The sequence below is a fragment of the Serratia sp. CoH_134_PS_4 genome (assembly GCF_058190535.1).
This window is the reverse complement of record NZ_JBXWKI010000017.1, coordinates 1-52734: the sequence shown is the minus strand read 5'-3', so window position 1 is coordinate 52734 and position 52734 is coordinate 1. Positions and strand designations below refer to the sequence as shown.

Below are 52734 nucleotides of genomic sequence, written 5' to 3'. Positions count from 1 at the left end.
GGTCGCCACCGTGCTGGCTATCATACTGGCGATTTGGCTGGACGTGGGTGCGATAGCGCGCATTTTATTGATCGGATCGGTGCTGCTGGTGATGATCGTCGAGATGCTCAACAGCGCGATAGAAGCGATTGTCGATCGGGTTGGCACTGAACATCATGAGCTTTCGGGCCGGTCCAAGGATATGGGGTCGGCAGCAGTTTCACTGGCGATTATTTTGGCGTTGTTTGTCTGGGGCTCGGTGCTCTGGCAACACTTTGCCTGAATGGGGTGGCCCTGTTGCGACGTGGGTCGCTAATCCCTGATTTTTATTCATTCTTCGGTTCCCAAGCCGCACTTACCTGTATATACTCACAGCAAGACTGTATAAACAAACAGGGGGCGGAATGAAAGCACTAACTACCAGACAGCAAGAGGTCTATGATCTGATTCGCGATCATATTTCGTCCACTGGCATGCCGCCAACGCGCGCCGAAATCGCCATGCGTCTGGGGTTCCGCTCGCCAAATGCTGCAGAAGAACACCTGAAAGCATTGGCGCGTAAAGGCGTCATCGAGATCGTCTCTGGTGCATCGCGCGGCATTCGTTTGCTGATGGAAGATGAAGAAGGTTTACCGTTGATCGGTCGTGTTGCCGCCGGTGAGCCACTGTTGGCGCAGCAGCATATCGAAGGGCACTACAAAGTGGATCCTTCCTTGTTCAAGCCAAGTGCGGATTTCTTGCTGCGGGTCAACGGTATGTCGATGCGTGATATCGGTATTCTCGACGGCGATCTGCTGGCGGTACATAAAACTCAGGACGTGCGTAACGGCCAGGTCGTTGTGGCGCGTATTGAAGACGAAGTTACAGTTAAGCGTCTGAAAAAACACGGAAATGTTGTTGAGTTATTGCCGGAAAACAGCGAGTTCCAACCGATTGTGGTTGATCTGCGCCAGCAGAATTTCACCATTGAAGGCCTGGCGGTCGGTGTGATCCGCAATGGCGACTGGGTTTAATCCTCACGCCTACACATCGTCCTCTGATTTAAGTCGCCCCAGTTCTGGGGCGATGTCATATCTGATTCACTATATACCCTATAGCTTTCAAGTTGCAGCTAGGCGGCCAACTCGCTCATCCCCAGGCGCTTACTCAGGTAAGTAACTGGGGTGAGCGAGTGCAGATAACAACGCTGCAACTTGAAAGATGACGGGTATACACGGGAACATTCCACTATGCGCCTGCTTTCCGCCTTCACCAGCGATACCGATAAAGCCTTGTGGCGCCTCGCGCTACCGATGATCTTTTCCAATATCACCGTGCCGCTGCTTGGGTTGGTCGATACCGCAGTGATAGGTCACCTCGACAGCCCTGTTTATTTGGGGGGCGTGGCGGTCGGGGCGATGGCGACCAGCTTCCTGTTTATGTTGTTGCTGTTTTTGCGCATGAGTACCACCGGATTGACGGCACAGGCGCTGGGCGCACAAAACCCACAGGGATTGGCACGTGCCTTTATGCAGCCGCTGTTGCTGGCAGTATTGGCCGGCGTCGTTATCGTGTTGCTGCGCCATCCGTTGATCGATCTGGCGCTGCAGATTGTTGGCGGTGACGATGCGGTGCTGAAGCAGGCACGGTTGTTCCTTGAGATCCGTTGGCTGAGCGCGCCGGCAGCGCTGGCAAATATGGTGATCTTGGGTTGGCTGCTTGGCGTGCAATACGTGCGGGCGCCGGTCATCCTACTGATAGTCGGTAATGTGTTGAATATCGTTCTGGATATCTGGTTGGTCATGGGGCTGGGCTGGAATGTGCAAGGTGCCGCGACGGCGACCGCCGTCTCTGAGTACGCTACGCTGCTGCTGGGTTTATGGCTGTCCTGGCGAGTGATGCGCATACGCGGTATTTCTGTTCCGATGTTGCGCCATGCCTGGCGCGGTAATCTGCGGCGTTTGCTTGCGTTGAACCGCGATATCATGTTGCGTTCACTGTTGCTGCAATTGTGCTTTGCATCCTTGACTATCTTCGGCGCCAGGCTTGGCGGTGACGTAGTGGCAGTAAACGCGGTACTGATGAATTTGCTGACCTTTACCGCCTATGCACTGGATGGTTTTGCCTATGCGGTAGAAGCGCATTCTGGTCATGCTTATGGTGCCAGAGATGACAGTCAATTGCGTAAGGTGTGGCGCGCGGCTTGCCGGCAGGCCTGTTTGGTGGCGTTAGCCTTTGGTGTGGTTTATGCCTTTGCCGGGCAGCAAATCATTGCGGCGTTGACCTCGTTGCCAGAACTGCGTGCGATGGCGAATGACTATTTACCTTGGCAGGTGGTGCTACCGCTGGTTGGGGTGTGGTGCTATTTGCTGGATGGCATGTTCATTGGTGCGACTCGCGGTGCAGAAATGCGTAACAGCATGGCCGTGGCGGCTGCGGGTTACGGTTTGACGCTGCTGACCGTGCCTGTCTTGGGCAATCATGGATTGTGGTTGGCGCTGGCGGTCTTTCTTGCGCTGCGCGGTATCGCGCTTGGGTGGATTTGGCACCGTCACAGGCTGCGTGGCAGCTGGTTTTCAGCAGCACAATGACGATAGCCTTTCTTGCAAATACATAAATTTTAATTATGTGTTTGTTTGTATTTTGTTACATATTCTCGTCGGTTAGCCAAGTCGTGTAGTAAGTTGTTTGTTGGCGTTTTTTTCTTATTTTCAATTTAAAAATGGATTTTAATTCTGGTTTTTATTTGTTTTCCGCTATCTGCATCTATAATTAATCGTGCGGCTGGCAATATAAACGGGGCATATCCTCAGCCAGCAGTAGTTAAAACTGACTCACCACAGGTTAACGGAGATACTATGAACAAAGATCAAGCCGACGGTAACTGGAAGCAGTTTAAAGGGAAAGTGAAAGAAAAATGGGGCAAGCTGACCGATGACGACCTGACGGTCATCGAAGGGAAACGCGAGCAGCTTGTCGGTAAAATCCAGGAGCGCTACGGCTACCAGAAAGAGGCGGCCGAGAAAGAAGTGAAGTCTTGGGAAGATCATAACAAATATCGCTGGTAGCGCGATGGGCCGCAGCGGATGCGGCCGAAAGTCTGGCGCCTTCCCCTTGGTGCCAGGCATGCAGACACAAGGAGGTGCCTGCTAACCCTGTCTATTTCTTCTTGATGGCAATGCTATGGTCGTGTTCGCCGCAATCATGTTTGCTGTCGCAAGCTTCTACCTCAACGCAAGCGGCGCACAGGCCGTGTGCTTCCACTACGCTGTGACGCAGGACAAACCCCGACTCTTTGGCCAGTTTTTGCAGCGTATCTTCAACCCCTTCAGTTGTGCGCTCTGTCACCTGACCGCAACGATCACAGATAAACAGCGCGGAAGTGTGCATAGGTTGTTCGAAGTGATGACACAGCACGTAGCTGTTGGCTGACTCGACCCGGTGAATGAAGCCTTGTTCCAACAGGAAGTCCAGCGCGCGGTAAACCGTTGGCGGTTTGGCCTGGGGTTCGGCAACGCGCAGTAAATCGAGCAGGTCATAAGCGCTGATGGCACCGGGCTGTTGTGCCATCAGGCGTAACACTTCCAGCCGCTGCGGTGTCAGTCGCACATTGCGTTGCTGACAGAGTTGTTCAGCCTGCGCCAGCAGCTTTTCCTGGGTGTTTGAGTTCATGGCAAATTTCCCGGTACGTAAAAAAGCCGATTTTAACATGGTTCAGCCAAATCGCCGAGAGTCGGCCCCTTTTCCTCTGATATGGCGCGTTAATTGCCCGGTTGACCGCGTGTTGCGCGCCAGAAATGTGACGCTATTCACAACTTACTCATCAGTGGGCGGGAGGGCGCAAGGGGGTCAGGTTGATAAAGCGTGTTGCAAGTGGGCTGCTAACGCGGTCATTTCACCCGTTGGATTATGGCCAATCAGCATAAAGGCATGGTTGCCATCGGCCCAATAGACGACGTTCATGCCTTGGCGGCGTTCGCTTTCGGCCGGTTGTTGTTGGCCCGTCTGCTGGATAATGCATAGTGCCAGTGCGCCATATTGCGTATCCAGCCAGGTCAATTGCGCGATGCGTCGATCGTCGTAGGCCAACACGCGGGCGTTTTTCAGTTCGGCACCCTTCAACACCAGTTTTTGTGCCGGAAGGCTAATACCCAGTCGATCGCCGGTTTGTTGTAATTGAGCGACAATCTGCGTGGCCGATTCGTCGGCACCTGCCAGCGTTTCCGGCGTGTACAGCGCCATATATTGGGCGACCAAGCCACGCCAGTTGTCCTCTGGCTGATTAAACTGCAGATAGACGCGATCGCCTGCGATCCCGAGCGCCAAGAAGCCGACGGCCGCAGCGATGAGACCGCGACGGCTGATGCCCGTTTGCGGGGTAGCGACGGTGAGTGGCCATGCCTCACTTAACTGTTGCACTGGGGCCTCATCAAGCAAAGGGGCGAATGCTTGCTTAAAGGGCAGGTTACTGCGCGCCAGCAACGTCAAACGCTCAGCCAACGCAGGTTCTCCAGCCAAGCGTTGCTCCAGTTGCAGGCGTTGTTGTGGGTCTAACTGATTGTCCAGATAGGCGACCAGTAGTTCATCCGCAGCATAGGTTGAGCTCATGATTGTCCTCCTTTTGCCTGCGGTGAGCGGGTTTGCAGCATGCTGTCGTTCGCCAACCTCAGTCGCGCTGCCGCCAGGCGACTCATTATGGTACCAATGGGTACACCTAACACTTCAGCGGCCTCACGGTAAGAAAGCTCTTCGACGTACACCAAAAACAGCGTATTGCGCTGTGCCTCCGGCAGTTGGTTGACCCGCTGCATCACTTCATTAGCCCAGATAGGCTGCTCGCTGTTTTCCGCACCGGCCAGTTCGTCGACGTCGACAAAACCTTGTCCCTGGCGGATATGTTGAGCGCGGATCTCGTTAAGCCAAATGGAGTGAAGGATTGCAAATAACCAGCGATCCATACGCGTGCCGACAGCAAACTGCGCGGCGCGTTCGAGGGCGCGTACGCAGGTGGCTTGCACCAAGTCATCGGCAATATCCCGCCGGTGGGAAAGCACCAGGCCATAGCGCCACAGGCGGGAAAGATACTGGCCGATTTCGTTGCGAATCGCATCTCTGCTGATGTTCGCCTCCGGGCTCTGTTACATCATGACTCTGGATGGTGATCGATGGCAGCCGCCAGATCTTTGTACTCTTCACAACCGGTACCGCACAGTGACTGAATCACCTTCAGTTGCTCTTTTGCCAAGTCTTGGCGCCCTTTCACCATATAGGCTTCACCCAAGTATTCGCGGACTTTTGGGTATTTCGGATCGAGTGCTACTGATTTTAAATAGTAGCTGATCCCTTCGTCGGTGCGGCCAAGCTTGCGGGTGGCATAACCTCGGTAGTTCAAGGCTACGGCGGTATTGGGATCCTTCAGCGTGTTAAGCACGTCGAGAGCTTCCTGGTAGCGACCACTTTTTGCCAGTGCATAAGCATAGTTCGCCCGATCGTTGTCGTTGATCATGCTGCTTTTATCCACCGTGCAGGTCTTGGTTTTTGTATCGTATATCTGGCCCTTCGGGCAGGTTGGCGTAGTCTGGCCGCTGCCATCTCCTCCCATTGCCAGCGCGGCACCGGAAATCAACAGAGAACTGGCAATTACGGGGAGCAGCAGGCGTTTAACGAAATTGTTCATGGTCGTTTCCTCATCGGGAGAGGGCGCGGAGCTGCACCCTTGCTGAGATAACACCTGAAAGCGCTTTTTTATTCGCTTTGCAGATTTTTTTGTTCGATGCCCCGGCTTTTTTCGAACACAGCTGATTGGAGTAGTTAATTGCGAAAATTAGCGTTGACTAGTCAGAACTCACCAGCCTCAGTTAGTAGATGAATCTATTATAGGCACCATGGCAGACTAATCATCTGGTAAGCAAATATCACGGCCGAAAAAATATTCTTGATAATGAAAAACCCAGAACATTATTTAATTCTGGGTGCAGTATTAAATTAAATTTGGCGATGTATTTTTTTCTCTATTACTGCATACAGAACAACACCTGCAATAATAGATATGAAAGCTATTATTATACCCAGAAATATATTTAAGCTGACATTAGATATATTTTTTACCAACATACCATAGGCCATTACAAAAAATATATGACTCAAGTATATCGTATACGAAGCATCACCAATCTTTAAGAGGTTCTTCCTTTCTTGGTTAATTGGGAGTATTAATATAAGTATTACTATGCTAATTAAGTAATCAACTGTTATAGGTTTGCTTATATATGTTGCGGCCAAAATTAGTATTGAAACTAAAATCCATAATATTGTGTTGTTGGTATTACCGATAAGTGATGTTATAACGTGTTGATTTCTTTCTATAATTACCCCAGCCACAAAAAGAAGGAGTAACCATTTTGAAAAGAACAGGTTAACTTCACTAATTTTGAAAAGTTCATTTCTTGACATAATCATTAATGATAAAAATACCAAAAATAATACCAATGGTACTATTTTTTTGCTTAATTTTAACATGATTAATAGTGTGAATGTTAGGTAAAAGAACATCTCATATATTAACGTCCATCCTTGAGCCAAGACTGGAGGTGTAATCTTATCATTTGTCACTCCATATGGAATCAAGAGATAAGAAGCAATTATTTGCCCTGTATCAAAATGATATGTACGCATGGCTAGACCAGCTGCCCATAATGATAAGAATAATGTTAAGTATATCCAGTATAAAGGATAAATCCTCATTATTCTTTTTTTAAAGAAAGTCAAGCCGTACCGAAAATCAAAAATTTTATTCTTTGTGGTATAAGACATAATATACCCACTTATAGCAAAGAAAACATACACTCCTATATTACCCATGTTAATCGTTTTTTTTAAGAGCGTATCGACGAAAGGCATCCCCGTCGAATGGTAAAGTGAGAACTGAGTTACTGTATGATCTATGACAACCAGAATTGCGGCTATTGCCCTAGCGTACTGTAATGACTCTAGCTTTTTCATAGCGACCTTTGCGTCAAAGTAATTTTGGTATTTTTGGGTTGCATGTGATCTCCCGAGCTGGTTGACCTTCTTTTGACCTTACACATCAAGTTATCTATCAATTGAGATAAATACGTAACCAAATATCGCCATTTATTAATCAATTGTAAATAGATTGGTTTGAGTGATTCCCATATCTTTGCCAGCCTGGATTGGTTATGTACGGTTCTGACTTGGGTATTTGATATGTAGGTTAAGGCTGATTTTCGCACTTTCAGTATCATCAGGCGTGTTAGTGGAAGCCCAGAAAGTGACCAGTTCAGTGTGTCGGCTCAGTGGTTTCTTGAGAAGGTTTCAGAATAATCTCATGAGGAAGGTAGCGTGTTGGATTGAAAATTGTTTACCACAGTAGTGCCGCTAAACACTGAATTTGAGAAAAAATAGACAGTAACCATGAGAATAATGGGTAAAATTCGCAGTATGAAAATCAACCTGCTAGGTCATTTTTGTATAGCCATATTAATGTCATTGAGTTTATAGGGGATAAAGAGTTAACTACTCTATAATCAAATGCATTTTTATTCTGAATAACTTAGTTATATACATCGACGGGGCAGTCAATTTCACAAAGGATATATTCTCTCCTTTCTTCGGTCAGATACTGGATCTTTCTGCTCGAGTAACATTCATATTTTACAATGGTATAGGGCCTTTAATTGCGTCTTATATTCCTCTTTTCTTCAACTTTTTTGGTCTGACGACACGGCGCTTTTCCCAATGCCGCCGATTGTCGGTATAATAGCCGTTTGCGGCAGCACGCCGTTCGTTGAATCCCAGACAGAATCAGGTAGCCAGTAGCCCAGCATGACGACAGACAATAACGCCTCAAAATACGCCGCCAATCGTTTCTCCATCGCGCCGATGCTCGATGGGATTGATATACTATTATAATTAACAAGTTACAATTTTATGGGGTGCTATTGGTGACCTCGCACCCCGCGCCGACTTACGAATTAACCTGCCTGAACTCCTCCCTTGCTGCTGCCCTGCGTTGATCAAGATAGTCTGCTAAATCCTTCACATGCACCAGGCGCGGGGCTTTGTTCGAGTCTGCCGCCCTGAAGCTTGGGATCGGCAACTTACCGGCGTTCGCACGCTTATTGGCTAATTCGATTGAGATACCGAGGTATTTCTCTGCGATTTTCTCCAGAGGGATATCCGAGGTCTCAAACTCAGCCATCAACAAAAACATTGTATTCATGATTATCTCCACACGTTAAGCCCGCCGCATACGGGCATTAATTCAATCGTGACATGTCACACTGTTAATTTAGTTTCGTGCCAACCGTAGGTTTGCCAGCACTCAGAATCACCGAGGAAGTAACAACCCTCAGGATCCCCTGGTAGCTTGTCCTTGCACTTACCACAGCACCGGTTATCGCGTGCCGCCAACAGCTTTTTTAATTCGGCGTTATCCTTCCTGATCAGCATGGTGATGTATTCATCCATGTCATAAGGTTCACGTTGCGGCCGGCGAGCCGCACAGTTCTCCCGTAGCATATCGATTTCCTGCTGATCCAGCTTAAGTTCGAAAGGGACAACACCTGCTTTGCGCTGCCGCTCCCGTTGTGCTGCTTTACGTTCAGCATCAGTTTAGCCATTGCTGCCCTCCGGTGCTGCTGCCAGCAACCCGCGTACCGCCGTGAATGCCGGTGTAACATACTCAACATCTTCGGTGCATACCGCGTCGATGTTATTCAGCGTGTCGCCCATAAATTCCATAGCCTGTAACGCCAGCGCAAGAGCTTCGCGCACGTTGTCCGGCAATTTGTAACCGCTACTTACAGGTTGAGTCGCTAGAATGCGCAATAGTTGATTGATAACAGCAGACCCACGGGAGGCATATTCGGTGATCGAGGCATCTGATCCAGTATCAACGCCATCCAATTCGAAGCGCAGATCCACTGTGTCGCCATCAATATCGTCAGCTTCGAAACTGCCAATGAGCTCCAGAATCGATGCAACATGCTCAGCTTCCTGGCGCGCTGAACCATCCTCCACTGCTGGCGCTGGCGGGGCGGTGAGCGCTCGCAACCTTGCTGGCACATCAGCCCAACACCCGGCGTGTTCGTCTGCCGTTTCCAACAAATCCTCAATCGCAGAAGCCGCCATTGCTATCGTGTCCTGCCAGTCGTTAGTCTTCATCGCTAAGCTCCCCTTCATCCAGATCGACCGGAGCATTGCAGTGCGGGCAATATCCATCACATTCAGAATGCTGCGAGTAGGTGAAAAACTTACCGCATGACCAGCAATTTTATCCATCCGCCACCGGCTGCGCCTCCCGGTTAGCCGCCCGCACCATGTCGATCAGCTTGCGGATTGTTGCACCGGTTCCGCCAACATCCTCCAGCTTGCAGAGTAATTCGAATTCTGCTTCCTGGCTGCCTGATGCCTCTGAATGCACTGCCGCTTCATAAATTTCCTGCATCGCTTCAGTCGTTAGTGTCTGTGTCATGCATCCCCCCCGATTTTAAAAGTGGCTGCCCAAGGCGTGCCGTTAGGTGAGCAGTAAAAATATAGTGGCCACCACTTACCGAAGCAGCGTAACGGCAGACGGAAACACACGTAACCCCATCGCTTGGTGCGGATGTTCACCGCCCAGTGCATTGCGTTTTCACCGTGGATAGTGATCGGCCCGACGTTGATATGACCACCCATGAAGTTTTCCCACCACGATAGGGCCGGGTATTTCTTCCGGTTTAAAATAGCGTTCTTGATCACTGTTCATCCCCCACGCACTTGGGCGCCGTTACCTCTGACTTAAAGCCAGCGCCACAAATAGCAATTGAACAGGCCGTAATAGCGTTATTGTGAGCATTGGCCGCAGCGCCATACTTGGCGCCATACTTACCGCACAGCTCCCCATCCATCAGTGGAGGCAACCGCACCGGCGTAGCCAGCCGTTTTTCTGACACTCCCAGCGCTTGCCCCAAATCGGAGTTTGTCTTCTCCAGCGAATCGATTCTGTCCTGCTGCTGGTTAATGTGGTCGTCCTGCGCCTTATTGGCGCGTTCCAGCTCGGTGATGCGCTTTATCGCAGCTTCGGCAGTCCAGATTGTGATGCCGATTTCATTCGGCCCCGTCGCGGGTAGTTCGCCGGATTTAACTTTGCGCCAGTAGTCGGCTACGGCCTTCAGATCATCCATTGTTTTTGCCCTCCAGTTCTTCGATACGCGCCAGCAGGGCGGATAGCAGTTGCGATGTCTCAAGCAGCGTGATGCTATGCAGCACACTTGATGATTCATGCGTCATTGCCGCTAACTTTGACCAGCGTTCAAAGTTTCTGGCCGCAATGAGAGTGGCCGATTTTAAGAAATCAACTGGCTTGCTCAGTTCGCTCAGCTTCTCAGTGCTCATAATGCTTTCTCCTGGGCTTCAGCCCTTAATTGTTCTTACCGCTTCGGCCCATGCCTGATCGTCATTCATCCCGGCAAGGATGTTGGCTTCGAAGTGCCGCTCGATGCGCCTCTCTTCAACTAGGCGCTTTGCCCTCCGCTGGCTGCGTGATGGTTTTACTTTGTCGGAGAAATAAACCGTGTTGATTGTCGATGGCCAACTTGACATCTGCTTTCTGTTGCTCAGCCAAACAGGCATGCACAACAACCTCCGAGCCGCTCTGTTGCTCTTGCGTTTAGCCATGCTGGGCCTCCACCAATTTTGAGAAGGCTGAATAAACATCCTTTTTCATCTTGTCGATATCGCCTTCCATGTCACGAAACTCGACCTGTTTTCTACTGCGCTGCAAGGTGTATCCGCATCGGGCCATATACCACAGGAAGGTATCGACAACGTAGATGTGGCCATCACGTGCGTTACCATTTTCGTCTGCGTTTTTGATGATGTGGTGCATGGCTTTGAACACATCCTTTTGGTCATGGAAGTCGCGCATGAACTCGGGAAGGTATTCACCACTTTCCAACCAATCGGCCAAAGTTGGCTTCAGTTCATTTGCTGGCATCACGCACCTCCGGTTTATCCATGAAAACCGCGCGCGATGGCGACCAGTCGCAATAGGTGTCAGTTTCAACGTGGCCGAAAATTGCTTTGCCGCGTTGTACTCGCTACCGAGTATTTCCACTGCGCCAGCATCAGACTTTGGCTTTGCGTCGGTCTCGATATAGATCGTATCGGTGTGACGGAACATGGCGAAACCAGTCATAAACAGGATCTCCCAGTCGAGCCCGATAGCAGGGTAGAAAGCAGAGACATCTACTGATTTCTTAGGACGATTACTGTTCCAAATCTCCATCAGTGCTTTGTGCTCGGCTGACATTCCGCGCGGAGCCTTGGATTTAGGCCAACTACAGAAGCCGTTGTTGCTGGTGGGCTGAGTCCACAGAGACTCGGAAACATACGTAGTGCCGTGAAAACGAATGCCGTTGAATGACGTGCTGGTAACATCATTTTTAAATACAGGCCGAGCGACGAACAATTCAGCGAACGCCGTGCCTTGTTTGCGAAGTTCAGCATCAGCCTGGTGCATTGCATCCCAAGCAGCGATGGCAACCGGTGTATGGATCTTATAGAAGCTCATGCTGCACCTACCTGTTGAGTATTCAGCTGATAGGCAATGGCCATCTGCTCTGCGTCGTTCATAGCGTCATGCAGGGAGTTATGCTTAACCATCGCGAAGCATGGCTGGTGGGTTTTAGGCAGGTAACCTTTGGTTCCTTTGGTCATGGCATCGATATAGGTGCGCACGTCGCGCTTGCCGCCCCAGTGCCACGGACATTCGATCTCATACATGCGGTAGGCATTTTCGAGGATCGATCCGTCAAAATCGGTTCCACGGAAGAAGATCCGCGCATTGGGGTGCTGCTTAATCCAGTTGGACAGCAGCCCGAGGCATTGGCTCAGAGGTTCGCGGTCGCCGACTAAAGCTTCCTGCGCCTCTTCGCCTTGCTTGCGCCAGAAGGCCTGGGTTTCTGTGCTGACGGTACGGCCTTTCATCAATTGATCGAAGGTATCAGCCAGGCAGTAAAATGCGTTGGTTGAGTAGTCGGCCAGCTCACCCTCACGCGCCACTTTGATGATGCTTTGCTGGGTCTGGTGAACGTCGTCAATATTGAAGGCAAACGCGCCGATAGAGAGAAGCACTGCCGACGGCAACACGTCCAGGGTTTCGGTATCGATCGTGATTGTGTTAATCATCACAGCACTCCCCATTCAGTCAGCTCATTGAAGCGTGCAACGAACATTGCCCGCGCCTGCACCGGCATCACCGGATTAATTACGATGTCAGCTGGGAAAATGCCTTCCAGCATTGGCCATGCTTTTCCATCATCGATATCAAGATCCCTGCGTTCGGTAGCCAGCATGACCAGGTCTGCATACTTCACAGCGATATCCATCTGCTGAGGAAGGCAGAAGCGCTGGCGGATCACTGCGTCGAGCTGGTCTTCGATGAGCTGGTAATCCGGCAGCAGGCGCTTCAGTGGGGCAGGGATATCTTTGCAATAGGCTTCGGTGGCATCGTGCATCAGCGCCTCAAGAGCGAACTCTGGCGCCACAATTTGGCTGCACAGCACTGAGTGTTGCGCCACGCTGTAGAAGTTCGGCAGATGGCCGGCAAACCGGCACTCATGGGAAAGCGCCTGTGCGATATCTTCGATGCAAATGCTTTCGACCGCCGGCGCTGCAAAGTCCAAGTGACGGCCTGTAAAAGTGGTAATCCAGCTCATACGTTAATTCCCACACGCTGATTTTCGGCAAAGCGAAGCCCTGCCAGAATTGGCAACTTTTCGCAGAGAGAAAATCGGGTTTTAAGAATGGAGGCCAGACACCCGCATAGCGCTGGCTCCCGTTAATTACTCACACATCAGGTGGCGCACCGCACCGGGGCTTTATACTGTGTAATGGGATAAGGGGAACCCAGAACAGTACGCCACCAGATATGTGAAAAAAATGCGGCTGACACCAACCCAAATCAGAACAGCCGCAAAGGCTTCACTACACACAGCAAAACTCCGTCGGATATCTGCGCTTGCTCTCGCTGCAGTGCCGCCGACGCGGCGCATAAGGTGTGGTGAAGGAGTCTAACCCACAGACGGAGAGGGAGCCCGTCTATCACCGGATACCACAACTGAAACGGCTTTATCTCCGGTTCTTTCGCCACGCTGTAAAACAGACCGCGTCCCCTAAAAACCGTTTCAGTTGCATGCCGGTTACGCTGTCCGGCTCCACCGTCTGCCAACCGCAAGGATCGCTAACAGAGTGGACGCTCATATTCTCAAGGCTATTTGATGCGTTAACCGGGCGCCAACCGGAACTGCGTGATGCTTATCGCCACCTTTCCCTCACTCCGTCGCCGGGGGAACTTGGCCATTTACCGCTGCTGCGGTTGGCCAGTATTTACGGTCGGCCCGTTCACCTGTCACATAATGTCGCCCTCCATCCGTACGCCTGTTCTGGTCTCGGGGCAGGCTCCCCTTGCTCGTTACCTTACTGCGCCGTCATAGCCGAAGCTGATAGCAACAGGGGTTAAAAGACACTTCACATTGGGCTGCTCACTCATGAGTTAGGATCCTCCACCGCTCCCAGACTTAAGGGAAAGGGCGAGTGAGCATGCCGTTGTGTGCCGGGATTTTTAACCACGCCCGGCGCGTGGTATCTTGGAGGTGCTTAAACAACCAAGAAAAAGGAACTTGTATGGCATTTTTTGAAACTAAAACTGCTTTAGGAACCCCATCGGCTAACTACGATGTTGCTTCCGAAGCCATTCTCATCTCTTTAATTTCGGTTATCGCCAAACGTTCTGAAGATCCGAACGGGTTTATCCGTGATATCGAAATCCAAGTTAGGGCGCGGCTGTCAACTGAGAACCGCTCTGGTTCTCTTGACATTGCTGAAGAGATTCTTTCGGTTGTTCGTGAGAAAACGCTGAAATAAATTTATCCTTCAGCTGCAGCGAGATCGCCTCGGCGGTTTCGCTTTTTTCTGGCATGCAATAGCCCTGTACGCTTGGATTAAGAACTGAGCGGATAACAGCCCGCTGTACCGTGGCCTCCTGCAGAGTGATCTGGCTGCGAAGTAGCTTTTCAGACAGCTTCACCATTCCAGCGGCTGCAATCACATCCACATCCACCTTTTTAACGCCCCAGGCTGCGCTGGTCATTACCAGGTACTGCAGATCTGCAAGGTGCTTATCGCGTTCCGCGGCCATGCCTGTAATGATTTTGTCGATTTCTTCCATCACCTAAACCCCTTACTGAGAATCTGGCTGTGCGCCTTTGATGGATTTAATGTAACTATAGTTACCTGTGGCGTCAAGAGTAAAATGTACTTAAAGTTACATACGGGGGCAAAAAGAAGCCCCGAGAGGGGCTGGATGAGGCTATCAGAGGTCTTGTGTAACCTGGACTACACGACCAATAATCCGGCAATTCCCATCTATTTCTATAGGTTTAAAGATTGGATTAAGTGGCATTAAGTACTTATTTGGTCCATCAATTACTAGCTTTTTGATTGTTGCCTCAGAGCTACCTTCGATCATAGCAACGACTATTTTTCCAGACAGTTCCTCAATTGAACCGTAATGCGGCTCCACGATAACCGTTGATCCTTCTGGTATTGTTGGGCTGCCATTGGGGTTAGTCATCGACTCACCACGAACATCAAGGCCGAAAGCATCATCGGAAACATTCACTGTTGTACTACACCATCTAAGAACATCTGAAATGCGTGCTGCGGTGTAGGAATCTGTCCATGATCCGGCCTGCACGGAGGATATTACTGGGATATTAAATGGAGTCGCAGTAATCGGCTTTAACTTCGTGTCATCTGAGTTTGTTTCGTCTCCTTTACCATAGAGAAGCCACTCAGGATTAGATGATAAAACCCGAGCTAAAACATGTAAATTTTCCCCATCGGGTTGAGTGACACCCGTCTCCCATTTGGTGACGGATACCCGACTCACGCCAACGGCTTTTGCTAACTGGAGCTGGGTCATATCCAACTGCAGTCGCCGCATACGAATTCGATCATTCATTGCTGTTTTCATGTAACCAATGTTACGCGATAAGGGGGTGAAAGGTGTTTGCTTTGTGATGTACCTTTTGTTACCTTTATCACGTAAACCAATTAGGAGTTTCTATGTACAAAGAAACAGTAATTTCCCACTTTGGCGGGGTAGTTAACACCGCTATGGCGCTGGGAATAAAACATCCGGCGGTATGCCGATGGGGAAAAGTTATCCCCGAAAAACAGGCTATGAGAATTGAGCATTTAACTGGTGGGGCACTTAAGTACCAACCAGAGCTGTATTTGAAGTCTACCGCTCCGGCGGCATAACCGTAACTACCAAAGGAAAAACAACATGGTAGAGCCAAATTTGAAAGATGTAGTGAAAGGCATGTGTAAGGCGGTTGCTGGTGGTCGTTCGGCGATGGCCGGCGCACTGGGTATGTCTGAGACGGCTTTTAACAACAACCTGTACGAGAAGAACGGCTGCCGCTTCTTCGAGATCAGCGAGTTGGAAGCAATGGAAGATATATCCGGTACCAACCTGCTAGCCGATTATTTCGCCCGGCGCCGCGGTTTGCTGGTGGTAGAGAACCCAGCCCTCGAAGAATTGGACCAGGTAGAGTTGTTCAGCAAAAGCATCCGCACCGCCGTTCACCGTGGCCATGTGGATCAGATCATTCAGGAGTCGCTCGCTGATGGAGTCATTGATGAGAAAGAAGCTGCCGACATTATGCGTTTTCACCGCAAGCACTTGCAGGCGCGTGATGCAGAAGTTAGGGCAGTGGTGGCGCTGTTTAGCAAAAAATCCAAATACCAGAAAGGTTGACGCCCCAGATATGCGGTCCGGGGCGTCGGGTGCATCAATTAAACGTGTGGAGTAATTAACGCATGAACAGTTTAAACCGAGTCAGGCCAGCAGTGCAATTTAAGTGCTCATTCAGCGGCCACTCTCTTTCGTATGTCCAGATAGTACGGCGTCCGGGCCAGGTGGACAACTACCAAGAAGTTTCTCCGGTGGTAGTCAACAACGCGATGGCTAATTTCAACCGGAGCCGCGGCCTATGAACCCTATCGAATTCATTCGTAAGAACGTCGTGACGCAGTTGGTTGGCGAAGGCTTCCCAGAAGATGTTGCTAAGGGGGGGCAGAGGAGGCAGTCGATCTATATCGCCGAATGTCCCAGGCAAGCAGGAAGGGGCGTATCTACGACGATTGCCTTACTCAAGCCCGGCAGTACTGCCGTTTCAACACACCAAAACACCTGAAAGGGGGATCCAATGGAAAACGAGGTAATCGTGCCGTTTGAAATGGATTGTCGTGACAGTCACGGCGTTATTGTTCGTGTGATTGGTGTCGATCAAGTAAACCAGCGCGTCATTTTCCGCCGCCCAGGCTATCCGTACGATTGTGCGTGCCCACGCCGGGACTTCGGTACCAAATTCAAGAAGGTATCAGCATGAGTATGAACCTGATGGCTCAAGCAATGAGCATAAAGGTTGGCAATCCCCTGCGTAAGCTGGTGCTGATTAAGATGGCTGATAACGCCAATGATAAAGGCGAATGCTGGCCGTCTTACCAACATATTGCTGACCATTGCGAGTGCAGTAAGAGCGCTGTAAAGGCTCATATCACGGCACTGATAAAAATGGGGCTGCTCTCTAAAGAGAACCGGCTGGGCGTCAATAACGGAAAAGGTAATACATCAAACATTTACATGCTGACCCTGCATAACCCTGTGTCGCCAGAAAGCACAGCCCCTGTGGCGTCAAAAAACACAGGTGTGTCAGGAGAAAGCATAGGGGAGTCGTCAGAAAGCACAGCCCCTGTGTCACCTGCTGGCACCCCCTGTGGCACCACGTGGCACCAGAACCAGTCATTAGAACCTAAAGACAAAAAACCTTCTTGTCAGGTCGCTGCGCAACCAGACATTTCCCCTGATGACGTTTTTTTATCTCGGCATCCGGAAGCCGTCGTTTTCAGTGCCAAGAAAAAAATCTGGGGCAGTGCAGAAGACCTCAAGTGTGCCGAGTGGATCCGCTCTCGCATCGTCAAGCTGTACGAACAGGCTGCTGAGACGGATGGCGAAGTGGCAAGGCCAAAAGAACCGAACTGGGCTGACTGGGCAAACGAGATCCGCCTGATGAGCACTCAGGATGGCCATACTCACAAACAAATCTGCGAGTTATTTGCGAAGGCTAACCGGGATCCGTTCTGGTGCAAGAACATCCTCAGCCCATCCAAGCTACGTGAAAAGTGGGATGACCTGACGTTGAAACTGAGCGCTAGCCCAGCGGCAAACGGCGGTCATTGGAATACTGCTGAAGCCTGGGGGAACACCCTATGAACAAATTCATGAGTGCTGTTCAGAACCGTGACAGTGGAGCCTTGGCGCGGATGATGCCAGCGGAGCCACAGGCGAGAGTGGTCAACGGAAACGCCGAAAAATTGGTTGATCTGTTATTCACCAACCTGATGCAAGTCTTCCCCGCTGCAAAACAGACCGCGTTGAGCACAACTGCAGAAGTTGCAGCAGCAAAACGTCAGTGGATCCTCGCATTTGCAGAGAATGGGATCACCTCTGTTGAGCAACTACAAGCTGGAATGCGTATGGCACGGCAGCAGGAGAGCGACTTTTGGCCGAGCTGCGGAAAATTCATTGGTTGGTGCAAGACGGGGGCTGCTGAAAGTGCTGGCTTGCCATCGGTCGATGAGGTCGAAGCAGAGTTCAAACGCTACAACACCAACCGTGGACTACATGCAAGACCTGAGGACTTTGATTGGTCAGTGCCGGTAATGTACTGGATCGTGATCGACGTTCGCCACCTGATGCATCAGCACAACTACACCGACGGCGAGATCCGCAAGTCAATTCAGCTGCACCTCGGACGTTGGGCAAAGCGTTTGGCTAAAGGTGAACGTGTCCCACAGCCTGCACCACAGATCACCCATCAGCAGCATATCCCTGCACCATCAGAACTGATGGACAAGGACGGCAAATATCAGCGCAAGGGCGAAGAGCTGCTGGCGCGTATCCGCTCGAAAAGAGAGGGGGAGGCATCATGAAAAAATTAACGATCCCGGTAGACGTATTCGAAAGCGATCGTATCAACAGCGGCATCCGCCGCCTGGTTCGTGCAGGTGTCCTGAAAGATAAGCCAGAAAGCCAGGTATGCCGTGTACGTAATGCTGCCGCCGGTGCCACGTGGCGCACACTCCGTGACCTTGAGCTGCTGGTGGTGCAGATGTACGGCGTGTACGACACACAGCCAGCTATCAGTGCCCGCCTGCGCGAATTCAGTAAACCATTCCACGGTCTGGTCAAGGAACGCCGGGTAGAGAAAAGCGAGTCAGGGAAGTACGTGTACTTCTACCGCCTAGTAGCCGTAGAGGAGCAAGCCGCATGAAGTGTGTATCAGGCATTGAGGTTTTACCTTTGCTGGCTGTGGCGCACCGCTTGTACCGCTGGTGGATGTTACGAGAGGCCCGGCGTACTTGGCAGGAGCGCGGTGATTTCCGCAAATACGCAATTTCGCAGGGATGGCTAACAGACTGGCAGCGCCAGCACTTTGGCTGGGATTACTACGGGATCCGGTATTTGGTACGAAGGGCGACGGAGGGTTTGAAATGAAATACCCACTGATTTACGCCGATCCGGCGTGGACTTACAGCGACAAATGCAAGGACGGCAACCGCGGTGCCGGTTTCAAGTACCCGACCATGACGGTGGCCGATATCTGTCGTTTACCGGTGTGGGATCTGGCCGCTGATTCATGCCTACTGGCCATGTGGTGGGTACCGACGATGCCGACGGAAGCGCTGAAGGTGATCGATGCCTGGGGATTCCGCTTGATGACCATGAAGGGCTTCACCTGGCACAAAACCAACCGTGTGAAAGGGAACAGCGCGATCGGCATGGGCCACATGACCCGAGCCAACAGCGAAGACTGCCTGTTTGCGGTCAAGGGCAAGCTACCACCGCGCCTGGATGCATCGATTTGCCAACACATTACGGCCCCACGAATGGAGCACAGCGCAAAGCCTGAGGTCTTCCGCGAAAAGTTGGTTGATCTCCTTGGCGATGTTCCGCGCATTGAGCTGTTCGCCCGTAATCACACCGAAGGCTGGCACACCTGGGGTAATCAGTGCGATAAGTCCGTGCTTCTGGTACCGGGAAAAGCGGAGGTGGTGTTGTGAGCGACGAAACCCTATACCCAGACAACAGCGCCAAGGTGCTAGCGTTCACCAAGCGATTCGATGAAAACGCCGATATCAAGGAAATGCGGAACTTTGTCGAGGAAGATGAGCGGCTATCGCAGCGCTGCGCCCACGATGCTGTGTCTGTTTCTGAACATGAGCGGAAAGTGACGTGTCGCCGGTGCGGTGCCGTGATTGATGCATTTGACTACCTGCTGGCATTGGCAAAGGGCGAAACGAAGCTGGATTGGGAGCTGCGTGTATTACGCGGCGAGATCAAACAACACCGTGAAGGGCTGGAGAAGCTAAAACGAGAAGAGGTGAACTGCAAGGGGCGTATCAAGACGGCACAATTCAGGCTGGCTGATGTGAACCTGGCTTTGGTTGAGGCAGGAAATAAGCTGGTGGCGAAGAAAAAAGGGGAGGTTAAATCATGATTTTAACGTTGCCATTCCCGCCCAGCGTTAACGGCTACTGGCGCTCGCCGAACAAGGGGTCGTTGAGCGGCAGAACTCTGGTCAGTGAACGTGGCAGAGCATTTCAAACCGAGGCTATCGCCCAGGTGTTTGAGCAACTACGCCGCCGACCAAAACCAATCAGTGCAGATATCGCCGTTGAAGTAGTGTTCTGTCCACCGACCAAAGCCAGACGTGATCTGGATAATTACTTCAAGGGTCTGTTCGATGCGATGACCAAGGCTGGAGTGTGGCTCGATGACAGTCAGATTAAGCATATCGACGCGAAGTGGGGGCCAGTGACCAAGGGCGGGAAAGTAGAACTACGGATCAGCGAGGTGCAGGTATGAGAGGGATACTGAAACCGATCATCGTACGCGAGTTGGGGCAAATAATCCTGAAGCCAGGAACCGAACTGTTGCCGATGTTCGGTGATCGAGTGCTGGTGGCCACAGTACCTGCAGAATTCAGGGAATTGCCATCAGGTGCACTACCAGCCACTGAGCAGCATCTTGCCAGTGATCCGCGCTTCCGTCCGTTCTTTCAGCATGAGCGTGTGCTTTCTGCTGCTGGTGGCATCAATAGCCTGGAAAGCTGGCTGGATCGTCGTCCTGACTGCCAGCGCCAATGTGCTGATGGGTACCACGACAAGAACATGGAAACGATGCGCTATGGTTCTGGTGCTATCCGGCTGTGCTGGCACCACTCGCATTTATACCGCGATAAGACCATGCCGGAACTTTCCGCCACGGCAGAGCAAAATATAGCGGATTTCGTGGTGTACCGGGCGCGGAGTTACTTCATGTTCGAAGAGAGCCATCAACTGACATTGCCGGAGCTTTGCTGGTGGGCATGGGTTATGGAGTTGACGGATCTGTTGCCTGAGGCAGTTGCAGCAGCATCACTGCGCATCAAGCCGATAACTATCCCAACAGGCACCCGGAAAGAGGCAGACATAACGCCTAGCCTCGCACCTACCCAGATAATCGCCGAGATAGCCAATAAGGCGGTGAAGACGCTAGTTATCGACCCGGCCCCCCCGAAGTCATTCATGAAAATACCCAAACATGAGCGTTGGACAAGTGAGAAATACACCCGGTGGGTTAAGTCTCAGCCCTGTGTTTGTTGTGGGCAGCAGGCAGACGATCCTCACCACATCATCGGCCACGGGCAAGGAGGTTGGGCGACTAAGGCACATGATTTATTCACATTCCCGCTCTGCAATAAGCACCATCTGGAATTGCATCGTGACGTGTCACGCTGGGAGGAAGAATACGGCAACCAGATAGATGTGCTTTTTGATTTTTTGGATCGCTCGATCGGCAAGGGCGCAATTTCATAGTGTGGAGTATAGGCAAGCTGGCATGCGGGCCAGACGCCTGGAGATTTAAGCATGATCGTGACACAGCAATATCTGCAGTACATTAGAGAGAGCTTCATGATGGCAACCGCTGACCTAAGCGGGAAGACGAAAGGGCAGTTACAGGCATTCACTGAGTCAACACAGATCAGCACAACGCGATTGAAGCGTAAGCGTCGCACTATTGTAGAGCCAGACGGTACAAGGATCGTTGTTCATAGCAATCCGGTACCGGGTACAGAAACGAGGCCTAGTTCGGGAGCTATTGCCTTGATAGAGCCGGAAACATTTTTAGCAACATCTTGGCGCCGCGCTGTATATCCGCTGGTTGGGCATCAACGTAGCTGGTTATCTTGGTGCTATGCGCATGATCTGGAATTCAAACACCAAGTTGCAATCTCCCAGTGGGGATGGTTGGAGTTCAAAGAAAGCCTTAACGGCCAAAAGGTAGCAACAAAAACCATGGACAGACTGAGAGCTTTAATCTGGTTGGCGGCGCAGGATGTGCGGTCTGAAATGAAAGGGCTTACTCCATACCAGAATCAAGACCTGGCTGAGCTGGTAGGCGTTTCCGCTCCGAATTGGTCCAAGAATTACAACGGCTATTGGTCAAGCATGCGCAGTGTCTTCCTTAGGTTGGATCGAGAGGGTTTAGTTTCTCTATCGAGATCACGATCACAACAAAAAGCGACATTTTCGCAGCAGGGTCTTGCAAAAGTTAATTAAATAGGCCATATTTATCGTTAATTTGATATCGTGCCACAAATGTAATGACCGGCACCAAAATAAAACCTCGCTTCGGCGGGGTTTTCTTGTTTCTGGGCTGCGCTTTTGCGCGGCCTTTTTTATTTCTATTACCGGGCTATCCGGTCAATCCACTAAAGGTAGTTGGAGCCATGCCGGATAAAGAAATCAACCATATATTCTCCAGCCTTTGGCTAGTCTTCATTCTCATTGCGGGCTGGGGTGGTGTCGTGAGGTATCTCATGGACGTAAAAAGCAATAAGGCTACGTGGAGCTGGGCGGCTGCGCTTGCGCAAATAGTCGTGTCGAGCTTCACCGGACTGATTGGTGGCGTCATCAGCATGGAGTCCGGTCTATCGGTCAACATGGCGTTTGTTGGTGCTGGCTTGTGTGGCGCGATGGGTAGTGTAGCGCTGACGTACTTCTGGGAGCGGTTTTTTGGAGGTATCAATGAAAACCAGCGTTAAGGGTAGAGAATTCATCAAGGGTTTTGAAGCTCTCCGTCTGATCGCCTATCCAGATCCCGGCACTGGTGGTAAGCCTTGGACGATTGGCTGGGGCCATACCAAGGGCGTTAAGCAGGGCGACCGAATCACCCAGGAGCAGGCAGAGCAATTCTTCTCTGATGATCTGGCTGTGTTCGAACTGACTGTTAACAGCGCCATTAAGCGGCCAATTACGCAGAACCAGTTTGACGCGATGGTATCGCTGGCATTCAACATCGGCGGATCCGCGTTTGCTGGCTCAACGCTGGTGAAGAAATTCAACGCCGGTGACGTGCAAGGTGCAGCGGATGAGTTTTCCAAATGGCGCAACTCAGCAGGAAAGGTTATGCCGGGTTTGGTGAAGCGCCGAGCGGCAGAACGAGAGATGTTTCTGTCATGAGTGGCTGGCTGTCTAAATTCGCTGGCGGCGGCATGTTGCTCCTGCTGGTGGTATCAATCTGCCTTGGTGGGTATAGCTCGTTGTTATCGCATCGCTTGGAACTGGCGCGGCAACAGTCTGCCGAGCAGCAAAAGACATTGGCACAGCAGGCCGGGCTGATCGCCACACTGCAAACCCAGGATGCACAGAACCGCGCACTGATGGCAGCCCAGCAACAGCAGGAACAGCAGTTGCGCCAGCAGGCCGATATCTACCAAAGGAAATACCGGGATGCGATTAAAAACGATGAGTGCGCCCGCCGCATTGCTCCTGGTGCTGTTCTTGAGCTCCTGCGCGGAACGGATACCAACGCCGCCAATGCCAATCGTTCTGTTACCCCCTGAGACAGTATTTAAGCCATGCGAACAACCAACACTGCAGGGTGACACCTGGGGTGATATCGGCAGCTATACGCTGCAACTTCAAACAGCATTATCAATCTGCGCCGGCCAGGTGGTCACGCTGAATCAATGGCGGGAATCCGTCGGGAGATAGATATGGATCTTAAGCGACGAGTTAACGAACTGGAGGACGAGGTGGCAGTATTGAAAGTTGAGATGATTAAACGCCATTCTCCCCCGGCAGCTATAGGCACTGAAACGTTAGAGAAAATGGCGGCATTAATGGTAATTAGCTTGGCACCTATTCGGGCAATGAAGCGAGAATAGCATTTGTATAAGCAAACACCCTCTCTGTAGAAGCGTCATTGTCACCTGAAGATAAGCTCATTTTATAAACGCCGTCGATGGCTTTTCTCACCTCGGACCTTTGCTCTTTGCTGGCAGTGGCGTAAAGCCCCATGACAATATTTTGTAGCGCAGTAATTTGTATTGCCTGTGATTCTGCGAGCTTCAGCAGATCCGAATATTTAACATCTTCCATAATTTCCTCGTCTTGAGTTCTGTGAGAAGGCTCAAGATACCACCTTGCCTGATGTGGTTAAAAGCAGGCGTATCACAGAGCGGCTTTTCGAGGCTGCTGCGTAATGCACAATAACCAAAGCCATCACCCTGCACCTACCGCGCACCCAGCGCATCGGCAGGCTGGTGGCTTTTCTATTTGGAGACACTGAATGAAACAGCTACCCCTACGAGAAGTGATGCGCAACCTCGGCTTAACCGTCACCAAAGACGGCTATGAGTTAAGCAACCCGGCGGGCTCTGCGCGTTATGACCTTCATGGTGTGCGTACTACGGTTAGCGGTATCCCTGAATACTTCCCGATCACACTCGCGGTTAAAGGTGGTTATGTTCCTGTCGTGGGCGACCAAGATAGTATTGATGCCCTCCTTGGACTCAATCAGCCTAAGACAGCCGAGAGTATCGGCACCATGACCCTCGGCATTAACGTTGATAGTGCAGCCCTGAGTGAGCTGGAGAACCAACTGACGCGCATTGCTGAACTGTATGAGCGCATCCGGAATTCCCAGCATCAAGGTGAGCGCATGGAGATACGCGGCGATCAGATTAACGTTTATGACGCTGGCGGTAATCTGCGGGTGAGGATGGGGCCGCTTGACAGCAACACACCACAGCCTTATCGCACGGCCTTCACGATTAGTGCAGGTCAGGTATTCCTCTGTGATGCACAGGTCAAGGATGCTGTCATTAGCAAAGACATTCTTATTTCTGAGCTGGGTAAGGAACGGCAGGATTACATAAAGCGTGAAGTCCAGGCGATCATTGAGCGAGAGCTGCAGGCTGGCGGTAAGATCCATAGGGCCATGCTCGGAAGGTAACCCATGCCAGCCAAAATCCCCCGCGCATGCCGTAAGCATGGATGTAGCAAGACAACAACCGATCGTTCTGGTTACTGCGCTGACCACCAGAACACAGGCTGGGAGAATCACCAGCAGGGTAAGAGCCGGCACCAGCGCGGTTACGGCAATGACTGGACAATCAGACGGGCACGCATCCTGACGCGTGACAATCACCTGTGTCAGGAATGCTTGCGCAACGGTCGAGCAGTAGCGGCCACCACGGTTGACCACATCAAGCCAAAAGCACATGGGGGTACCGATGATGATTCGAACCTCGAAGGGTTGTGTTGGCCCTGTCACCGCCGCAAGACGGCAACGGAGAGACTGCGATGAGTTACCAACGTTGCACATTCTGTGGATCACTGCGGCATACGCGTGCTAACTGTCCGAGTACCTATAGCGGCTCAGCCCGGCGTGTGAACCTCCACTGTGGATACTGTGGCGGCTCTGGTCATACCTCAAACGCCTGCCCACACAACGCCAGCAGTGCGCGGCGGCGACAGGTCAATGACGATTTCTACCTCGATTGAACCAAGGGGAGGGGGGGATCAAATCTCTACCCCTCTCGACCTAAAGTACCGCCGCCTTACCTCTTTTCACACCGCCGCAGGTTAGCAAACCTTTTTTTGGGTGCCCCCACGCGGTCATTAATAGGAGTTTTCGATTATGCCTGGACCACCGAAAACCCCGACACACCTGACTTTAGTGAAGGGGAACCCATCCAAACGGGCGATCAATAAAAACGAACCAAAACCACCGTCTGGGGTACCCCCAACGCCGAAGCATTTTGATAAGCAGGGCAAGTATTGGTTTAAACGGATTGGCGAGGAACTTGATGCCGTCGGCGTGATGACCACGTTGGATGCCAAGGCGCTCGAATTGTTGATCGAGGCCTATGTTGAGTACCGGCACCACTGCGGCACGCTCGATCGAGAGGGCTACACCTATGCGGTGTACAGCGAGGACGATCCTGACGAAGAGAAAGAGCGGGAAATCAGAATGATTAAGCCGCACCCCGCTGCCGTGATGAAGGCTGACGCCTGGAAGAGAATTCGCGCCATGCTGTCAGAGTTTGGCATGACCCCTTCAAGCCGATCCAAAGTCGGTGCCAAAGGCCCGGCTGAGGTTGACCCACTGGAAGAATTCCTTAAAAAGCGCAAATGATGAATGGCAACCGTTGCAGATGGATTCCGCTACGCCGAGTGCGTGGTATCTGGCGAAATAGTTGCTGGCGAACTGGTGCGCCTGGCGTGCCGGCGGTTTCTTCATGATATAGAGCACGGCCCTGAGCGCGGTGTTTACTTCGATGAAGGCCGCGCTCAGCACATTCTCGATTTTTATAATTTCGTGCCGCATGTGAAGGGACACTTGACCGGCAAGCCGATCGATCTGATGGATTGGCATATTTTTATTCTGATAAACCTCTTCGGTTTTGTTATTCCGCTGATAGACGAATTGACGTCTGAGACCGTTCTGGACGATGACGGTGATCCGGTGTACGTGCGCCGGTACCGCACCGCCTATGACGAGGTGGCGCGTAAAAACGCCAAATCAACCCTGTCCTCTGGCATTGGTCTCTATATGACCGGCGCCGATAGTGAGGGCGGTGCGGAAGTTTATTCCGCTGCGACAACGCGCGATCAGGCCCGTATCGTGTTTGATGATGCCAAACGGATGATCAAGCTGGCGGCAAAAACGCTAGGGCGGTTGTTCGGCAGCAACAAGTTGAACATCCACCAGGAACGTTCTGGCTCTAAATTCGAGCCGGTGGCCAGCGATGCGAACAACCTGGACGGCCTGAACATTCACTGCGGGATCGTTGATGAGCTGCACGCTCATAAAACCCGTGACGTTTGGGACGTGCTGGAAACGGCGACCGGCGCCCGCTTGCAGTCGCTGATTTTCGCTATCACTACGGCAGGTTTTAACAAAGAGGGCATTTGCTACGAGCAACGGGATTACGCGATCAAGGTATTGAAGAATTTTGATAACCCTGACCCCCTTTCCATCAAGGATGACAGCTATTTCGCCCTGATTTACACCCTCGACAAGGACGATGATCCCTTTGATGAGGCCAACTGGCCAAAAGCGAACCCCGGCCTGGGCGTCTGCAAGCGATGGGACGACATGCGCCGCCTGGCTAAAAAGGCGAAAGAGCAGGTGTCCGCGCGCGTTAACTTCTTCACCAAACACCTCAATATCTGGGTGCAGGGTGAGCAGGCGTGGATGGATATGGCGCGCTGGGAAAAATGCCGTGACGCATGGGAAAGTTCGGATTCAGCGAGCTGGCCAATGTGGCTTGGTGTTGACCTGGCCAACAAAATTGATATTTCAGCCGCGGTTAAGGTTTGGCTTGCGCCTAACGGCGATATCTATACCAAATCACGCTTTTGGATCCCAGAAGGCCGCCTGGAGGCCTGTTCCAGGCAGCAGGCCGAATTGTATAAAAAGTGGAATGAGGCCGGTTACCTGGAGTTTACCGACGGGGACGTTGTTGACCATGCGTTAATCAAAGAGGAAACCTTAGCCTGGGCTGGTGGTGACTCGATGAATGAACTGGCATATGACCCGTGGAGCGCTACTCAGTTCGGGTTGTCGGTTGCAGCTGAAGGTGCTCCGGTCGTAGAGGTGGCTCAGACCGTGAAAAATCTCTCTGAGGCCATGAAGGAATCTGAGGCGAAAGTGTACGCAGGCCGCCTGCACCATGACGGCAACCCGGTTATGACCTGGATGATGTCAAACATCACGGTCAAACCGGATAAAAATGAAAATATCTTCCCCAATAAATCCACGCCAGAAAACAAGATCGACGGTCCCGTCGCCATGTTTATTGCGATGAGCCGGCTGCTTGTTAACGGAGGCGGTGAGGTTGATTTCCTGTCCACTATCGACCCTGATGAAGACCTATTAATTCTATGAAAACACTAGTTATCGATGTTATCGGGCTGGCTGGCCTCGGCCTGCTGGTGGGCGGTATTTACCTGCAGTTCGGCACGGCAACCGCTTTACAGTCTGCCGGTGCTGCTCTGCTGGTATTCGCCCTCATCGCTGCCAGAAGGGGAAAAACGTGATACTTGATGCGCTATTCCGTAATGAACCGCTGGAAAACCCAGCAAACCCGATCACCGCTGAAATGGCAGAGACGGACGGCATTTTCAACTCGGACGTTTATGTCAGCCCTGAAACTGCAATGAAACTGGCAGCTGTGTATTCCTGTATCTACGTGGTGTCTTCCAACGTTGCGCAAATGCCTCTGCACGTCATGCGCAAGACAGGTAATAAGGTCGAAGCCGCCCGAGATCATCCTGTTTTTTATCTTGTGCACGATGAACCAAATGACTGGCAGACCAGCTACAAATGGCGTGAGCTCAAGCAGCGCCATGTTTTGGGATGGGGTAACGGCTATACCCGCGTCCAGCGTTCCCGCCGGGGAGAGGTCACAAAGCTTGATGCCTGCATGCCGTGGGAAACGACGTTGTTGAATACCGGTGGGCGCCATACCTACGGTGTTTATAACGAAGAAGGCAACTTTGCCATCAGCCCCGACGACATGATCCACATCCGGGCGCTGGGGAATAATCAGAAAATGGGCCTCAGCCCCATCATGCAGCATGCCGAAACCATCGGTATGGGAATGAGTGGGCAGAAGTACACCAGTTCATTCTTCAGTGGTAACGCTCGGCCAGCGGGCATTGTGTCGGTTAAAGGTGATTTGAAGGCTGAAGGGTGGGAGCGGCTGAAGAAACTCTGGCAAAAAGCGGCTCAAGCGCTACGCAGCCAGGAGAATAAAACCCTGCTGCTTCCCGCAGATCTGGATTACCAGGCACTTACTGTGTCGCCTGTCGATGCTCAGCTGATCGATATGATGAAGCTGAACCGCTCGATGATTGCCGGGATTTTTAACGTTCCAGCGCACATGATCAACGATTTGGAAAAAGCCACCTTCAGCAACATTACATCACAGGCGATCCAGTTTGTGCGTTACACCATCATGCCTTGGGTTGCCAACTGGGAGCAGGAGCTTAATCGCCGATTATTTACCCGTGCGGAGCGTGTCGCTGGTTATTACGTGCGGTTTAACTTGGCCGGTTTGATGCGAGGCACCCCGCAGGAGCGTGCGCAATTCTACCACTTTGCCATTACTGATGGCTGGATGAGCCGGAATGAGGCCAGGGTCTTTGAAGACATGAACCCGGTAGATGGCCTGGATGAAATGTTGGTCAGCGTTAATGCGGCTAACCCGACAAAATTTAAACTCGACGATAAAACCAAAGAGGAAATAACCGATGAGTGACAGAGAAATGCGCTGTTACAGCGGTGAGGTGCGCGCCGAACAGCAGGAAAACCAGCCGACGCGCATTGTCGGTTATGGCTCTGTGTTCAATACCCGCTCCGAACCGCTCTGGGGCTTTCGCGAAATTATCAAGCCTGGCGCCTTCGATGACGTACTGAATGATGATGTTCGTGGACTGTTTAACCATGACCCCAATTTCATCCTGGGGCGTAGCACAGCGGGAACGCTTAAGGTTTCTGTCGATGAGCGTGGGTTGCAATACAACATTGAGGCCCCGGACACACAAACTATTCGCGATCTGGTGCTGGCACCTATGCAGCGCGGTGACATCAATCAGTCTTCTTTTGCGTTCCGTGTCGCCCGCGATGGCGATCACTGGTACGAGGATGAAGAAGGCGTGGTAATTCGCGAGATCCACAAATTCTCACGGCTGTATGACGTCAGTCCGGTGACCTACCCGGCCTATCAGGCTGCTGACTCTGCTGTCCGTTCCATGAAAGCCTGGCAGGAGGCACGCGACAGTAGCGCGATCGCCAACGCCGTAAACCAACGAATGGCGCGCGAGCGTCTGCTGACTTTAATTAATGCGTAAGGAATGACTATGTCTGCGAAAAAATTGCACGAACTGAAGCAAAAACGTAACACCATCGCCACCGATATGCGTGCTCTGCATGACAAAATCGGTGATACCACCTGGACCGATGAACAGCGCGCTGAGTGGAAAAACGCGCAGGGTGAGCTGCAAAACATCGACGAAAAAATCGAACGGGAGGAATCCCTTCGTTCTCTGGATCAGTCATTCGTTGATGAAAATAACGAAGAGCAGCGCCAGGAACTGAAGAAAAAGGGTCCAGAGGGGCAGGAGCAGGACAAGCGAGCACAAGTGTTTGACCGCTGGATGCGTCACGGCCAAGGTGAGCTGAGCGCCGAAGAGCGTCAGGCATTGCGTGAGCTGCGTGCTCAGGGTACCGCCCCTGATGAAAAGGGCGGTTATACCGTGCCGACCCAGTTCCTCAACAAAGTAGTTGAGTCCATGAAAGCCTACGGCGGTATTGCCGGCGTGGCTCAGATCCTCAACACCTCCAACGGGCAGGATATCGCCTGGGCAACGGCGGACGGCACTGCGGAAGAAGGTGAACTGCTGGGGGAAAACAAAGCGGCCTCCGAAGAGGATACCGAATTTGGTGGTGCTACCCTGGGTGCCAAAAAACTGTCTTCCAAAATTATCCGCGTGTCGAACGAGCTGCTTCAAGACAGCGGTATTGATATGGAAGCTTACCTGGCCAGCCGTATCGCCCAGCGTATTGGCCGTGGTGAAGCGCGTTATCTGGTGCAAGGTTCGGGGGTCGGCAGTCCATTGCAGCCGAAAGGGCTGGAAGCCTCCGTTACCGGAACAGTCAGCGCAGCGGCGGCGGACAAGTTCACCTGGAAGGAAATGAACGCACTGAAACACAGTATTGATCCTGCGTACCGCAACGGGCCGAAATTCCGCTGGGCTTTCAACGATGCCACGTTGAAGCTGGTGGAAGAGATGGAGGATGGTCAAGGACGTCCGCTGTGGTTACCGTCCATCATCGGCGGCGCGCCGGCTACCGTTCTGCAGGTACCGTATGTTATCGATCAGGCGATTGCAGATGTGGGCGCAGGTAAGAAGTTCATTTTCTGCGGTGACTTCGATCGCTTCATCCTCCGCCGTGTCACCTACATGGTGCTGAAGCGTCTGACCGAGCGCTATGCAGAATTTGACCAGACTGGCTTCCTGGCATTCCACCGCTTCGACTGCATTTTGGAAGATACCGCCGCCATCAAGGCGCTGGTCGGTAAGCCAGCCGCTGGCGGTTAATTCAAACCGAGAAAATCGTTTACCGCTTCGGCGGTTTTTTTATGCCCGCAATCCGGCCATTGGGTTGCGGGCATGGAGCAGGACATGAAGCCAACCATTGACGAATTACGTCTTCAGTGCCGGATCGACGGTGATGAAGAGGACAGCTTGCTGACAACATACGCTGGGGCTGCAAAGACGCGGGCGGAAAACTACATCAATCGCACACTGCACGAAGAGGCAGTGCCAGAAAATGACAGTGACGGGCTCGTGATTACCGATGATATCAAGCTGGCCATCATGCTTGCCGTAGGCTTCTGGTACGAAAATAGGGAATCACAGGCTCTGCCATCCGGGTTTAAGTCTTTGCTTGAACCTTACCGCTTTATCAATTTGTAAGGGGCATCATGGAAGCTGGCAAACTTCGCAACCGCATCAGGCTTTTTCGTCCCGTCACTATCCGCAATGAGCAGACCGGCACCCCGGTGAATTCCTTCGAATTTGTGAAGGAGGTATGGGCGGGGGCTGAACCGATCTCTAACCGTAAAATTCGCACGGGTGAGCAGGGACAGGTGGTTGAGACCATGCTGTTTACCTTGCGGCCACGTCGTGATGTGCAAACTGACTGGCGTGTTGAGCTGAAGGGCCGCTTTTTTACCGTCCGTGCCGCTGATACGACCCAGCCAGACCGATTACTGATTACCGCGGAGGCTGATACCCGCCATGATCGAGTATGAAATCAAAGCGGCGCTGGAGGCATTAACCAGCCTGCCGGCGTACCCGCTATTGTTGCCCGACCCAGAGCAGGAAGGGGTGACCTACCAAAAAATCACCGACCCTAAATTTGATACCGGGCTGGTCCGTACCGCGCTGGTGCAAGGCCGCTTCCAGGTTTCGCTGTACGTGATCGACGATTACGCCCGCCTGCTTGAGTTGGATAAGGCTATCTGCGTCGATTGGGAAGGCATCCAGCACGGGCACATTGGGCGCTGGCCGGTTCAGACGGTGACACGCGGCACAATGCTGCAAGGTGCCACCACGCTGACCAATAACAGCATCCAGTACCGACTGGTGCGCGATTACATCATCTGTTACCCAGAGGACGCCGCATGATAGGTATCAATATCACGGGTATGGATGAATTGGCGCGTCAGTTGGAAGCGCTGGGCCGGGACGTCTCAACAAAAATTCTGCGTGATGCAGGTCGCGCCGCCCTGGTGCCGGTGTTGGAGGATATGCAGCAGCACGCTGGATATGACGAAACGGCCTCCGGCCCGCATATGCGTGACAGCATTACTATCCGCTCGACCACCCGAGGCCGCGCACAAGTCACACTGCGTGTCGGCCCCAGCAAGGCACACCAAATGAAGGCGCTGGCGCAGGAATTCGGCACGGTGAAACAAGTTGCCGATCCGTTTATCCGCCCTGCATTGGACTACAACAAAACCCAAGTATTACGCATCCTGGCGGCAGAAATCCGCTACGGCATCGAAAACCGGTAGCGACCGCTGCCACAATCATTAAGAGAGAGACATTATGGCTGATAAAACTTCGCCAGAGTACGCCATGCTGCCGGCGGGCACTATTGTGAAATGGGGACCCATTGGCGCGGCCGCTGCTGCCATGAAAGCGCTGACCAACTGTAAGGCGGTCGGTGAGATGGGGCAAACAGGCAGTTTTGTCGATTGCACCACGCTGATCGACACGACCAAGCAATTTATTTCCGATCTTCCCGAGGGGGCTGAAAAATCCATTGGATTTATTGACGATCCAAGCAACACCGATTTTGCGGCATTCCTTACCGCAGCAGATAACCGAGAAACCGTGCAGTTCTACGTCGAGTTGCCGAACGGACGCACCTCAACCTCCATCCTTTCGTTGTCTGGCTGGAAAATGAATGAGATCACCGCACCCGCGAGTGAGGTCATTCAGATCACGGTGCAGGGCAAGCAGAATAACAACACATGGGGAGCCGTAGCCCCAAAGGTGTGATCAGCGTGACTACCCAGCCGAAAAACGCTGATTTGGCGGTCGGGGGCAATTTGTCCCTGACTGTTGCGGCTACCTCCAGTAACGGCAAACCCGTTAAATTCCAATGGCAGAAGAACGGTACCAACATTAGCGGCGCCACCGCTGCCACCTATACCAAAAATTCTGTGGTGGCGGCTGATGCCGGTACGTACCGCGTAGTGCTCTCCGCTGAACGTGCTGACACCCTCAACAGCGCTGCGGCCACAGTAACCGTTAAGTAAGGAACACCGATGACCGAGAAATACGACCTGAAGGCGCTCAAGGCAGCACTGCTGAAATCTGACGACCACGTGCTTGAAGTTCCGATGTTTGGTGCTAAAACCTTTATCCGCCGCCTGAAGGCATCCGAGCTGCAGGATAATGAAGATGGTATGAAAGACGCTATCGAGGCCGGTGATATGAATAAGGCCGCACGCCTCAACGTTGAGTTGCTGTTGTCCTGTTTTATGACGCCGGACGGTAAGCGCATTCCGACGAGTGCGTTGCCCAGCGTGGATGAACTGCTGAAGGCGCACGATAACCCAACACTGGTTGAAGCCATCAGTACCGTCAAACGTCATGCTGTCGGCACATTGGAAGACGCGGAAAAAAACTGACTGACTCACCCTGGCTGATGCTGATTTTTCAACTGGCCGATCGTTGGGGTGAGTCTGACCCTCGCAAAATCGCCGCGTTGCCGGCGCAAGTTCTGAATCATTGGCGGGCATACTTCAAACTGCAGGGCATTACTGCCGACACTGCGGAGGATGCCCCTGTTCTTCAACCCGCTCAGCCTGCGCAAAGCACCCTTGATGCGCAGTGTGCTGACGTTATGCGAGTGCTTGGAAATGGCTGATGTAGCATCGTTGGCGGTCGGGTTGTACCTGAATGACGCTAACTTTAGAAACAAGCTGGTGGCTGCGTACCGCACTGCAGGCGATCAGTCCGGCAAGTTTAACCGCCAAGCCCAGCAGGATGCGAAAAAGACCGACGAGGCTTATCAGCGTGTCGGCCAAACGGTCAGTAGCCTGAAAGGGACGCTGGCAGGTTTGGCTGGCGTCGCAGGGTTAGGATTCTCGCTGGGTAGTATCATCACCACAACGCGGCAGTATGGCCAGGCGCTGTCAGATCTTTCCGCTATCACCGGTGCTACCGGCGCGCAGCTGAAACAATTCGATGAAGCCGCCCAACAGATGGGGCGTACCACCGAGTACAGTGCCAGCCAGGCGGCGGAAGCGTTAAAGCTGATGGCCAGCGCCAAGCCGGAACTGCTGAAAACGGCGGACGGGCTGACTACTGCGACCAACAGTGCGCTGATTTTGGCACAGGCGGCGGGTACCACGTTGCCGGATGCGACAAAGACGTTGGCCCTTTCGCTTAACCAGTTTGGTGCCAGCGCCAGCCAGGCGGACCGCTACATTAACGTTTTGGCCGCTGGGGCTAAGTATGGTTCGTCTGAAATTGCCGATACAGCAGCCGCGATAAAGAATGGCGGTGTGGCAGCGGCGCAGGCCGGGATCGGCTTTGAGCAGTTGAACGCAGCGATCCAGGTATTGGCAGAGCGTGAAATTAAAGGGGGTGAGGCAGGCACCGGGTTGCGTAACGTTATCCTCAACCTTGAAAAAGGCACGGATAAAACGCTCAAACCTTCCGTTGTGGGGCTAAGCACCGCGCTGGAAAACCTGTCGAAGAAGAACCTCTCCACGGCGCAGGCGGTCAAGCTGTTTGGCCTGGAGAATATTAACGCCGCGTCGATTCTGGTGAGTAACCGCAGCAAGCTGGATAACCTGACAAAGTCCCTGACCGGTACCCAGACAGCGCACGAACAGGCCGCGACGCGCGTCAACAACCTGAACGGCGATCTGATGGGGCTGACCAGTGCTTTTGAAGGGTTGATCATCAAAGTCGGGCAAGCCAGCGGCGGCCCATTGCGTACCGGCGTACAGAGTGTGACCGATGCTATTAACGGCCTGGCGGACAACTTCAACATGGTGGCCAGCGTGGCGTTGTATACGTTGATCCCGGTAATGTCCACAAAGCTAACCGCCGGTATTCGTGAAAGCATCGGGGCATGGCGTGACCAGCAGGCTGCCGTCAAATCTGCCGCATTGGCGCAGGCCAGCATTGCGCAGAAGACGATCGACGCTGCCAACGCCACCTTGCTGCAAAACAATGCCGAATTTGGTCGCGTTCGTGCGATGGAAAAAACGGCCAAGCAATACGGTCTGAACGTCAGTTATACCGCTGATTATAATCGGTTGATCCGGGAAGAAACCGAGGCGACGCGAGCGGCCACGGTTGGCAAGAATCAACTGGATACGGCAAATAAACGCCTGTCAGTGTCAGCCCGCGCAGCATCGGTGGCTACCGGGCTTGCCCGCGGCGCATTGGGATTGACTGGTGGGCTGTTCGGGGCAGCGATGCTGGCTGGTTCTGCGATCCTGTATTTCCATGAGCAGAACAAACTGGCTCGGCAGTCGGCCTTGAGCCTTAAAAATGCCGTTCAGGAAACAACACAGGCGCTTGTGGCGATGTCGTCAAAGCAGTTGGATGTGAAAGCGCTCGATTTGGATGACCAGTACAAAAACCAGGTTACCCAGGTTAACCAACTGAAAAAGGAAATTATTGACGCAGACAGTCGGCTAAGTAGCCTTAAAGGATTTGACCCTTTCGGGCAAGCACAAGGTGTTGAAGGTAACCGTAAGCGAGCGGTTGCAGATCTGGAGAATGCCCAGGCTGGACTAGTAGCACTTACTGATTCTATGGGGCGAGTAAAAGCTGCTCAGGACTATGTTAAATCCGGATTCAGCGAGATGATGCTGAGTGGTATTGCTGACGCTAACGTGGTTAACAATGCTATTGCGAGAGTGGGTGCTGCAGGTTCGTCGGTTGAAAGCCCTTGGGGTGGTGAAGATCCGGCTAAGGCAGATAAAAAAGGTCAGCAGGCGCTGAAGCAATATCAACAGTTGCGGCAGGAAATTGAAGTTGCCCACTCGACCAGCCTTGCAAAGATTGATCTGGAAGAGAGGAATTCGCAAGCTAAGCTGATCGCCACGGCCAAAGCCGCCGGTGCCAGTCAGGCAGACGTGCAACGCGTCATGTCTCTGAATGCCGAGAATTATCAGCGGCAAAGGTTAGAACTGGCTGAGCAATATGCGCCGGGTCAGGCAACAGTGCGCAAGGAACAGGAAACCAGCAGGGAGTTGAAAGCGTTGTATGACGCACGTTTGCTAACAGAACGTGATTATCTGGTTGCCCGAAATACCTTACAGCAGGATATGGCCCGCGAGAGGTTAAAGGCAGAGGCAGATGCCATTGCGGCACCACGGCAGAACATCGCCGGGGACGTTGATCCCTCTGTTCAACTGAGCAACCAACTGGCGCAGCAGCAGGCACAATATCAGGCGTACTACCAGCAAGGTTACATCGACAAGCAGCGTTATGAACAGTTGATGCAGGCGGCAACACAGGAGTCAACTGACGCGCAATATCAGCAGGCAATGAGCCTTTATGCTGGGCAGAGCCAGATCAATAAGCTGCAGATCGGGCTGGTGGACACGATGCGGGAACGCTCTACCAACATGCTGACCGGATTGCTTACCGGTACCCAGACTTTCAAAGACAGCATGGTTGGCCTGTTCTCATCTCTCACGCAGTCCATCGTTCAAAGCCTGATTGAGATGGCGGCTCAGGCCCTGCTGACAAAAACCATTTTGTCCTCCTTTATGAGCTTTGGTGGCGGCGCAGCGGGTGCGGGCAACAATCCTGGGGCCGTTCCTATGTTTGCGAATGCCAAGGGCGGTGTTTATTCGTCACCTTCCCTGAGTTCCTACAGCGGCCAGGTGGTAAGCCAACCCACAACGTTTGCGTTTGCCAAAGGTGCCGGACTAATGGGGGAGGCTGGGCCAGAAGCTATTATGCCGCTCAAACGTGGCGCTGATGGCTCACTGGGCGTGCAGGCAAATGGCACCACGGGCAATCAGACGTTGATAAACGTCGATATCACCATTAGCTCCGACGGCTCCAGCCAGGTGCAAGCGACAAGTGGGTTTGAGTCGGCTGGCAATGATATCGCCAACTATGTCGATCAGCGTTTCCGCGTATTGTTGAACAAGAGCATGAGCCAGGGCGGGACACTTAACCGGGCAATCAAGGGGAGCCGATGAAATTAGAAACGTTCAATTTCCCGGCGCGGGTAGGAACATCCGGCGATATAGAGCCAGTGGTGAGAACAACCCCATTTGGCGACGGATACACTCAGAGCACCGGTGACGGCATCAACAGTGAGAAGGAAAGCTGGCCGTTGGTGTTTGTTGGCGTCTGGGATGAGATAAAGCCCATCGTCAAGTTCCTGCGTGAGCACAAAGGCTATCGCTCTTTTAAATGGAGAAACCCGATGTTTGAGCTGGGCCTCTATCAAGCCGGTAAGCTCACGGTGCAAGCCAGCGGCGCTTATTTTTCCCTCTCCGTTACATTTACCCGCGCCTATCACCCATAGGAAAAATTATGTCGATAAACACAGATCACCAGCGTCTTGAGCCTGGGAGTGAAGTGCGCCTGTTTGTCGTGGATGGCACTCAGTTTAACGGGCCGGAACTGTACTTTCACAGCCACACCATTCCGCATTCTGAAGATGAGCTGGAAGCCGCCGGTGATGACCCCGGCAAGCTGCTGGCAAAATCTATTTGGTGGCAGGGACAGGAATACAAGCCGTGGCCGGTGAAGATTGAAGGGCTGGAGGTGACCAGTGATGGCTCAGCTCCGAGCCCTACGCTGTCCGTCAGTAATATCGATGGGACGATCGCCTCCCTCTGCCTATATTTCCAGAATATGGCAAAGGCCAAGGTGACAATACGGAAAACGTACTCACATTACCTTGATGCCCGTAACTTCCCTGAAGGCAACCCGGAGGCCGACCCATCACAAGAAGACGTTGAGGTCTGGTACATCGATCACAAACTGAATGGCAATAACAAGGTCGTTGAGTTTGCGCTGTCTTCACCTGCGGACCTGGAGGGACTCATGATCCCCACGCGGCAAATTCACAGCCTTTGCACCTGGTGTATGCGCGGTCAGTATCGCGGCGCATCGTGCGGTTATACCGGTACCGCGTATTTTGACGCCGATGGCAACCCAACCGATGACCCATCTAAAGATGATTGCTCTGGCCTGCTGTCTACCGGCTGTGAGCCGCGATGGGGGAAGGGTAATCCGCTGCCGTTCGGTGGGTTCCCAGGGTCGGCTCTGCTGAAGAGGTAACCATGCGAAAGCACATTATCAGCGCCATCATGGCGCATGCTGAAGCTGAATATCCAAACGAGTGCTGCGGGCTGGTGGTACAGAACGGACGCAAGCAACGTTATGTTCCTTGCCGAAATCTGGCACCTGAGCCTACGGAACAATTCAGCCTGTCACCGGAGGACTACGCCGAGGCGGAAGATAGCGGCGATATTGTCGCTATTGTCCATAGCCACCCGGATGCAACGACGCAGCCAAGTCAGCTCGATCTTGCTCAGTGTGACTTGTCACAGTTGCCGTGGATTATCGCCAGCTGGCCGGAAGGTGATATCCGGGAGGTAATGCCCACCGAGGGCATCAAGCCGTTGCTTGGCCGCCCGTTTGTGCACGGGTTCTGGGACTGCTACGCCATTGTCAGAGATTGGTATCAGCTTGAGCGAGAAATCACTTTGCCGAATTACCCGCGCGAGGATGGTTGGTGGGATCGTGGTGAAAACCTCTATATGAAACTTTACGCCGAAGCTGGTTTTGAACTGGCATCAGGTGAGATGCAGATCGGCGACGTAATCATTATGCAAGTGAGAGCCGATGATCCAAACCATGCGGGGGTTTACCTGGGCGATGGCGTTATGGTCCATCACATGTATGGCCATATGAGCCAGCGCGTGCCCTATGGCGGTTACTGGTTGGCGCGAACGATAGTCACTCTGCGGTACAAGGGCTAATCTGCTATCATCTTGAATCCTACATAAGAAGGGATTTCAAAATGCGGAAAATCATTTTAGCCATTGTTGCCACAGCTATTTTATCCGGCTGTACATCAGTCGCTGAATCTCCTCGCTCTGCAGCTAGTGCCCCACCCGAGCAATTATTTAAATATCAGGACAGACAGGCCGGAAATGCAGAAATTGTTGTTGTTAGAGACGGCGGTACCTTCTCCAGCCCTTGTTTAGCCACGATTTTTTTAAACGGCGAGAAAATAGCCAAGTTGTCAGCTGGGCAAAAAGCCTCATTTTTTCTTAACGATGGGGAGTTAAACATAGGCGCGGCGCTTGAAGGTAATGGTTTATGTGGTATTGGAAAACCAATGCAAGAGCGTGAGGTGACATTAAAATCCGGTGCTGTTAAATATTATCGAGTGTTCTTCGATAATTCAGGTTACGCAGATATAAAACCCACATCCATTGATTGAGTGCAATTCCGATTACACAGAGGCCGCCATTTGGGCGGCTTTTTTTATGGTGATACTATGAATTTAATTGTTCAAGAACATAGAACGATACGGCTATATGGGGTGCTTGGTGCAACTTTTGGTCGCGTTCATCGTTTGGTAATTGATACTCCAAGAGAGGCAATAAAAGCCTTGTCCGTAACCGTTCCGGGTTTCGAAAGATTCTTGCAAACTGCGAAGAGTAGAGGATTAACATTTGCAGTATTTAATGGAAGGAGGAATATTGGTCTGGATGAAATTAAATTTACAGGTCGTGAAGATATCCGAATTGCACCAATAATTATCGGAAGTAAAAAGGCTGGAGTTTTCCAAACAATCTTAGGTGCTGTGATCGTAGCCGCCAGCGCAGTATATGGTTTTTATACTGGGGATTGGACTAATGCAGCTTATGGCTTCCAGGTTGGTGGTGCCATGATGCTTGGTGGTGTTGTCCAGATGCTTTCCCCTATGCAAAATGGATTAGCTCGAAGAGAAGATCCGGACAACAAACCCAGCTATGCATTCGGCGGGCCCGTAAATACCATTGCGCAGGGTAACCCTGTTCCGATTGGTTACGGAAAGCGCCGAGTCGGGGGCGCTATTATTTCTGCCGGTATCTATGCCGAAGATCAGCAGTAATTTTTAAAATGAAAAATGACCCGCTTCGGCGGGTTTTTTTATGCTTGGAGAAAATATGACGGCTATCACCGGTAGCAAGGGCGGCAGCAATAACACAACCACGCCAACGGAATCACCAGACTCCCTGCAATCCACTTCCTACGCCAAAATATTGCTGGCGCTGGGCGAGGGGGAGTGGGAAGGCGGCCTGGACGGCACAAACATTTTTCTTGACGGGACGCCTATTGTTGCCGCTGACGGTACGCAAAACTTCCCCGGCGTACGTTGGGAGTTTCGCCCGGGCACGCCCGATCAGGAATACATTCAGGGGATGCCCGATGTTGAGAATGAGATCACTGTAGGCACAGAGCTAACCAGCCAAACCCCATGGGTTCGCTCGTTGACGAATACCCAGCTATCGGCGTTCCGTCTGCGCTTCTCATGGCAGCAGTTGCAGCAACAACTGGATAACGGTGATGTAGTCGGCTACAGGATTGAATACGCGATCGACGTGGCGACGGATGGCGGCGCCTACCAAGAGATGCTGAATACCGCCATCGATGGCAAGACGACAACGAAATATGAACGCAGCCATCGCATTGATCTGCCCGCGGCCACAACTGGTTGGCAGGTGCGTGTACGGCGCTTGACACCTAACAGCACCAGTAACCGCATCGCCGATAAAATGGTGATTGAGTCTATTACTGAGCTGATTGATGTAAAGCTGAGGTATCCAGAAACCGCCTTATTGTTCGTGCAGTTCGACGCGAAGCAATTCCAGAATATCCCGGCAGTATCGTGCGAGCCAAAAATGGGGATCGTGCGTGTTCCCACAACCTACGACCCGATTACTCGCTCATATACCGGCGCATGGGACGGGTCGTTTAAATGGGCCTGGACAAATAACCCCGCCTGGGTGTTTTACGATCTGCTGGTCAATGACCGCTACAGCATCGGTGAACGCATCAAAGCTGAAAATCTGGTGATGACGAAATTCGACCTGTACGCCATTGCTCAGTATTGCGATCAGCTTGTGCCCGACGGTCGGGGCGGTGATGGTCAGGAGCCGCGATTCCTGTGTGATGCCTATATTCAGTCGCAGGAAGAAGCCTGGACGGTGCTGCGCGATTTCGCAAATATCTTTCGTGGCATGACCTATTGGGCGAAAAACAGCATGAACGCGCTGGCAGATATGCCCCGCGATCTGGATTACACCTATACCCGCGCCAACGTGAAAGACGGCGAATTTCGCGACTCCAGCGCCAGCGAAAAGACACACTACAGCATGGCAATGGTCAGTTGGGCTGACCCAGCGAACGGCTACCAGGATGCAGTAGCACCGGTCTTCGAAAACTCGCTGATCCGCCGATATAACATTAAGCAGGCCGAAATTACGGCGATTGGCTGCACCCGCGAGACGGAGGCGATCCGCCGTGGGCGGTGGCTGCTGCTGACGAATGACAAGGACCGGGTGATCAATTTTACCGTAGGGATGGACGGTAATATTCCTTTGCCTGGTTATATCATCGGTGTTGCAGATGAAGCGCTGGCTGGCCGGCCATTGGGTGGGCGTATCAGTGCCGTTTCTGGCCGTAATATCACTCTCGACCGAGAATCATCGGCTGCCGTGGGCGAAAGACTTATCGTTAACCTGCCATCGGGTAAGTCGCAGGCGAGAACTATACAGGCAGTAAATGGCCGTATCGTTGCGGTTACCACGGCATACAGCGAAGTTCCTGTGCCGGAGTGTGTGTGGGCCGTGGATGCATCAGACCTGGCTATTCAGTTATTCCGGGTAACCGGCGTAACCGAGAATGAAGACGGCGTGTCCTTTGACATAACGGCCATTGAGCATGACCCGAACAAATACGCCCGCATTGATACCGGCGCTCGCATCGAGGACCGCCCGATCACAATCATTCCTCCAGGTGTGCAGCCGCCACCGAAGAACGTGACAATCAACAGCTTCTCGACTATTAACCAAAACATAGCGGTAACCACACTGCGTGTGACCTGGGATCTGGCAGAAAGTGCGATTGCCTACGAGGCTGAGTGGCGTCGGGATAATGGCAACTGGATACCAGCCGCGAGAACGTCCACGCAAGGTTTCGAGGTGCCTGGTATTTATGCCGGTCGTTATCAGGCTCGTGTGCGTGCTGTTAATGCAGCGGAGATTTCCAGTATCTGGGCTAATGCACCGGAAACAGTGCTGAAGGGCAAGGAGGGCAAGCCTCCGGTGCCGGTGGGGTTCAAGGCTTCTCCGCTGCTATGGGGTATCCAGTTGGATTGGGGGTTCCCAGATAGCGCAGAAGATACGCTTAAAACCGAAATTCACTATGCAGACAATGCGGCAGGCAATAACGCGATGTTGCTGGCCGACATTCCGTACCCGTTGCACACTCACACCATGACCGGATTGAAGGCGGGCCAAGAGTTTTGGTTCCGTGCGCGCCTGCAGGACAGGACCGGGAATATCGGTGACTGGACAGGCTGGATTAAGGGGCAATCTAACGCGAACGCTGGCGACTATCTCGAGAGTATCGGTGATGGTTTCTTGACGGACAAAGACGGCGACCGGCTGACAGGTGACATTGACACAAATATTGAGGCCATACTGCAGAACGCGTTGGCCAATAACGCCACGGTAGAGCACCAGTGGGCGCAGTATGGGACGGTGCGTGCTGATATTCTCATTGTGAAGACCACGATTGCCGATGTTGATCGGGCGCTGGCAGAGATGTCTACACAGGTGCAGGCGCAGATTGACGACGTTACTGCCGTTCTGGAGGACAAGCTGACGGCCACAGTTGACGCCGACGGCGCAACAGCCATCCACACACTGAAAGCCGGCGTGCGGGTCAATGGCGTTTTCTATAATGCTGGCATGTCGATCGCTGTTCTGGCGGAAACAGGGAAACCAGTAATTACCCGCATTGGCTTCAATGCTAATCAGTTCGTGCTGATGAGCGGCAGCGGTGACAAGCAGTATTCACCCTTTGCTGTCATCAATGGCCAGGTGTTTATCAGCGATGCATTCATTCAAAACGCCTCGATCACGTCTGCGAAAATCGCAGATGCAGCCATTACTAACGCCAAAATCAGCGGGTTTATTCAGTCTGACAATTTCAGCTCTACCAATGGATGGCGCCTTGATAAAAGTGGCGCCGGTGCCGGTCAGATACAAATCAACGGCGGCGACGGCGGCGGACGCATGGAGATACGCGGCGATCAGATTAACGTTTACGACGCTGGAGGCAATCTGAGGGTGCGGATGGGGAGGCTATAACATGGCCTATGGGCTGGTAGTTAATGGTAAAGAGTTGGCAGCAGTGAATAGCCCTTCACTGTTAGCCAACGACAAAGAACCCTGGGCCGACGGTAATAGACAGAAGATATACACTCCCCCGGATTATGTTCCTGGGAACCCGGTTTTTATCGTCGGTCAGACTGGCTATATATTTGGTAGTGCGACCAACCCGCCATTTTACGGAGGGGTTACGGGGTGGCGAACGGATGGAAATAGAATTATTGTTAATTTTTCTCAACAAAATAACCAAGCGTTTTTTACCGAGTTCAGCATATATCAGGTTCAGACTCCGCAATCAGTTTCCGGGGCTTACGGAATTATGATTCAAAACTCAGTTGACTGGATGAGTATAAACAGCTCACAGCGGCTTGGTTTTGTTGCATGGAAAGGGGTAGTCACAATAAACGGGCAATGGACTTTACCGAGAGTTCAGAATGACAACACAAAAATTGTTTATGTTCGCTGTGATGACCCCGGGGTGTCTGTATATCACTCAGTTGAATATAACGAATTAACGGTATCGCGTGATAATGGGAGTGGTGAACCTTTCCGAACGTCTGCCAGAGTGCAAGTAGTTATTATGAATAGTGGATATTATCCTCCAACCCCAAGTGGCTACGGCATGGTGATTAAGAACGCGGCTGGGAATAATACATTTACGAGTGATTGTGAGCCGTTGCTCTGGGATGGTCGCTCAGTGAATGTGGGGGCTAACCCGGACGATTTAGTCAATACGGGAATTCCTAGGCCCATGATCCCCCTTGCCGTAAATGCGTTTATGCGTGGCAACTCAGAAATGAGTGGAGGTTATTATAACTATTACAGTTGTGGCTATAGATTTAACGGTTCGTCGGTTCAATTCTGGCGTGCTGATTCCGGAGCTAAAATACAAACGAAATGGAATGTATCAACGCGATGGTATTCGTCCCAAATGCCGCTAATGGTTATTAACGCTGACCACTACTTCTAACAACCGGCCATTGAGCCGGTTTTTTAATGCCAAAATTCAGGAGAGCATTATGCCAGCAGGCACTCTAACCCTAACGAACAACTCTGCCGTAGTGAAGGGCGCAGGAACGGCATTCAATACCGAGCTGAAAGCCGGTGATTTCATTGTAAGCGCTGTCGGCGGCGTAACCTATACACTGCCGGTGAAGACTGTTGATAGCGCCACGCAGGTCACTCTGATTAAAGCTTATGACGGACCGACGCAGGCCGGGGCCGCCTGGTATGCCGTACCGCGCGACGCGATGAACCTTATCACCGCCCAACTGGCAGCGGAGACAGCCAAAGCGTTGCGCGGTCTAAACCTCGACAAAGATAACTGGCAGCAACTATTCAGCGGAACTGGGGATATTACGGTTAAATTACCTGACGGCAGTACGTTTACCGGCCCGGCCTGGAAGGCATTAACAGAATCACTGAAATCTAAGGCAGATAATTCAGCTTTAGAGAAAAAAGCGGATAAAGTTAATGGCGTAGTGCCCATTAACCAGGGCGGCACAGGTAGTAGTACAGCGCGAAATTTATTCACGACGAGTATTAACTCTGGCCAGAACTGGCAATACCCCGGCGTTACGACATTCGATAATAACCTTTGGGGTTCGCCTGATAATTGGGGTTTTGTATTCACTATGTCTAATGGTGATACATCTGGAAATGGCGCCAGCGGACGTTGGTATGCGCATTTGCAGATCACCACAACGGGACTCGCAAGGATTGCGTTAAACATCAACAATAATTTCGTTGGTGCATATGATTTGTGGTCAACAAGAAATACAACGGTTGATGGAAACGGATTTCTAAAAAAGGCATCGCCAATCGTTAAATTATTCGGTGACGGAACCTGTGAACTCAACGAAGAAAGTCAAGGAGTTTCCACTGAACGAGTGAGCGAGGGTATTTACCGTGTATCCGGCACGTTAGGATTTAATTCTGATGCGCAGTGGGGCGGTTCTGATGGTGGTATTGAAGTACCGCTCGACCGCAACAAGCAGCCGCTAATCTGGGTGGATTACGAGGTAGAGCCAACCGGTGATCTGCTGATCAAAACTTACCACCGTACGTACCCGACTGCGCCGGAATTCGCCCGCAATGAAGTGTTGGGATATGAAGAAGGGATGCCGATCGATATTCCAAAGGGGCGCTGGGTTGATCTGCGTGTAGAAATGCCAACCAATATGGAGAAATAGAAAACATGACATTAATTAGCGGTGTATTAAAGGGACCTTACGGTGATTCTCGCTCCGGCGTAACCATTACGATGCGCTCAATGAAAACATCGTCAACGGTACTGAATCTGGCAAAGTCGCAGTCTGTCACCGACGATACTGGCCTGTATTCGCTTAATGTTGAGCCTGGTGCGTATGAAGTAATTATTTCTGTCTATGGTGCTCAGCCTGAACTGGTAGGCACAATAGAAGTTTATGCGGACTCGCTGCCAGGCTCACTTAATGACTTCCTGCGTCGTCCTGGTGAAAGCGACATCACGCCAGAAATAGTTCAAACCGTCGATGCCATGAGAGCTGACGCAGCAAAATCCGCTGCTGCGGCAAAGGTCAGTGAACAAAACTCTGCTGATAATGTTAAGCCCGTCGTATCTGCTGGTTTTGGTTCTGGACCAATTCATACGAGTGATGCCTTTTCGAAAGACAATAAGTCGTCGATACAGCGATACACGGTAGCGACGGCTAATAGGCCCGGTAACATCTCTGGCGCGGTTATGTCGATGCCGGTCGATGGTGGCCCAAGTTGCGCATACCTTGCCATAGCCGTCGGGCGTCAATCCTGGGTTGGTTCATCCACCACCGTATCACCCGGCGTAGTTACCTGGACAAGGTTGTTTAGTGATTTAGATAAGCCAACGGTCGAAGATATCCCTAACCTAAAAGACTGGGGGCTGACAAAAGCTGTAACGGCAGCCAATCGAGGTGATTTTGGCAGACAGATGAAAAGCCGCCGGGGGTATGTGGCGACAGACCCACTAGGGAATCCATTTAAAGACACCGGAACTTATTTTCTCGATACGCGTTCGTGGGCGGTTACGCAAGCCGAAACCGACGAGAGTTATCGCACAGTGCAAACCTGCTTTGGCTACGGGGCCAATGGCAACCAGCTTGGAAAAATAGCAGTCCGTGGTTGGACTGGTTCAGCTTTTACGCCTTGGCTGTGGATGTGGTCTGAGGCTAACACGACGGTAGACAGTAACGGCTTCATCAAGAAAGCATCGCCTATTGCCAGGTTATCTGGCTCACCTGAAAAAATGGCGGATGATTACCTGGACGGATTTACCTTGGCAGGTAGCGTGGCCGTGAACGGTGAGGCTGAAGGTGTAACTGCTGAGCGGGTGTCTGTCGGGGTCTACAAAGTGACCGGTTCGTTAGGCTTTGCCGAGGAAGGCTGGAACATCGAAGTGCCCCAGGACGTTAACGGTAACCGCCTGTGCTTTGTGGAAACCAGCACTGGCAAGGACGGCACAATCTATGTGAAAGTCAGCAAGCGACGCTTTGACATTGATACAGCCGCGATTGTGGCCGGTGCTCCAATGGATATCCCGGAGGGGCGCTGGATTGACCTACGGCTTGAGATGCCGGTGCGCGAGGTAGTTGAAGATCCGTTGCCAGTAAAACCAGGGGGTGAAGCGTAATCTTTAAGATGCCGGGATACCCCGGCTCTTAAGTCATGGCTGAAACCAGTCATCCGCACTTTCCCACGTTTCCTGCAGTATCTCCTCGATCGTCTCTCTATCCGCAGTGGTGCCGTTGCGCACAGAAAGCCCGTCCATACCGGCCATGCGAACGGTGGCCTCGATATCCGAAAATTTACGCTGCAGCCGTTTGTTTAATTCAATGGCCAGCGCAGATGCCGCACCAGCCGGTAACTGCTTTTTCTTGTCGATAGTCACTTCAACGTAAAGCATGATCCCCCCTCATTCCACCATTCGCAGGGCGTTATTCTCGATGCCGGCTTCGATGTAATCGACGCGCTTTTGCAGCTCGCGGATCAGTGCCTTGGCAACGTCCAGGCGGATCATCACCTCCTGGTCAGGAAAGACGGTAGATTTGTCAGCGCACACATAGGACATCGTATCCACGAAGGATGAGTGCAGCAAAACAAAGCCGCCAAAGGTGCTGTGGTCCGTCTGGAAGTCGGTTAGCTGTCGCATGCCGATGATTTCGTCTTGGGGTTTCATATCTTAAGCTCGGATGGTGTTTGCTGGTTGTTTGTACAGTGAAATCATTTTTCGGTCAACTTCGATTTCTGCAACTGGTCGAATTTTTCATGCAGCGACTTCGGGTAGAGCTCGGTGTATACCTGCCACAAAATATTAAGGTTGCGGTGGCCGGTTACCTGCGCCACTTCCTCTATGCTAAATCCCGCCTCAAACAGCCGGCTGGCTGCCTCTCTGCGCATATCGTGATAGCGCAAGTCTTGTATGCCTAACTGATCCCGTACTCGCTGGAATCCAGAACTGACGGACTTCGAGTTATATGGAAACACCAGATCGCCGGTTTTAGGTTGGCGTTGCACAATCCCCCAGGCATCACCGAGCAAAGGTACCATCATATGGTTGCCGACTTTTTTTCTTGGATCCTTTCTATCCCGAACCATCACCGCTTTTTGCTTTTCGTCTATGTCCTCCCATCGAATGCGGCACACCTCGCCTATTCTCATGCATGAAAGGATGGAGAAATTCAGCAAATCCACGTAGGGGATGATTGCCTGCCGCTTGGCTGCCCGTTCGCGAAGCCCCTCCAGCAACCGCTCTATTTCGCTACTGGCAGGCCTTCGGTTTCTTCGTTGCGACTTACCAATGAGACCCATGTTTAACGCCAGTGGTCTAGCTTCAAGTGCGGGGTTGCGGGTGTAGTCTATGCCGTAGATAGGCTTTGCGCTGGATAGCACGGATGATAGGTAACTTAAATCATGGGCCACCGTCGCCGGGCCTGCCCCTGCGGCAGCTCGATCACGGCAATGGTCTATGATGTGGTGATCCTGCAGGTCTCCCAGCTTTATAGAAGCTATGTCACAATCCACAAGCATATTGAGGACGTAGGTTTTTGTCCTGCCCGCTTTGCCCCCCAGGGCAGGATCGTTGATATATTTAGCGAGCAGACCACCAACCGTTATGTCGTTTGACTGTCCAGCACCTGGCACCCCATCGGTTTCTATTTGGGTCACCCGGTTGGCACCCCACGTTTTAGCAAGCTGGTGACGACCAAATGTTTTACTTTCTCGATAGATGTATTTACCGCCTTGCTTGACGCCAACTGTGCAGCGGTAGCGCGTTGTGCCATCGGCGCGCTGTCGTTTTTCTATGCTATAGTATGCCATCTCGATCCCTTTGTCGGTTTCCGGGTCACCAAGGAAATGGGGTGCTCCATGGGGTGCTGACAAAGAGAAAATATACTATTTGGTTACTGTATGCACCTAAATAAACCCAAACAAGAAGCAGGCTCGGCGGGCGTCACACCTGATTATAAGCGAAATCACCCGCTTTGCCGCTTCTCCATCGCGCCGATGCTCGACTGGACCGATCGTCATTGCCGTTACTTTCACCGCCTGTTGACCAAGGAAACGCTGCTGTACACCGAGATGGTGACTACCGGGGCGATTATTCACGGTAAGGGTGACTACCTGGCTTACAGCGAAGAGGAACACCCGGTAGCGCTACAATTAGGCGGTAGCGATCCGGCTGCGTTAGCGCACTGTGCCAAACTGGCTGAGCAGCGCGGTTATGACGAAATTAACCTCAATGTCGGTTGCCCATCCGATCGGGTACAGAATGGCATGTTCGGTGCCTGTCTGATGGGGCAGGCAACGCTGGTTGCCGATTGCATCAAAGCGATGCGCGACGTGGTGTCGATTCCTGTGACGGTGAAAACCCGTATTGGCATTGACGATCAGGACAGCTATGCGTTTTTGTGTGATTTTATCGGCACCGTTGCCGGGCGCGGCGAGTGCGACATGTTCACGATACATGCGCGCAAAGCCTGGCTGTCAGGCCTGAGCCCGAAAGAGAACCGCGAAGTGCCACCGTTGGACTATCCACGTGTGTATCAGTTAAAACGTGATTTCCCCACGCTGACCCTGGCCATCAACGGTGGGGTGAAAACGTTGGAAGAAGCAAAACAACACCTGCTGCATTTGGATGGCGTAATGATGGGGCGCGAAGCCTATCAGAACCCGGGCATTCTGGCGCGCGTTGACAGTGAACTGTTTGGCCGTAAGACCGACGTTATGGACAGCATAGCGATTATCGAGTCGCTGTATCCGTACATCGAGCGCGAGCTAGCAAATGGTACCTATTTGGGCCACATCACCCGCCATATCCTTGGTTTGTTCCAAGGGGTCCCAGGTGCACGTCAGTGGCGCCGCCACCTGAGTGAAAATGCGCATAAGCCGGGGGCCGATGCGCGTGTGGTTGAACAGGCGCTGAATTTAGTGCGCCTGCCGCGCACCGAGATAGCGGAAACGGTATAAAAATCTGACTAAAAATTAGTGTTTTTGACCAGGCATGTTGCACGCTGCGACATGCCTTTTTTTTAATTTCAATCACTTAGTTTTCTCACGTTTCTGGCATGCTTTTTGTAATACCTCAGCAGATACCTCGTTTTGCGAAGGAGCAAAATCATGTTGGAACTCTTCTTTCTTATCGGTTTTGTCGTCATGTTGATGGTGACCGGGATTTCGTTGTTGGGCGTGTTCGCCGCGTTGCTGGTTGCTGCGGCGTTTATGTTGATTGGTGGCCTGTTTGCGATGGTGATTAAACTGTTACCGTGGCTGATTTTGGCTGTTGTGGGCGTGTGGATATACCGTTCGATGCAGAAACCACAAATCCGGCGTTACTGACTTTTTGTCGAATAATCAGTCGGTCACGCTGAAATATACGCAACAGACCTGCTCTGAATGTGGCAGCGGTCACAGGTTGGTGCTTTAAATGCTAACGCGCCGCATTAGCCATGTTTTTTGCGTTTCCGGGCTGTTAGGATGTTTGTCGATGCAGCGATGCGACCTATTTCATCACCGCAAGAGGCAGTAATACCAAATATGCGTGTTGCTCAAGCAACCCCTGTCTCTGGCGGACTCTGCTCTACCCCTACAAACGCAGTAATAGAAAGGGCTCCTTACGGAGCCCTTTCTATTGGTCATAACGGCACATTGGACGATCTCAGCGCCCGGGAATCAGCAGGCTTGAACCGCTGGTGCTGCGGCTTTCCAACACCTGATGCGCGCGCTGTGCGTCGGCCAACGCAAACTTCTGCTCTTCCTTCACGTCGACCTTGATGGCTCCGCTGCCGATCAGTGAAAACAGTTCATTACTGGCAAACTGCAGTTCAGCACGGTTGGTAATGTAGCCGTTTAGGGAAGGGCGGGTGACATACAGCGAGCCTTTTTGGTTCAGCAGCGCCAAATCGACACCGGTGACCGGGCCGGAGGCATTGCCGAAGCTGACCATCAACCCGCGTCGCTTCAGACTATTGAGCGAGGTCTGCCAGGTACTTTGCCCAACGGAGTCATACACCACGTCGACTTTTTCGCCCTGTGTCAGCTCAGCCACGCGCGCGGCGATGTCTTCCTTATGGTAATTGATGGTTGCCCAAGCGCCGGCGTGTTTCGCCAACTCTGCTTTTTCATCGGAGCCTACGCTGCCAATCAATTTTGCCCCAAGCGCTTTGGCCCATTGGCAGGCAATCAGCCCAACACCGCCAGCGGCGGCATGGAACAGGAATATTTCCCCTGGCTGAACTTCATGAGTTTGACGCAAGAGATAGTGTACCGTCAGCCCTTTAAGGAAAGCGGCTGCGCCCTGCTCAAAGCTCAAGTTGTGCGGCAATATCGCCACTTTTTCAGCCGCAACGTTGTGGACTTCGCTGTAGGCACCGAGTGACGACTGGGCGTAAACCACCCGGTCGCCGGGCTTCAGTGCCGTGACACCCGCACCGACCTTAGTGACGACGCCGGCGGCTTCGGTGCCCAATCCGCTGGGCAGGGTGGCTGGCGGGTACAACCCGCTGCGCACGTAAGTGTCGATATAGTTGATGCCGATCGCTTTGTTCTCGATCTGCACCTCGCCGGCAGTTGGATCTACGGGTGTAAAATCAACGTATTGCAACACTTCCGGGCCGCCGGTGGCGGAGAATTGAATGCGCTTTGCCATTTCATTACCTCGTGTGGGTGTCTAATTTCACCCTACGCGTTTTAGTATCGGTGATCCAGTTTGCCCTTGCGCAGATTGATACCTTTTTTGCATCGGTTATGCCGCAGGAATCACAGATAAAAATCACGTATACTCTCGCGTCAGGATTCTCCATTCGCAACCGGATAAAGAATACGCTTCATGGCAGGAAAAAAACCAACCAACAAAACAAACGCGGACGAGGCCAGAGATCGTCCACGAGATCGCCAGATGGAAGGGCTGAAGATGCCGCCACATTCGCTGGAGGCGGAACAGTCCGTGTTGGGCGGTTTGATGCTGGATAACGAACGCTGGGACAACGTGGCAGAACGTGTTGTTGCCAACGACTTCTTCAGTCGCCCGCACCGTCTGATCTTTACCGAGATGCAGCGCCTGCTGGAAATGAGCCGGCCGATCGATTTGATCACGCTGTCCGAATCGCTGGAACAGCGGGGTGAGCTGGATTCTGTCGGTGGCTTCGCCTATTTGGCCGAGTTATCGAAAAATACCCCGAGTGCTGCCAACATTGGCGCTTATGCCGATATCGTACGTGAACGTGCGGTAGTGCGTGAGATGATCTCGGTGGCGAATGAGATCGCCGACGCCGGTTATGATCCGCAAGGGCGCAGCAGTGAAGACCTGCTCGATCTAGCTGAATCACGCGTATTCCAAATTGCGGAAAACCGTGCCAGCAAAGATGAAGGCCCGAAAGGTATCGAACGCATCCTGGAGGATACCGTTGCGCGCATCGAGCAGTTGTATCAGCAGCCGCATGATGGCGTTACCGGTGTGGACACCGGCTATCAGGATCTCAACAAGAAAACCGCCGGTTTGCAAAAGTCGGATCTGATCATCGTTGCCGCCCGTCCTTCGATGGGTAAAACCACTTTCGCCATGAACTTGTGCGAACACGCTGCGATGACGCAGGAAAAACCGGTGCTGATCTTCAGTCTCGAGATGCCAGGCAACCAGATCATGATGCGTATGCTGGCGTCACTGTCACGCGTTGATCAAACGCGTATCCGTACCGGTCAGCTTGATGACGAGGATTGGGCGCGTATTTCCAGCACTATGGGTATCCTGCTGGAGAAACGCAATATGTACATTGATGACTCCTCCGGTTTAACGCCAACCGAAGTGCGTTCGCGCGCGCGCCGTATTTTCCGTGAGCATGACGGCCTTAGCCTGATCATGATCGACTACCTTCAGCTGATGCGCGTGCCGGCCCTGTCCGATAACCGTACGCTGGAGATCGCCGAAATTTCCCGCTCGTTGAAGGCATTGGCGAAAGAGCTGCAAGTACCGGTGGTGGCGCTGTCGCAGCTGAACCGAAGCCTGGAGCAGCGTGCCGACAAGCGTCCGGTCAACTCAGACCTGCGTGAGTCTGGTTCCATCGAGCAGGATGCCGACCTGATTATGTTCATCTACCGTGATGAGGTTTATCACGAGAACAGCGATCTGAAAGGGATTGCTGAAATTATTCTGGGTAAGCAGCGTAACGGCCCTATCGGTACCGTGCGCCTTACCTTTAACGGCCAGTGGTCGCGTTTCGATAACTACGCGGGGCCACAATATGATGACAAATAATCAGCTAAGGAACTGAAATGAAAGCGGCAACCGCTGTAATCGACCGCCGCGCTCTGCGACATAATCTGCAAC

The 52734-nt window shown here is 52.3% G+C and carries 72 protein-coding genes (1 of these 72 only partly in view); 48 read left to right on the top strand and 24 right to left on the bottom strand.

Going from position 1 to position 52734, the window contains the following annotated elements:
* The 4 genes from AC2FCQ_RS21525 to AC2FCQ_RS21510 form a co-directional block, all read left to right on the top strand.
* Window positions 1–262: the 3' portion of a diacylglycerol kinase gene (locus AC2FCQ_RS21525; RefSeq protein WP_061807784.1), read on the top strand. It extends 107 nt beyond the left edge of the window; only the last 262 of its 369 coding nucleotides appear in the window; its start codon lies off the left edge, out of view; it ends in the stop codon at window positions 260–262.
* A 121-nt stretch (window positions 263–383) separates the two neighbouring features.
* The gene (lexA, locus tag AC2FCQ_RS21520) at window positions 384–992 is read left to right on the top strand and encodes a transcriptional repressor LexA (protein WP_037416119.1); all 609 of its coding nucleotides are present in this window, start codon (window positions 384–386) and stop codon (window positions 990–992) included.
* Between the two features lie 216 nt (window positions 993–1208).
* Window positions 1209–2549, top strand: a complete 1341-nt coding sequence (dinF, locus tag AC2FCQ_RS21515; RefSeq protein WP_209637006.1) for an MATE family efflux transporter DinF — start codon at window positions 1209–1211, stop codon at window positions 2547–2549.
* A 267-nt stretch (window positions 2550–2816) separates the two neighbouring features.
* Entirely contained in the window at window positions 2817–3026 is a 210-nt protein-coding gene (locus AC2FCQ_RS21510; protein ID WP_017894203.1) for a CsbD family protein, read from the top strand.
* Window positions 3027–3117: 91 nt separating this feature from the next.
* On the opposite strand, the gene zur is transcribed toward AC2FCQ_RS21510, so the two are convergent.
* The 19 genes from zur to AC2FCQ_RS21415 all read right to left on the bottom strand — a co-directional run bounded on the left by zur (window position 3118) and on the right by AC2FCQ_RS21415 (window position 14998).
* Window positions 3118–3630, bottom strand: a complete 513-nt coding sequence (zur, locus tag AC2FCQ_RS21505; RefSeq protein WP_209637008.1) for a zinc uptake transcriptional repressor Zur — start codon at window positions 3628–3630, stop codon at window positions 3118–3120.
* 177 nt (window positions 3631–3807) lie between these two features.
* A complete protein-coding gene (locus AC2FCQ_RS21500) occupies window positions 3808–4566 on the bottom strand; it encodes an anti-sigma factor family protein (RefSeq protein WP_404760546.1) in 759 nt (252 codons plus the stop codon).
* The gene (locus AC2FCQ_RS21495; RefSeq protein ID WP_265556941.1) at window positions 4563–5012 is read right to left on the bottom strand and encodes an RNA polymerase sigma factor; all 450 of its coding nucleotides are present in this window, start codon (window positions 5010–5012) and stop codon (window positions 4563–4565) included. The genes AC2FCQ_RS21500 and AC2FCQ_RS21495 overlap by 4 nt, the downstream gene beginning before the upstream one ends.
* A gap of 89 nt (window positions 5013–5101) precedes the next feature.
* Window positions 5102–5635, bottom strand: coding sequence for a tetratricopeptide repeat protein (locus tag AC2FCQ_RS21490; protein WP_209637012.1), 534 nt, complete (start codon window positions 5633–5635; stop codon window positions 5102–5104).
* 308 nt (window positions 5636–5943) lie between these two features.
* Window positions 5944–6960, bottom strand: coding sequence for an acyltransferase family protein (locus AC2FCQ_RS21485; RefSeq protein WP_490307773.1), 1017 nt, complete (start codon window positions 6958–6960; stop codon window positions 5944–5946).
* A gap of 719 nt (window positions 6961–7679) precedes the next feature.
* Window positions 7680–7853 (bottom strand): hypothetical protein, encoded by a 174-nt coding sequence (locus AC2FCQ_RS21480; RefSeq protein WP_490307775.1) that lies wholly within the window; start codon window positions 7851–7853, stop codon window positions 7680–7682.
* Between the two features lie 92 nt (window positions 7854–7945).
* Window positions 7946–8200, bottom strand: coding sequence for a pyocin activator PrtN family protein (locus AC2FCQ_RS21475; RefSeq protein ID WP_490307776.1), 255 nt, complete (start codon window positions 8198–8200; stop codon window positions 7946–7948).
* 56 nt (window positions 8201–8256) lie between these two features.
* A complete protein-coding gene (locus tag AC2FCQ_RS21470) occupies window positions 8257–8499 on the bottom strand; it encodes a hypothetical protein (RefSeq protein WP_490307777.1) in 243 nt (80 codons plus the stop codon).
* Between the two features lie 93 nt (window positions 8500–8592).
* Entirely contained in the window at window positions 8593–9261 is a 669-nt protein-coding gene (locus AC2FCQ_RS21465) for a hypothetical protein (protein WP_490307779.1), read from the bottom strand.
* Window positions 9254–9454, bottom strand: coding sequence for a hypothetical protein (locus AC2FCQ_RS21460; RefSeq protein ID WP_490307780.1), 201 nt, complete (start codon window positions 9452–9454; stop codon window positions 9254–9256). The genes AC2FCQ_RS21465 and AC2FCQ_RS21460 overlap by 8 nt, the downstream gene beginning before the upstream one ends.
* Window positions 9451–9657: a hypothetical protein gene (locus AC2FCQ_RS21455; RefSeq protein ID WP_490307781.1), complete on the bottom strand. Its 207-nt coding sequence runs from the start codon at window positions 9655–9657 to the stop codon at window positions 9451–9453. The genes AC2FCQ_RS21460 and AC2FCQ_RS21455 overlap by 4 nt, the downstream gene beginning before the upstream one ends.
* 59 nt (window positions 9658–9716) lie before the next feature.
* Entirely contained in the window at window positions 9717–10145 is a 429-nt protein-coding gene (locus tag AC2FCQ_RS21450) for a hypothetical protein (RefSeq protein WP_490307782.1), read from the bottom strand.
* Window positions 10138–10356, bottom strand: a complete 219-nt coding sequence (locus AC2FCQ_RS21445; protein WP_490307783.1) for a hypothetical protein — start codon at window positions 10354–10356, stop codon at window positions 10138–10140. The genes AC2FCQ_RS21450 and AC2FCQ_RS21445 overlap by 8 nt, the downstream gene beginning before the upstream one ends.
* An 18-nt stretch (window positions 10357–10374) precedes the next feature.
* Entirely contained in the window at window positions 10375–10638 is a 264-nt protein-coding gene (locus AC2FCQ_RS21440) for a hypothetical protein (protein WP_490307784.1), read from the bottom strand.
* On the bottom strand, window positions 10631–11533 hold the full coding sequence (locus AC2FCQ_RS21435) for a hypothetical protein (protein WP_490307785.1): 903 nt from the start codon (window positions 11531–11533) through the stop codon (window positions 10631–10633). Before AC2FCQ_RS21435 ends, AC2FCQ_RS21440 begins: the two co-directional genes overlap by 8 nt.
* Window positions 11530–12150 carry a 3'-5' exonuclease gene (locus tag AC2FCQ_RS21430; protein ID WP_490307786.1) on the bottom strand — a complete coding sequence of 207 codons (621 nt, stop codon included), beginning with the start codon at window positions 12148–12150 and terminating at the stop codon, window positions 11530–11532. Before AC2FCQ_RS21430 ends, AC2FCQ_RS21435 begins: the two co-directional genes overlap by 4 nt.
* Window positions 12150–12680 (bottom strand): HD family hydrolase, encoded by a 531-nt coding sequence (locus AC2FCQ_RS21425; RefSeq protein ID WP_490307788.1) that lies wholly within the window; start codon window positions 12678–12680, stop codon window positions 12150–12152. The genes AC2FCQ_RS21430 and AC2FCQ_RS21425 overlap by 1 nt, the downstream gene beginning before the upstream one ends.
* Window positions 12681–13795: 1115 nt before the next feature.
* Window positions 13796–14191: a hypothetical protein gene (locus AC2FCQ_RS21420; RefSeq protein ID WP_262016966.1), complete on the bottom strand. Its 396-nt coding sequence runs from the start codon at window positions 14189–14191 to the stop codon at window positions 13796–13798.
* Between the two features lie 144 nt (window positions 14192–14335).
* Window positions 14336–14998 (bottom strand): LexA family protein, encoded by a 663-nt coding sequence (locus AC2FCQ_RS21415; protein WP_318438462.1) that lies wholly within the window; start codon window positions 14996–14998, stop codon window positions 14336–14338.
* A 92-nt stretch (window positions 14999–15090) separates the two neighbouring features.
* Here AC2FCQ_RS21415 and AC2FCQ_RS21410 point away from each other — a divergent pair, with 92 nt between their 5' ends.
* From AC2FCQ_RS21410 to lysC, 16 genes are all read left to right on the top strand, one after another.
* Window positions 15091–15288 (top strand): Cro/CI family transcriptional regulator, encoded by a 198-nt coding sequence (locus AC2FCQ_RS21410; RefSeq protein WP_318438463.1) that lies wholly within the window; start codon window positions 15091–15093, stop codon window positions 15286–15288.
* Between the two features lie 25 nt (window positions 15289–15313).
* Window positions 15314–15787 (top strand): YmfL family putative regulatory protein, encoded by a 474-nt coding sequence (locus AC2FCQ_RS21405; RefSeq protein ID WP_490307790.1) that lies wholly within the window; start codon window positions 15314–15316, stop codon window positions 15785–15787.
* 451 nt (window positions 15788–16238) lie between these two features.
* The gene (locus AC2FCQ_RS21400; protein WP_209636167.1) at window positions 16239–16421 is read left to right on the top strand and encodes a DUF4222 domain-containing protein; all 183 of its coding nucleotides are present in this window, start codon (window positions 16239–16241) and stop codon (window positions 16419–16421) included.
* Complete coding sequence (locus AC2FCQ_RS21395) at window positions 16418–17305, top strand: helix-turn-helix domain-containing protein (protein WP_490307942.1); 888 nt, start codon at window positions 16418–16420, stop codon at window positions 17303–17305. The genes AC2FCQ_RS21400 and AC2FCQ_RS21395 overlap by 4 nt, the downstream gene beginning before the upstream one ends.
* Window positions 17302–18024 carry a replication protein P gene (locus tag AC2FCQ_RS21390; RefSeq protein ID WP_209636163.1) on the top strand — a complete coding sequence of 241 codons (723 nt, stop codon included), beginning with the start codon at window positions 17302–17304 and terminating at the stop codon, window positions 18022–18024. The genes AC2FCQ_RS21395 and AC2FCQ_RS21390 overlap by 4 nt, the downstream gene beginning before the upstream one ends.
* The gene (locus AC2FCQ_RS21385; protein ID WP_129543837.1) at window positions 18021–18365 is read left to right on the top strand and encodes a hypothetical protein; all 345 of its coding nucleotides are present in this window, start codon (window positions 18021–18023) and stop codon (window positions 18363–18365) included. Before AC2FCQ_RS21390 ends, AC2FCQ_RS21385 begins: the two co-directional genes overlap by 4 nt.
* Window positions 18362–18589, top strand: a complete 228-nt coding sequence (locus tag AC2FCQ_RS21380; RefSeq protein WP_209636161.1) for a hypothetical protein — start codon at window positions 18362–18364, stop codon at window positions 18587–18589. The genes AC2FCQ_RS21385 and AC2FCQ_RS21380 overlap by 4 nt, the downstream gene beginning before the upstream one ends.
* On the top strand, window positions 18586–19155 hold the full coding sequence (locus tag AC2FCQ_RS21375) for an MT-A70 family methyltransferase (protein ID WP_209636158.1): 570 nt from the start codon (window positions 18586–18588) through the stop codon (window positions 19153–19155). Before AC2FCQ_RS21380 ends, AC2FCQ_RS21375 begins: the two co-directional genes overlap by 4 nt.
* A complete protein-coding gene (locus AC2FCQ_RS21370; protein ID WP_209636156.1) occupies window positions 19152–19592 on the top strand; it encodes a hypothetical protein in 441 nt (146 codons plus the stop codon). Before AC2FCQ_RS21375 ends, AC2FCQ_RS21370 begins: the two co-directional genes overlap by 4 nt.
* Window positions 19589–19960, top strand: coding sequence for a RusA family crossover junction endodeoxyribonuclease (locus tag AC2FCQ_RS21365; RefSeq protein ID WP_209636154.1), 372 nt, complete (start codon window positions 19589–19591; stop codon window positions 19958–19960). The genes AC2FCQ_RS21370 and AC2FCQ_RS21365 overlap by 4 nt, the downstream gene beginning before the upstream one ends.
* Window positions 19957–20952 carry a DUF968 domain-containing protein gene (locus AC2FCQ_RS21360; RefSeq protein WP_490307791.1) on the top strand — a complete coding sequence of 332 codons (996 nt, stop codon included), beginning with the start codon at window positions 19957–19959 and terminating at the stop codon, window positions 20950–20952. The genes AC2FCQ_RS21365 and AC2FCQ_RS21360 overlap by 4 nt, the downstream gene beginning before the upstream one ends.
* 51 nt (window positions 20953–21003) lie before the next feature.
* Window positions 21004–21696, top strand: a complete 693-nt coding sequence (locus AC2FCQ_RS21355; RefSeq protein ID WP_245209905.1) for a bacteriophage antitermination protein Q — start codon at window positions 21004–21006, stop codon at window positions 21694–21696.
* 170 nt (window positions 21697–21866) lie between these two features.
* Entirely contained in the window at window positions 21867–22181 is a 315-nt protein-coding gene (locus tag AC2FCQ_RS21350) for a phage holin family protein (RefSeq protein ID WP_209636893.1), read from the top strand.
* The gene (locus AC2FCQ_RS21345) at window positions 22165–22599 is read left to right on the top strand and encodes a lysozyme (protein ID WP_490307793.1); all 435 of its coding nucleotides are present in this window, start codon (window positions 22165–22167) and stop codon (window positions 22597–22599) included. Before AC2FCQ_RS21350 ends, AC2FCQ_RS21345 begins: the two co-directional genes overlap by 17 nt.
* Window positions 22596–22982, top strand: a complete 387-nt coding sequence (locus AC2FCQ_RS21340; RefSeq protein ID WP_490307795.1) for a DUF2570 family protein — start codon at window positions 22596–22598, stop codon at window positions 22980–22982. Before AC2FCQ_RS21345 ends, AC2FCQ_RS21340 begins: the two co-directional genes overlap by 4 nt.
* Window positions 22870–23133 carry an Rz1-like lysis system protein LysC gene (gene lysC / locus AC2FCQ_RS21335; RefSeq protein ID WP_490316609.1) on the top strand — a complete coding sequence of 88 codons (264 nt, stop codon included), beginning with the start codon at window positions 22870–22872 and terminating at the stop codon, window positions 23131–23133. Before AC2FCQ_RS21340 ends, lysC begins: the two co-directional genes overlap by 113 nt.
* 147 nt (window positions 23134–23280) lie before the next feature.
* Here lysC and AC2FCQ_RS21330 read toward each other — a convergent pair whose 3' ends face one another.
* Window positions 23281–23520: a hypothetical protein gene (locus AC2FCQ_RS21330; protein ID WP_490307797.1), complete on the bottom strand. Its 240-nt coding sequence runs from the start codon at window positions 23518–23520 to the stop codon at window positions 23281–23283.
* 190 nt (window positions 23521–23710) lie between these two features.
* Between AC2FCQ_RS21330 and AC2FCQ_RS21325 the strand changes: the two genes are divergently transcribed.
* The 25 genes from AC2FCQ_RS21325 (at window position 23711) to AC2FCQ_RS21205 (ending at window position 46542) form a co-directional block, all read left to right on the top strand.
* Window positions 23711–24376 (top strand): hypothetical protein, encoded by a 666-nt coding sequence (locus tag AC2FCQ_RS21325; RefSeq protein WP_490307799.1) that lies wholly within the window; start codon window positions 23711–23713, stop codon window positions 24374–24376.
* A 3-nt stretch (window positions 24377–24379) separates the two neighbouring features.
* Window positions 24380–24730 (top strand): HNH endonuclease, encoded by a 351-nt coding sequence (locus AC2FCQ_RS21320; protein WP_490307800.1) that lies wholly within the window; start codon window positions 24380–24382, stop codon window positions 24728–24730.
* 333 nt (window positions 24731–25063) lie between these two features.
* On the top strand, window positions 25064–25561 hold the full coding sequence (locus AC2FCQ_RS21315; RefSeq protein WP_490307801.1) for a phage terminase small subunit P27 family: 498 nt from the start codon (window positions 25064–25066) through the stop codon (window positions 25559–25561).
* 3 nt (window positions 25562–25564) lie between these two features.
* Window positions 25565–27316, top strand: coding sequence for a terminase large subunit (locus AC2FCQ_RS21310; protein WP_490307802.1), 1752 nt, complete (start codon window positions 25565–25567; stop codon window positions 27314–27316).
* Window positions 27313–27468, top strand: a complete 156-nt coding sequence (locus AC2FCQ_RS21305; RefSeq protein WP_490307803.1) for a hypothetical protein — start codon at window positions 27313–27315, stop codon at window positions 27466–27468. Before AC2FCQ_RS21310 ends, AC2FCQ_RS21305 begins: the two co-directional genes overlap by 4 nt.
* The gene (locus AC2FCQ_RS21300; protein ID WP_490307804.1) at window positions 27465–28691 is read left to right on the top strand and encodes a phage portal protein; all 1227 of its coding nucleotides are present in this window, start codon (window positions 27465–27467) and stop codon (window positions 28689–28691) included. The genes AC2FCQ_RS21305 and AC2FCQ_RS21300 overlap by 4 nt, the downstream gene beginning before the upstream one ends.
* Window positions 28684–29283: an HK97 family phage prohead protease gene (locus AC2FCQ_RS21295; RefSeq protein WP_490307805.1), complete on the top strand. Its 600-nt coding sequence runs from the start codon at window positions 28684–28686 to the stop codon at window positions 29281–29283. Before AC2FCQ_RS21300 ends, AC2FCQ_RS21295 begins: the two co-directional genes overlap by 8 nt.
* A 9-nt stretch (window positions 29284–29292) precedes the next feature.
* Window positions 29293–30534: a phage major capsid protein gene (locus AC2FCQ_RS21290; protein WP_490307806.1), complete on the top strand. Its 1242-nt coding sequence runs from the start codon at window positions 29293–29295 to the stop codon at window positions 30532–30534.
* Between the two features lie 84 nt (window positions 30535–30618).
* Window positions 30619–30912, top strand: coding sequence for a head-tail connector protein (locus AC2FCQ_RS21285; RefSeq protein ID WP_129543856.1), 294 nt, complete (start codon window positions 30619–30621; stop codon window positions 30910–30912).
* Between the two features lie 8 nt (window positions 30913–30920).
* Window positions 30921–31250, top strand: coding sequence for a phage head closure protein (locus AC2FCQ_RS21280; protein WP_129543857.1), 330 nt, complete (start codon window positions 30921–30923; stop codon window positions 31248–31250).
* A complete protein-coding gene (locus tag AC2FCQ_RS21275; protein ID WP_490307807.1) occupies window positions 31237–31626 on the top strand; it encodes a hypothetical protein in 390 nt (129 codons plus the stop codon). The genes AC2FCQ_RS21280 and AC2FCQ_RS21275 overlap by 14 nt, the downstream gene beginning before the upstream one ends.
* A complete protein-coding gene (locus tag AC2FCQ_RS21270) occupies window positions 31623–32015 on the top strand; it encodes an HK97-gp10 family putative phage morphogenesis protein (RefSeq protein WP_490307808.1) in 393 nt (130 codons plus the stop codon). Before AC2FCQ_RS21275 ends, AC2FCQ_RS21270 begins: the two co-directional genes overlap by 4 nt.
* A gap of 34 nt (window positions 32016–32049) precedes the next feature.
* Window positions 32050–32505 carry a phage tail protein gene (locus tag AC2FCQ_RS21265; RefSeq protein ID WP_490307810.1) on the top strand — a complete coding sequence of 152 codons (456 nt, stop codon included), beginning with the start codon at window positions 32050–32052 and terminating at the stop codon, window positions 32503–32505.
* 5 nt (window positions 32506–32510) lie between these two features.
* The gene (locus AC2FCQ_RS21260; protein ID WP_262211141.1) at window positions 32511–32765 is read left to right on the top strand and encodes an immunoglobulin domain-containing protein; all 255 of its coding nucleotides are present in this window, start codon (window positions 32511–32513) and stop codon (window positions 32763–32765) included.
* Window positions 32766–32774: 9 nt separating this feature from the next.
* Window positions 32775–33140, top strand: coding sequence for a phage tail protein (locus AC2FCQ_RS21255; RefSeq protein WP_020828210.1), 366 nt, complete (start codon window positions 32775–32777; stop codon window positions 33138–33140).
* Between the two features lie 231 nt (window positions 33141–33371).
* Entirely contained in the window at window positions 33372–36689 is a 3318-nt protein-coding gene (locus AC2FCQ_RS21250) for a phage tail tape measure protein (RefSeq protein WP_490307811.1), read from the top strand.
* Window positions 36686–37021, top strand: coding sequence for a phage tail protein (locus AC2FCQ_RS21245; protein ID WP_455871887.1), 336 nt, complete (start codon window positions 36686–36688; stop codon window positions 37019–37021). Before AC2FCQ_RS21250 ends, AC2FCQ_RS21245 begins: the two co-directional genes overlap by 4 nt.
* An 8-nt stretch (window positions 37022–37029) precedes the next feature.
* Window positions 37030–37782 carry a phage minor tail protein L gene (locus AC2FCQ_RS21240; RefSeq protein ID WP_455871886.1) on the top strand — a complete coding sequence of 251 codons (753 nt, stop codon included), beginning with the start codon at window positions 37030–37032 and terminating at the stop codon, window positions 37780–37782.
* A 2-nt stretch (window positions 37783–37784) separates the two neighbouring features.
* Window positions 37785–38486 carry a C40 family peptidase gene (locus tag AC2FCQ_RS21235; protein WP_490307812.1) on the top strand — a complete coding sequence of 234 codons (702 nt, stop codon included), beginning with the start codon at window positions 37785–37787 and terminating at the stop codon, window positions 38484–38486.
* A 41-nt stretch (window positions 38487–38527) separates the two neighbouring features.
* Window positions 38528–38953: a lipoprotein gene (locus AC2FCQ_RS21230; protein ID WP_490307813.1), complete on the top strand. Its 426-nt coding sequence runs from the start codon at window positions 38528–38530 to the stop codon at window positions 38951–38953.
* Between the two features lie 57 nt (window positions 38954–39010).
* Window positions 39011–39610: a tail assembly protein gene (locus AC2FCQ_RS21225; protein ID WP_490307815.1), complete on the top strand. Its 600-nt coding sequence runs from the start codon at window positions 39011–39013 to the stop codon at window positions 39608–39610.
* A 55-nt stretch (window positions 39611–39665) separates the two neighbouring features.
* Window positions 39666–42875 carry a TipJ family phage tail tip protein gene (locus AC2FCQ_RS21220; protein WP_490307816.1) on the top strand — a complete coding sequence of 1070 codons (3210 nt, stop codon included), beginning with the start codon at window positions 39666–39668 and terminating at the stop codon, window positions 42873–42875.
* A 1-nt stretch (window position 42876) separates the two neighbouring features.
* Window positions 42877–43866: a DUF6453 family protein gene (locus AC2FCQ_RS21215; protein ID WP_314587416.1), complete on the top strand. Its 990-nt coding sequence runs from the start codon at window positions 42877–42879 to the stop codon at window positions 43864–43866.
* A 49-nt stretch (window positions 43867–43915) separates the two neighbouring features.
* The gene (locus AC2FCQ_RS21210) at window positions 43916–45088 is read left to right on the top strand and encodes a phage tail fiber protein (RefSeq protein ID WP_490307818.1); all 1173 of its coding nucleotides are present in this window, start codon (window positions 43916–43918) and stop codon (window positions 45086–45088) included.
* A gap of 5 nt (window positions 45089–45093) precedes the next feature.
* Window positions 45094–46542, top strand: a complete 1449-nt coding sequence (locus AC2FCQ_RS21205; RefSeq protein WP_490307819.1) for a phage tail fiber protein — start codon at window positions 45094–45096, stop codon at window positions 46540–46542.
* A gap of 33 nt (window positions 46543–46575) precedes the next feature.
* Here AC2FCQ_RS21205 and AC2FCQ_RS21200 read toward each other — a convergent pair whose 3' ends face one another.
* The 3 genes from AC2FCQ_RS21200 to AC2FCQ_RS21190 are packed head-to-tail and all read right to left on the bottom strand — an operon-like array spanning window position 46576 to window position 48230.
* Window positions 46576–46815 carry a DinI-like family protein gene (locus AC2FCQ_RS21200; RefSeq protein WP_490307820.1) on the bottom strand — a complete coding sequence of 80 codons (240 nt, stop codon included), beginning with the start codon at window positions 46813–46815 and terminating at the stop codon, window positions 46576–46578.
* Window positions 46816–46824: 9 nt separating this feature from the next.
* Complete coding sequence (locus AC2FCQ_RS21195) at window positions 46825–47088, bottom strand: hypothetical protein (protein ID WP_490307821.1); 264 nt, start codon at window positions 47086–47088, stop codon at window positions 46825–46827.
* Between the two features lie 44 nt (window positions 47089–47132).
* The gene (locus AC2FCQ_RS21190; protein WP_490307822.1) at window positions 47133–48230 is read right to left on the bottom strand and encodes a tyrosine-type recombinase/integrase; all 1098 of its coding nucleotides are present in this window, start codon (window positions 48228–48230) and stop codon (window positions 47133–47135) included.
* Between the two features lie 90 nt (window positions 48231–48320).
* Here AC2FCQ_RS21190 and dusA point away from each other — a divergent pair, with 90 nt between their 5' ends.
* Window positions 48321–49379: a tRNA dihydrouridine(20/20a) synthase DusA gene (gene dusA, locus AC2FCQ_RS21185; RefSeq protein ID WP_490307823.1), complete on the top strand. Its 1059-nt coding sequence runs from the start codon at window positions 48321–48323 to the stop codon at window positions 49377–49379.
* Between the two features lie 150 nt (window positions 49380–49529).
* Entirely contained in the window at window positions 49530–49748 is a 219-nt protein-coding gene (pspG, locus tag AC2FCQ_RS21180; RefSeq protein ID WP_037416133.1) for an envelope stress response protein PspG, read from the top strand.
* Window positions 49749–50067: 319 nt separating this feature from the next.
* Here the strand turns inward: pspG and AC2FCQ_RS21175 are convergent, their stop codons facing one another.
* Window positions 50068–51057 carry a quinone oxidoreductase gene (locus AC2FCQ_RS21175; protein ID WP_490307824.1) on the bottom strand — a complete coding sequence of 330 codons (990 nt, stop codon included), beginning with the start codon at window positions 51055–51057 and terminating at the stop codon, window positions 50068–50070.
* A 180-nt stretch (window positions 51058–51237) separates the two neighbouring features.
* On the opposite strand from AC2FCQ_RS21175, the gene dnaB reads away from it, so the two are divergent.
* Complete coding sequence (dnaB, locus tag AC2FCQ_RS21170) at window positions 51238–52662, top strand: replicative DNA helicase (RefSeq protein ID WP_490658453.1); 1425 nt, start codon at window positions 51238–51240, stop codon at window positions 52660–52662.
* The last annotated feature ends 72 nt before the right edge of the window (window positions 52663–52734 follow it).

What these genes read in the sequence shown, in the direction of transcription:
- lexA (WP_037416119.1), top strand. Translation starts at nt 384, where the DNA reads ATGAAAGCACTAACTACCAGACAGCAAGAGGTCTATGATCTGATTCGC.
- dinF (WP_209637006.1), top strand. Translation starts at nt 1,209, where the DNA reads ATGCGCCTGCTTTCCGCCTTCACCAGCGATACCGATAAAGCCTTGTGG.
- AC2FCQ_RS21510 (WP_017894203.1), top strand. Translation starts at nt 2,817, where the DNA reads ATGAACAAAGATCAAGCCGACGGTAACTGGAAGCAGTTTAAAGGGAAA.
- zur (WP_209637008.1), bottom strand. Translation starts at nt 3,630, where the DNA reads ATGAACTCAAACACCCAGGAAAAGCTGCTGGCGCAGGCTGAACAACTC.
- AC2FCQ_RS21500 (WP_404760546.1), bottom strand. Translation starts at nt 4,566, where the DNA reads ATGAGCTCAACCTATGCTGCGGATGAACTACTGGTCGCCTATCTGGAC.
- AC2FCQ_RS21490 (WP_209637012.1), bottom strand. Translation starts at nt 5,635, where the DNA reads ATGAACAATTTCGTTAAACGCCTGCTGCTCCCCGTAATTGCCAGTTCT.
- AC2FCQ_RS21485 (WP_490307773.1), bottom strand. Translation starts at nt 6,960, where the DNA reads ATGAAAAAGCTAGAGTCATTACAGTACGCTAGGGCAATAGCCGCAATT.
- AC2FCQ_RS21480 (WP_490307775.1), bottom strand. Translation starts at nt 7,853, where the DNA reads ATGGAGAAACGATTGGCGGCGTATTTTGAGGCGTTATTGTCTGTCGTC.
- AC2FCQ_RS21475 (WP_490307776.1), bottom strand. Translation starts at nt 8,200, where the DNA reads ATGAATACAATGTTTTTGTTGATGGCTGAGTTTGAGACCTCGGATATC.
- AC2FCQ_RS21470 (WP_490307777.1), bottom strand. Translation starts at nt 8,499, where the DNA reads ATGCTACGGGAGAACTGTGCGGCTCGCCGGCCGCAACGTGAACCTTAT.
- AC2FCQ_RS21465 (WP_490307779.1), bottom strand. Translation starts at nt 9,261, where the DNA reads ATGGATAAAATTGCTGGTCATGCGGTAAGTTTTTCACCTACTCGCAGC.
- AC2FCQ_RS21460 (WP_490307780.1), bottom strand. Translation starts at nt 9,454, where the DNA reads ATGACACAGACACTAACGACTGAAGCGATGCAGGAAATTTATGAAGCG.
- AC2FCQ_RS21455 (WP_490307781.1), bottom strand. Translation starts at nt 9,657, where the DNA reads ATGGGTGGTCATATCAACGTCGGGCCGATCACTATCCACGGTGAAAAC.
- AC2FCQ_RS21450 (WP_490307782.1), bottom strand. Translation starts at nt 10,145, where the DNA reads ATGGATGATCTGAAGGCCGTAGCCGACTACTGGCGCAAAGTTAAATCC.
- AC2FCQ_RS21445 (WP_490307783.1), bottom strand. Translation starts at nt 10,356, where the DNA reads ATGAGCACTGAGAAGCTGAGCGAACTGAGCAAGCCAGTTGATTTCTTA.
- AC2FCQ_RS21440 (WP_490307784.1), bottom strand. Translation starts at nt 10,638, where the DNA reads ATGGCTAAACGCAAGAGCAACAGAGCGGCTCGGAGGTTGTTGTGCATG.
- AC2FCQ_RS21435 (WP_490307785.1), bottom strand. Translation starts at nt 11,533, where the DNA reads ATGAGCTTCTATAAGATCCATACACCGGTTGCCATCGCTGCTTGGGAT.
- AC2FCQ_RS21430 (WP_490307786.1), bottom strand. Translation starts at nt 12,150, where the DNA reads ATGATTAACACAATCACGATCGATACCGAAACCCTGGACGTGTTGCCG.
- AC2FCQ_RS21425 (WP_490307788.1), bottom strand. Translation starts at nt 12,680, where the DNA reads ATGAGCTGGATTACCACTTTTACAGGCCGTCACTTGGACTTTGCAGCG.
- AC2FCQ_RS21420 (WP_262016966.1), bottom strand. Translation starts at nt 14,191, where the DNA reads ATGGAAGAAATCGACAAAATCATTACAGGCATGGCCGCGGAACGCGAT.
- AC2FCQ_RS21415 (WP_318438462.1), bottom strand. Translation starts at nt 14,998, where the DNA reads ATGAAAACAGCAATGAATGATCGAATTCGTATGCGGCGACTGCAGTTG.
- AC2FCQ_RS21410 (WP_318438463.1), top strand. Translation starts at nt 15,091, where the DNA reads ATGTACAAAGAAACAGTAATTTCCCACTTTGGCGGGGTAGTTAACACC.
- AC2FCQ_RS21405 (WP_490307790.1), top strand. Translation starts at nt 15,314, where the DNA reads ATGGTAGAGCCAAATTTGAAAGATGTAGTGAAAGGCATGTGTAAGGCG.
- AC2FCQ_RS21400 (WP_209636167.1), top strand. Translation starts at nt 16,239, where the DNA reads ATGGAAAACGAGGTAATCGTGCCGTTTGAAATGGATTGTCGTGACAGT.
- AC2FCQ_RS21395 (WP_490307942.1), top strand. Translation starts at nt 16,418, where the DNA reads ATGAGTATGAACCTGATGGCTCAAGCAATGAGCATAAAGGTTGGCAAT.
- AC2FCQ_RS21390 (WP_209636163.1), top strand. Translation starts at nt 17,302, where the DNA reads ATGAACAAATTCATGAGTGCTGTTCAGAACCGTGACAGTGGAGCCTTG.
- AC2FCQ_RS21385 (WP_129543837.1), top strand. Translation starts at nt 18,021, where the DNA reads ATGAAAAAATTAACGATCCCGGTAGACGTATTCGAAAGCGATCGTATC.
- AC2FCQ_RS21380 (WP_209636161.1), top strand. Translation starts at nt 18,362, where the DNA reads ATGAAGTGTGTATCAGGCATTGAGGTTTTACCTTTGCTGGCTGTGGCG.
- AC2FCQ_RS21375 (WP_209636158.1), top strand. Translation starts at nt 18,586, where the DNA reads ATGAAATACCCACTGATTTACGCCGATCCGGCGTGGACTTACAGCGAC.
- AC2FCQ_RS21365 (WP_209636154.1), top strand. Translation starts at nt 19,589, where the DNA reads ATGATTTTAACGTTGCCATTCCCGCCCAGCGTTAACGGCTACTGGCGC.
- AC2FCQ_RS21360 (WP_490307791.1), top strand. Translation starts at nt 19,957, where the DNA reads ATGAGAGGGATACTGAAACCGATCATCGTACGCGAGTTGGGGCAAATA.
- AC2FCQ_RS21355 (WP_245209905.1), top strand. Translation starts at nt 21,004, where the DNA reads ATGATCGTGACACAGCAATATCTGCAGTACATTAGAGAGAGCTTCATG.
- AC2FCQ_RS21350 (WP_209636893.1), top strand. Translation starts at nt 21,867, where the DNA reads ATGCCGGATAAAGAAATCAACCATATATTCTCCAGCCTTTGGCTAGTC.
- AC2FCQ_RS21345 (WP_490307793.1), top strand. Translation starts at nt 22,165, where the DNA reads ATGAAAACCAGCGTTAAGGGTAGAGAATTCATCAAGGGTTTTGAAGCT.
- AC2FCQ_RS21340 (WP_490307795.1), top strand. Translation starts at nt 22,596, where the DNA reads ATGAGTGGCTGGCTGTCTAAATTCGCTGGCGGCGGCATGTTGCTCCTG.
- lysC (WP_490316609.1), top strand. Translation starts at nt 22,870, where the DNA reads ATGCGATTAAAAACGATGAGTGCGCCCGCCGCATTGCTCCTGGTGCTG.
- AC2FCQ_RS21330 (WP_490307797.1), bottom strand. Translation starts at nt 23,520, where the DNA reads ATGGAAGATGTTAAATATTCGGATCTGCTGAAGCTCGCAGAATCACAG.
- AC2FCQ_RS21325 (WP_490307799.1), top strand. Translation starts at nt 23,711, where the DNA reads ATGAAACAGCTACCCCTACGAGAAGTGATGCGCAACCTCGGCTTAACC.
- AC2FCQ_RS21320 (WP_490307800.1), top strand. Translation starts at nt 24,380, where the DNA reads ATGCCAGCCAAAATCCCCCGCGCATGCCGTAAGCATGGATGTAGCAAG.
- AC2FCQ_RS21315 (WP_490307801.1), top strand. Translation starts at nt 25,064, where the DNA reads ATGCCTGGACCACCGAAAACCCCGACACACCTGACTTTAGTGAAGGGG.
- AC2FCQ_RS21310 (WP_490307802.1), top strand. Translation starts at nt 25,565, where the DNA reads ATGGCAACCGTTGCAGATGGATTCCGCTACGCCGAGTGCGTGGTATCT.
- AC2FCQ_RS21305 (WP_490307803.1), top strand. Translation starts at nt 27,313, where the DNA reads ATGAAAACACTAGTTATCGATGTTATCGGGCTGGCTGGCCTCGGCCTG.
- AC2FCQ_RS21295 (WP_490307805.1), top strand. Translation starts at nt 28,684, where the DNA reads ATGAGTGACAGAGAAATGCGCTGTTACAGCGGTGAGGTGCGCGCCGAA.
- AC2FCQ_RS21290 (WP_490307806.1), top strand. Translation starts at nt 29,293, where the DNA reads ATGTCTGCGAAAAAATTGCACGAACTGAAGCAAAAACGTAACACCATC.
- AC2FCQ_RS21285 (WP_129543856.1), top strand. Translation starts at nt 30,619, where the DNA reads ATGAAGCCAACCATTGACGAATTACGTCTTCAGTGCCGGATCGACGGT.
- AC2FCQ_RS21280 (WP_129543857.1), top strand. Translation starts at nt 30,921, where the DNA reads ATGGAAGCTGGCAAACTTCGCAACCGCATCAGGCTTTTTCGTCCCGTC.
- AC2FCQ_RS21275 (WP_490307807.1), top strand. Translation starts at nt 31,237, where the DNA reads ATGATCGAGTATGAAATCAAAGCGGCGCTGGAGGCATTAACCAGCCTG.
- AC2FCQ_RS21270 (WP_490307808.1), top strand. Translation starts at nt 31,623, where the DNA reads ATGATAGGTATCAATATCACGGGTATGGATGAATTGGCGCGTCAGTTG.
- AC2FCQ_RS21265 (WP_490307810.1), top strand. Translation starts at nt 32,050, where the DNA reads ATGGCTGATAAAACTTCGCCAGAGTACGCCATGCTGCCGGCGGGCACT.
- AC2FCQ_RS21255 (WP_020828210.1), top strand. Translation starts at nt 32,775, where the DNA reads ATGACCGAGAAATACGACCTGAAGGCGCTCAAGGCAGCACTGCTGAAA.
- AC2FCQ_RS21250 (WP_490307811.1), top strand. Translation starts at nt 33,372, where the DNA reads ATGGCTGATGTAGCATCGTTGGCGGTCGGGTTGTACCTGAATGACGCT.
- AC2FCQ_RS21245 (WP_455871887.1), top strand. Translation starts at nt 36,686, where the DNA reads ATGAAATTAGAAACGTTCAATTTCCCGGCGCGGGTAGGAACATCCGGC.
- AC2FCQ_RS21240 (WP_455871886.1), top strand. Translation starts at nt 37,030, where the DNA reads ATGTCGATAAACACAGATCACCAGCGTCTTGAGCCTGGGAGTGAAGTG.
- AC2FCQ_RS21235 (WP_490307812.1), top strand. Translation starts at nt 37,785, where the DNA reads ATGCGAAAGCACATTATCAGCGCCATCATGGCGCATGCTGAAGCTGAA.
- AC2FCQ_RS21230 (WP_490307813.1), top strand. Translation starts at nt 38,528, where the DNA reads ATGCGGAAAATCATTTTAGCCATTGTTGCCACAGCTATTTTATCCGGC.
- AC2FCQ_RS21225 (WP_490307815.1), top strand. Translation starts at nt 39,011, where the DNA reads ATGAATTTAATTGTTCAAGAACATAGAACGATACGGCTATATGGGGTG.
- AC2FCQ_RS21220 (WP_490307816.1), top strand. Translation starts at nt 39,666, where the DNA reads ATGACGGCTATCACCGGTAGCAAGGGCGGCAGCAATAACACAACCACG.
- AC2FCQ_RS21215 (WP_314587416.1), top strand. Translation starts at nt 42,877, where the DNA reads ATGGCCTATGGGCTGGTAGTTAATGGTAAAGAGTTGGCAGCAGTGAAT.
- AC2FCQ_RS21210 (WP_490307818.1), top strand. Translation starts at nt 43,916, where the DNA reads ATGCCAGCAGGCACTCTAACCCTAACGAACAACTCTGCCGTAGTGAAG.
- AC2FCQ_RS21205 (WP_490307819.1), top strand. Translation starts at nt 45,094, where the DNA reads ATGACATTAATTAGCGGTGTATTAAAGGGACCTTACGGTGATTCTCGC.
- AC2FCQ_RS21200 (WP_490307820.1), bottom strand. Translation starts at nt 46,815, where the DNA reads ATGCTTTACGTTGAAGTGACTATCGACAAGAAAAAGCAGTTACCGGCT.
- AC2FCQ_RS21195 (WP_490307821.1), bottom strand. Translation starts at nt 47,088, where the DNA reads ATGAAACCCCAAGACGAAATCATCGGCATGCGACAGCTAACCGACTTC.
- AC2FCQ_RS21190 (WP_490307822.1), bottom strand. Translation starts at nt 48,230, where the DNA reads ATGGCATACTATAGCATAGAAAAACGACAGCGCGCCGATGGCACAACG.
- dusA (WP_490307823.1), top strand. Translation starts at nt 48,321, where the DNA reads ATGCACCTAAATAAACCCAAACAAGAAGCAGGCTCGGCGGGCGTCACA.
- pspG (WP_037416133.1), top strand. Translation starts at nt 49,530, where the DNA reads ATGTTGGAACTCTTCTTTCTTATCGGTTTTGTCGTCATGTTGATGGTG.
- AC2FCQ_RS21175 (WP_490307824.1), bottom strand. Translation starts at nt 51,057, where the DNA reads ATGGCAAAGCGCATTCAATTCTCCGCCACCGGCGGCCCGGAAGTGTTG.
- dnaB (WP_490658453.1), top strand. Translation starts at nt 51,238, where the DNA reads ATGGCAGGAAAAAAACCAACCAACAAAACAAACGCGGACGAGGCCAGA.